Genomic DNA, 54721 nt, shown 5'->3' with positions numbered 1-54721 from the left:
GGGCCAAATCCCTACGGGATTTGGCCGTAATTCACTTCGTGAATTACGGTGTGAATTGCTCCGCAATTCACCGCATAGGGGTCCGGGGGTGGTTAAGGAGGTGTCAGCGGGTGCGCATGTACTGGTGGCTGGGGCTCAAGCGAGGGCTTCCTGGAGAGATGGGGGCGGGCTGTGTTCGGATGCAGTCCGGCCGGGGGCGGTGGGGGCTGCGAACGCGTGTGCCAGGACCTGACGACTTGACAGGTGTACGGAGGTGGGGGCATGCTGACTTGGCTTGCTTAACCTATTCGCGTGTCGCGTGATGCATCACGGGTAGAAATTGGGAAGTTCAAGGGGTACCCCCAGAGCGTTGACTTCCGCGAGTCTGCTGACTTTCTGCCGCAGTTGAGAATGGGAAATGGCATGGTATGTGAGGGTGCTTATTCCGCCGGAGATTTCCATCTGCGGCCCCATCAGAAAGAGGCTGTGAATGCCATTGTGAGAGGGCTTTCCGGCGCGCAGAATAACGATGATGTGCGTGGCACAGTGGTGATGGCGACCGGCACCGGAAAGACCGTCACGGCTGCTGCTGCCGCGCGCAGGGTGGTGCCGCGTGGTCGGTGCGGGGTGCTGGTGCCCACGCTGGATCTGCTGGCGCAGACGGCGGAGGCGTGGCGCAGGGCCGGCCACCGGGGTCGGATGGTCGCGGTGTGCTCGCTGGGGGATGATCCGCTGCTGGAGGCGCTGGGGGTGCGGTGCACCACCGACCCGGCGCAGCTGGCGCGCTGGGCGGGTGAGGGCGGGCCGGTGGTGGTGCTGATGACGTACGCCTGCCTGGTGGCCCAGGAGGCCCGCCAGGATGGTGAGGACGGTCCGTGGGGCAGTTCCCGGGCCCGGCGTGGGGTGCTGGAGAAGGCCATGCACGGGGCGGGCTTCACCGGGCCGTGCATGCCGGGCTTCGACCTCCTGGTCGTGGACGAGGCGCACAGAACGTCCGGGGATCTGGGGAAGGCGTGGGCCGCGGCACTGGACAGCCAGCGGGTGCCGGCCGTGCGGAGGCTGTTCATGACGGCCACCCCGCGGCTGTGGGAGGCCCCGCCCGACGGCGGTGGCGGCCGGGCACGACTGGTCGCGAGCATGGACGACGAGAGCCTGTACGGGCCGGTGTTGTTCGAGCTGGAGCTGATGGAGGCCGTCGAGCGGGGTCTGCTGGCGCGGTGGGAGGTCGACGTCCTAGAGATCACCGACCCCCACCCCCCAGAGCCAGACGCCGACGACGAAGAGGTCCAGGGACGGCGTCTGGCCGCGCTCCAGGCCGCGCTGCTGACACGGCTGGACGAAGTGGGCGGAAGAAGCCTGCTGACCTTCCACAGCACCACCCTGGCCGCCATGGCCATGGCCCGATCCCTACCGCAGACGGCCGCGCAACTGCACGCCACCGACCCGGCGCGGTACCCGGCCCAGGTGGGGGCGGAGTGGCTGTGCGGGGAGCACTCCCCCGCCCACCGGCGCCAGGTGCTGGGCCGGTTCGCCGACGGCCTCACCGCAGACGGCTGGGTCGCCGACGCCCAGATCCTCGCCTCCTGCCAGGTGCTCGCCGAAGGCGTGGACATCCGCGGCCGCGCCGGAGTCGACGGCGTGGTGCTGGCCGACGCGCGGTCCTCCCCGGTGCAGATCGTGCAGATCCTCGGCCGCGCCCTGCGGCAGGAACCCGGCGAAGGCAAGACGGCGCGGATCGTGGTGCCGGTCTTCCTCGCGCCCGGGGAACGACCGGAGGAGATGATGACCTCCAGCTCCTACCGGCCCCTCCTGCAGGTACTGGCCGGCCTCCAGGCCCACGACGAACGCATCGTCCAACGCCTCATGCTCGCCGCCAGCAGCAGCTCCGGCACACCCACCAACACCCTCACCCTCGACCCCGCCACCCCCCAACCCACCCAGGCCACAACAGCCGGGCAGGAGGACGGGGCCGGTGGGAACAGCCACGGCAGTAGCGGCGAGACAGACAACGGCGGCGCGGCGGCCGGCGGCCGGGAACACCACAGCAACCAGGACCAGGACGGGACTGAGGGAGGCAGCCAGGAGCGGGACGAGCACGGCGGTGCGGCCGACGACGAGACCGGGGCCGACGACAGGTTTGCGGGGGTGCCGCTGCTGCGGTTCACCCACCAGCGTGACCCGGCCCTGATCGCGAAGTTCCTGCGCACCCGCATCCTGCAGCCCGACAGCAAGGTCTGGCTCGCCGGATACGAAGCCCTCCAGCAGTGGGTGGACGAGCACGGACACGCCAGGGTGCCGGCCACCGCCACCCTGACCCGGCCCGATGGCACCCCCTACCCCCTCGGCTCCTGGATCCAGGAACAGCGCCGGGCCTTCCAGAACGGGACCCTGCGCCCCCACCGCTACGAGTTGCTGGACGAACTCGGCATGGTCTGGGACGTCGCCGACGCGAAATTCACCAACGGGCTCACCGCGGCACGGGCATACTGCAAGAAATTCGGGACGTTGTGCGCGCCCCGTGACGCGATGGTGGACGGATTCGCTCTCGGGCAGTGGCTGGAGAACCTGCGGAAAGGCGCCATGGCCCTCACCGAGTCCCGCGATGCCGTGCTGCGGGAGATCGACCAGTGGTGGAACCCTCCCTGGCCCATCTCCTGGCAGCGGCACTGGTCCGCCCTCGCCTACCTCCTCCACGACGAGACCGGACCAGTCCAGGTGCCCCCCGGAGTACGGGCCTGCGGCCTCGACGTCGGCACATGGCTGCGACGCCAACTCGCCACCTGGCCACACCTGGAGGACGGGCAGCGGAAACTACTGCAGAAACTCGGCGTCCAGGCACCCGCCGAAACAGACCAGACACAACCGGACGCAGCGGCACCGGCCGTGACCGACCTGCACGACCTGAACAACTTCGAGCGGGGTGTGGCCGCCGCCCGGCAATACCTGGCCCGGGAAGGACACCTCACCGTCCCCCGCCACCACCAAGAAACCCTCCACCCAGCCACCCCCGACGGCACACCGGCCAAGGACGGCGCGCCGGTGACCGTCCGGCTGGGCGTATGGCTGACCAACCAGAAAACCAGACGAGCGAAACTGACACCCCAGCGACGCCAGGCACTGGCCGACCTCGGACTGCAATGGGCAAAGTAAGCCCGGCCATGCGCTCTTGGTGCGGGACCGGCGGGTCTGTAAAACGAGCGGGTCTGTTCCGTAGTCGGTGGTGACGGAGGGTGTGGTCAGCCCAGGAGGATGCGGTGGCGGAGGAGGGCGAAGCCGGCGCGGCCGTACATCTGGCGCTTGACCAGTTTGGTTTTGTTGTTGACGCCTTCGGTGCCGCCGTTGTGGTACGGCAGGGTGAGGGCGGCGTCGACGGCGGCGCGGTCCTTCTCGAGGCCCCGGGTGAAGGCATGCAGGTGGGGCAGGTCCTCGGCCTGGACCAAGTTGATCCAGGTGCTCAGCAGGGCGGCATTGCCGTCGGCGGGATCCAGCAGCGCGGCGAAGCGGTGGATGAGGTCGGCCAGAGCGGTCATCTCGTGGCAGGCGGCGCGGGCGGCCTCGATACGTTCCCGCTGGTGGTCCTTGAGGCGGTCGGGGCGGGTGAGAAGGTAGCGGGCCAGGCGCCGGGGCGAGAGTGCGGGCCGGTCGCCCTCGACACGTCCCTGGTTGATGTAGCGGACCAGCAGGTTCGAGCTGCCGGTGTAGCCCAGCTCCCTGATCTCCCGCAGGAGATGGGTGACGGGGACGGCCGGATTCTCCAGCCGGCGCCGGCGCAGGTGATCGCGGTAGGGATCCACGAGGGTGGGCCGGTACGTGGGGGCGCGGATGAGGCGCTCTGGCTCGGCGACACGGTCGTAGCGCTTGACAGTGTTGAGAGCCAGGTTCAGGCGGCGCGCGCACTCCAGCAGGCCGACTCCGCGCTCGCGCAGGGCGTGGACCTGCTGCCAGCGCTCGTGGGTGGTAGCGGCCTGTCTCCCCTCGGCCGGGGGCGGGCCCGCTTTCGCCCAGCAGGTGCTGTGCGCGGCGACCTCTTTACGGACGGCCTCGGCGAAGTTGTGCCACAAGTGCCAGCGGTCGCTGATCTGGACTGCGCCGGGCAGGGCTCGACGGACCGCCTCGGCGTAGGTGGCCGATCCGTCCCGGCACACGGCCTCGATGCCCGGATGCCCGCGCAGCCAGGCTTCCACAGTGGCGGCCTCGCGGCCGGGCAGTACCTCGATCCGCTCGCCGGTCTCGGCGTCGATGATGATCGTGGCGTAGCTGTGCCGACGCCGCAGGGCGAAGTCGTCGACCCCGACCACCCGCGGGATCCGCACCGCTGGCACGGGCACCCGCCGCAGCAGCCGCAGGGCGGAGGCATACGAGAGGGGCACGGCCAAAGACCGGGAGAGTCGGGCGGACGCCCGGCCGCACAACTCCTTGACCACCTCGGAGAGCTGGGCGGTCAGACGTGTGGTGCGGCGCTGATGGCGCTCCAGGAGCCCGGGGACCTGCTCTCGGAAGGTCTGCTGCCTGCAGCCCAGGACCGGGCAGACCAGCCGTCGTATCCTCACCCGGACCACGACCTGCCGGCCGTCAACCGGCACGTCCCGTACCGTCCGGCCGTGATACCCGTGGACCCTTCCCGTCACCACCCCGCACACCGGGCAGGGAACGGGAACATCCCGGGTCCGAGCCGTAACCCGGACTGTCTCGCCACCGTCCGCCACACCTTCGATGACCAACGCCGACAACCCCGAAAACACCGTTCCCACAAGCGTGTTCGCATCATGCACGCTCAATGATCACAGGCGAGCACTGACCGTCACCACCGACTACGTAACAGACCCGAACGTCTTACAGTCCCTCTCCCCGCGATTCGCGGTGCGGGCTCCCTTCAGACATTCGGGCAGGGACCATGCGCTGTGCCCTTGTGCTGTGGAGCCTCTGCTGTACCCAGCCCCCAACAGCGCCCCGGTTGAGAACTGCCCGACAGGCCAGTTCCTGCATCCAGAACAAGAAGCGCCGCGGCAGGGCTGGGGTCACTATTCGCAGCCGACGCCGTCGCCGTCACGGTCCAGGTGGCGGCCATAGCCCGGATCACCCCGGCGAACGGGTGCGGCTCCCGCAGCACGGGCTTCTGAACAGTTGGAGTAGTAGGCCGACCCCCCACCGCCGCTGCCGCCATCGTTCCCGCCCGAGGAGGTACCGAAGTCCTCCGCCTGTGGAGCCGGGGCGCTCACGGTGACCTCGACCGTCTCGGTGGCCCGGACGGTGACCGTCGCGGCCGGCTCCGGCTCAACGGCCGGACTGGCAGTGATCTCCCGGGTCTGGGTGACCGTCACCGCCGGCTCCGGGGACGGTGATGAGGCGGAAGCCTTCGCCGTGGTGTCGCTCTCGCTCGCGCCGGCACCGATACCGAAGAAGAACGCCAAGGCCAGGGCCGGGAGGACGAACCTCTTGCGGGCCCACCTGGGCGCCGAGCGCGGCGGCGCAGGCTGGGGCTGAGTGTACGGATTGGCCATGGTCCCCCTGACGAAACAGCTGAGGAGCGACCGTAGTTCGCTGCTGAGGCAAGAGGGAGTCCTGCGGCCAGAACGTCACCCTTTCGGGTGACAGATCGCCCAGCACAGACAGCTCCATGGACGCCTTCCGTGCATCGGGGCAGAGGCGGGTTGAGGCACATCAGGATCGTCGGCCACCCCGGGGAGGAGTCGGCCGTGGCCGCTGGTCTTTGCGAAGCCGGATCCGAGGAGCGCGTCCTGCCGCGCTGAAGCCCTACCGCCGGGATGTGACAGACCGGGCACCGTTTATGCCAGGTAGGGGGCACACGCGAAGATCAGGCGCAGGCATCTTGGGATCCGCATCATTGAGTGTTCCGTTTTGAGCGGTGGAGGCTCCGTGACCGGATTCAATGGGGTACGGCGTGGGCTCCGCCGCAAGGAGCAACGGACAGGTTGCGGGTCAGGGGCGCCGCTCAGACATCGGGCTGCACATCATTTCGCACGACAAACACAACGATTTCGCCGAGCCCGAGATCCTGCATTCCAGGCAGTCGGCAGGACGCTTACTCAATCCGCTCCGGGGAAGCCCGCTGACCAGCGACGACAGCGAACTGTTGCTGCAGTAAGCCGCTAATCGAAGATTCCCGGTGGAGCCGCCGGTCAGCGGAGAGGAGCGCGCCCCCGGCTAGCAATGAGCCGGAGGCGCGTCCGAAGACGGTTCGGAAGGGTCTGCGGTAGAGGCCCGACGGCATCAGCGCCCGACCGCATAAGGAGTTCCGCCGAACAGCACCATGCCGGGCTCCTCCTCGGCGTGCATCCACAGCACCGTTCCGGCCACGAGAGTGTGGTCGAGGAGCGGAGTGCACTGGGCGACCTCGCAGACCACCACAACGGGCGCCACCGACAGCACCGGTGCGCCGTGCTCTGTCCGCCAGTCCACCTCTGCGAACCGTTGGGCCGGGGTCCCGGTGGCAAACTGCTGGACCAAGGCGCGGGCGGTCCATGGCAGCACGTTCACCGCGAACCGTCCGTCGTCGAGCACATGGGCCAGGGTGCGGCTGCCGGTGGTCAGCGAGACCGCCATGGCCGGCGGGGACACCGACAGTGACATCACGGCACTGATCGTGCACCCGGACGGACCGTCGGGGGTTTGCGCGGTCACCACGGCGACCGCGGTGGGCAGTCGGGAGGCGGTGCGACGGTAGGCGTCCGAAGACACCAGGGAGGTCTGCGGGCGCAGGCTCTGAATCGTCATCGGTTGTCCCCGTCAGGAGGCGTGGAGAACGGTCCGGCCGATGTTCTCGGCAACGGACCTGCGGTCGATTTTGCCGTTGGGGTTGAGCGGAAGCCGCTCGTAGATACTGACGGTCCTGGGCACCATGTACGCCGGCAGGAGGCGGCGCGTCTCGGCCTGCAGTGACTGGTTGGACAAGCCGTCGCCGGTGCACACCGCGTGCAGTTCGGGTTCGCCGTCAGTGCCGGGGAGTGCCACTACCAGGGCGTCACGCACACCGGGTGACGAGCGCAGCACGGCTTCGATTTCACCAAGTTCAACCCGGTAGCCGCGTACCTTGACCTGTTGGTCCAGTCGGCCCAGGTGTACCAGGTGTCCGTTCTGGCGTACTACGCGGTCACCGGTGCGATACCACAGATCATCGCCGACCGGCACCGTGCCGTCGTAAATCTGGGCGGCATCGCCGTCGAAGGCCACGAACCGGCCGGCGTTGTCGGCCGGGTCGAGGTAGCCGGGAAAGCGCTGCGGTCCGCGTATGCACAGTTCACCCTCATGTGCGGGGTGGCCATCAGCGTCCAGCACCAGGTGCTCCAGGCCGGGATAGGGCATACCGATGGGCACCGTGCTGTTGGTGGGGTTCGGCCAGCGCGCGGGGTTCCTGGGGAGCCGGTACTCGGTGCAGGTGACGGTCAGTTCAGTGGGCCCGTAGATGTTTTCCAGGTCGCTGCCGTCGGCGGCCCGGCGCCAGGCAAGTGCGTCTTGGAGGGGCAGTGGCTCGCCACAGAACAGGCTCCAGCGCAGGGTAGGCATGCTGTCCGGGGCCAGGCTGCGCAGGCGGCGGGCGAAGGACACGACGGACGGCACGGAGCACCAGTGGGTCAGTCGGCGGGAGGTGACGAAACGCACCGGTGCGAGCAGTTCCTCTCGGCTCGGCACGACCACTGTGGCTCCGCTCCCCCAGCCAGCGAACATGTCGAACACCGATGGGTCGAAGGTCAGGTCGAAGGTCTGCGACATCCGGCAGCCAGGTCCCAGCCCATAGCGCGGGATCACGTGGTCCAAGTAGGCCGAGACGTTGCGGTGCTTGATCGGCACGCCCTTGGGGACGCCGGTCGAGCCCGATGTGAAGAGGACGTATGCGATAGCGTCCGGCTCGTTTCGGTGGTCTGGCAGTATCGGCGGCGGCCCTCCGGCCTCAGCCTGACCTGTTCGCAGTACCGGTACTGGCAGTGCGGAGAGGGCATCATCGTCCGCAGCCGCCTCGCTCGCCAGTACCAGGTCCAGCTCTCCGGCAGTGGCGATGGCGGTGTTGCGGGCAGCGGGGAAGGCAGGGTTGAGCGGAATGACGGTGGCGTTGAGCCGCTGAGCGGCCAGGTAGCCGGCATAGCTGGCGACGCGCCGCTCGGCGAGCAGTCCGACCCGGCGCGGAACGCCTCCGTGGGCGGCGATCAGTCGCCCGGCCACTTGGTCGGCGAAGGCCTTCAGGTCGCGGTAGGTGAGCTGCGCTCCGTCCGCTTCCAGGGCAACCGCACCGGGGTTACGGGCCACCGTGTCGGCGAACCACTCGTACAGGGTGCGTTCCATGGGTCATCCTTCCCATTCGGTGTACGGCACAGCCGTGTGGCTGTACGCGTCGGTCAGTTGGTCCATGGCCCGGTCGACGATGCCGGGCCGGGGGCGTCCGCGCTCGGCGGAGGCGGAGGCGAACCGCAGTACGCGTGGCAGTTCGGCCCAGGTAGCGCTGAGTCGTCCGGCCGCCTGTGGGTCCAGCACGCCCGCGCCGGTGAGCCGGGAGATCCGATAGGTCTGGTGGCGGCCGGCCGCCCACAGGTCGTCGGTGTAGCGGGCGACGGATTCCGGGTGGCTGCGGAAGATATCCGCCATGTGGCGGATCACTTCTGCGGCACCGTGGGTCCACTGTCCGGGGCCGGGCGTGTGGCCGGGCCGGGGAGGGAGGGGCCCGGTGGGAGTGGTGCGTGTGAGCCATCGGTACCGTCCAGTGGGTGGCTCGGTTACCTGCTCCCCCAGGGCCATGCGGTCGCGGCGAGTGAGTTCGGCGGGCAGTTCGGCGGGCAGCAGCAGCGCGGAGGCCAGTTGTGCTCCGGTGAGGCGGCACCGCACCGGGTGCTGCTCGCCGAACGGTGTGAGCGCTTCGAAGTGGTCGGCGACCAACCAGTTGTCGTTGTCCTCGGCCAAGAGGATCACCCAGTGCGGGGAGACGGCCCGGCCAAATGCGGGCGACCAGGGCAGGGTCGCGGTGTTGGCGACGGCCAGCACTGGTCCGCGGTTGTGTACCGCGGCGGCCAGCGCGCTGCTCGCGTCGGCCCATCGGTCCGCGCCGCGGTAGGCCAGCTCGCTGCCATCGGAGGTGATGTCCACTCGGTGGTGGTGGGAGAAGGCCGCTTCGCCTGGGCCGAGGTCGGTGCGCACTGCCAGGCGCACCGCATCGGTGAACCGCGTGGGTGTGTCGGGTGTCTCCAGGGTGAGGACGGCCAGCAGGTTGGTGGTGTAGCAGCTCAGCGGCGGCGCTGTGGTTGATGCGGCGGCTGGTGCAGTGTGCGGCGCGGCAGTCGGTGTGGGGGTCATGAGGTCTTTTCCTTTTCGGCACAGCGGACCGGTGTGGAGTAGGCGCAGCTCAGCGGTGCCTGCTGGGCGGCGGGTAGCGAGACCCATTCGAAGCCGCTCCAGCGGCCGCGCAGTTGGTCGGGCGCCACGTCGATGTTCCAGGGGTGCCCGGCCAGTCCGGTTCCGGCGGCCTTGACGCAGGCTTCCTGTACTGTCCACACCCGGGCGAGCACCATGCCATGCTCTCGTTTCGGGCTGAGCATCACCCGTGGTGCGTGATCGTGCAGACAGCGCTTAAGTAGTGCCTGCGACACCGTGTGCGGTGGGCGCTGCACGTCCACCCCGATCCGGCGGCCGAGGGCAGCGGCAACGGCTAATTCCGGTCCGTCGTGCGAGACACTGATGCCGGTGTCCGGTGTCCGCGCCAGGTGGGGCCTGCCTCGTGGATCGGTGCACACGATGTCCTCGGCGGCTTGCGGGTACACGGCGTCCAGCAGGGCTCTCAGCAGGGCGCGCCCGGCGAGGAACTCCTCAGCCCGGTACGGGCCGAACCCTTCGGCGGCGGTCCGGTCCAGCGGATGGATCGGCGCCGTCCGCCAGTGGTCGCGCAGGCCGCGGGCCACCCACACCCCGGGAGCGACCTGTTGGGGGCGCGCCTTCATGACCGCAGTTCCTGCAGTACCGTCTCGGCGTGGTCGGCCACTGTCGCCAGCACTAATCCAGTGACGCCGCCGCCGATGCCGAATACTCCAGCCTCGCAGCGGACTTCCTGGACGCCGCCGGGTGCGAAGCCGTCTGCTCCCCGGAGTTGGGCGCACTCGGCCAGCACGTGGTCGACTGTCGGTCCGGTGGCAGCCTTCAGCAGTGCGGCGGCCACCAGGTCGTGGTCGTCGGTGATCCGTTCGCCCAGCATTTCGCAGAGTGCCTTTAGCTGGCGGGCCCGCACCAGGCAGTCGGCGAAGCGCTGCCGGACGGCATCGTTGTGCCACAGGGGCCTGCCGTCCACCGTGCGTCCGGTCAGTGCGGTCCGGGTATCCCGCAGCATCCTGCCGGTGAGCGCCACCGCCCACAGTGCTCCGGCCAGCCGTTCGGTGCCCATGTGGTGAGCGAAATCCGCCATGCCGCGTCCCGGTCGGCCGACGAGGTAGTCGGCGTCCAGGCGGACGCCGGTGAGGTCTATGTGGCCGGTGCGGGCTGCGCCGAGCAGGTCGCCTCCGGCCGGCCGGACCTGCACTCCGGCAGTGGCGGCCGGTACCAGTACCCAGGTGAAGGAGGTGAAGTGGCGGCCGGGGCGGTGGCGTGCCAGCACCAACAGGTGCTCTGCTGTGCACGCTGTGGTGATCCACCGCTTGCGGCCATCGACCACCACTGTTTCTGGAGCGATCTGTACCCGGGTCGCCAGGCCTGGCAGGTCCGAGCCGGGCGCGGCACCGTCGGTGGCGGCCAGAGCCACCGACGCCTTGCCGTCCAGGGCCTCCTCCAGAGTGCGGCGCACTGGGCCGGTGGCTGGCGCACGGGCGGCTAGCAGCGGTATGGCGCTGGCCACCTGCACGAGCACACTCAGCGTGACGCCGTTGTCGGCGCGGGCGTCCACGGCGGCGAGCAGCGCGGCGAGTTTGGCGGGGTGCGGTGTAGTGCCGGTTACCACACCCCGCCGGTACAGGCCGCGCAGTGCTCCGCAGGCACCGAGCGCTGCCCAGACACGGTCGGCCGGGGCATTGGGGGACAGGTCGGTCAGGGCGGCGCGCACGGTCGCACTGAAGGCCGCCGTGTCCGTGCCGTGGGCAGCCGCTCCCCGGTCTCCGGCCGGGCGCAGGCCCGGCCGGAGATGCCGGTCGGCAGCGGGCGTGTCAGCCAAAGCGCACCTCCGGGTCGAGCAGTGCGAGCCGTCCGTCAGCCAGCCGCAGCCGGTCGTTGCTGTAGTTCAGGGACGCCGAGCGCAAGTCACGCAGCGCCCGTTCCAGTCCGGTCGGCGAGTCACCGAGGTAGCCGTGTCGCATGCCGAGGGCGTCGATCAGGATCTGCACCGCCTGGTGGCAGTCCTCGGAGGCGGTCACTTTCAGCGTGTTGAGTAGCAGCTGCACCCGTGGCAGGCTCAGGTCACCGCCCGCGGCCACCACCCGCTGTGCGCGCTGGAGCAGCGCGTGCACCGCGTCCAGGCGCTGCCGCGTCTCCGCCAGTCGGGTCAGCAGCAGGTCCGAGCCCAGGTCGGTCCTGTTCCGGCCCTGCGGCGAGCGCAGCAGTTTCAGTACTCGCGACAGCGCGCCCGCCGAGGTGCCCAGCCAGCACGCCGACCAGCCGAGGTGGGCCATCGGTGCGAACAGTTCCTTCGCCATGGTGGCGAAGGAACCGTGGGCGCCGACGGTCTGGTGGGGCGGCACCCGCCCGGTGAGGCGCAGCGCACCGCTGTCGCTGGCGCGCATGCCCAGCGGCTGCCACCTCCCGTGCCGCTCAACGGTGAGCTGGTCTCGCCGTGCGTACACCAGCGACACCTGGTGTTCGGAGTCCGGCTGCGGACTTTGCACGGTGATCAGGTAGCCGTCGGCGTGCCGTCCGCCGGTCACCACCGGGGCGAAGCGGTCCACGAGCAGGTCGCCGCCTTCGGTGCCCAGGGGGGACTGGGAGCTGAGCAGGTGACCCCCCTTACCGGTCTCGGTGGTGACCGACGCCAGATACCGCTGGCCGGCGGCGATCTGCGGCAGCAGTTCGGCCCGCAGTGGTCCGTGTGCGTAGCGCACCACGGTCGCCACCTGCTGGCAGTGCATGGCGAAGATCATCGCGGTCGATAAGTCGGTGCGCCCCAGGACGGTGCTTGCCTCCACCATGTCTTTGACGGCGCCGCCCAGCCCGCCGTCCCGGGTGGGGACGAGCAGGCCGAGCAGCCCGGTGCGGCGCAGTTCGGCAAGCGCCTCCACGGGGAATGTGGCGTCCCGGTCATGGCGTTGCGCGTGCTCGGCGGCGACGGCGGCGACGGAGGCGACTCGGTCGTGCAGGCCGACCGGACCGTCTGGGTCGGCCGGGGCGGACGCGGCCTTGCCGGGACCGAGCGTGGTGGCGGTCATGCGGCACTCGCTGTCTCGTTGGCGGCCGGGTGCTGGTCGGCTCGGGCGGCGCTGACCGCGGCCCACAGACTGCCGGCGGTGGCGAAGGTGGCGTCGTTCATGTCGTCGTCCGGCAGGGTCATGTCGAAGGTTTCCTCGAGCGCGAAGAGCACCTCGATGGCTTGCATCGAGTCCAGGCCGAGCTCGCGCAGTGGCGAGTCGGCGGTGATCTCGCGGTCGCCGAGGAATTTCAGGAAGGGTGTGAGCAGGTCGGTGAATCGGGGGTCCATCGCAGTTCTCCCTGTTCATTGGTGCTGTGGTGTGTCTCTCGCTCGGGGGTGCGGTGCAGTCGCAGTCGGGTGATTCGGGGCGGCTGTTCGGGGTGGTCGCCGTCGATCACGGTCTCAGCGGGCAGTGGGTGGCCAAGGAAGGCGATCAGGCTGGCGTAGAGGCCGTACGCTCCGACGTTGGGTACGGCGACACGGTCGCCGGGCCGTAGTGCGGGCAGTCGCGCCGCCCGTGCCCAGGTGTCCAGTGGGGTGCACAAAGGGCCGGTGACCAGGGCGTTCAGCATGGGCCCGGTCGCGGGGCCGGTCACCAGGTGCGGGGCCAGCGGCGGCAGGCGGCGCAGTCCTGACATGCCCCCGAGGTGGTTGATCCCCGACTCCAGCACCACTACGTCCTTGTCTTGGGAACGCTTGACGTCCAGCACGGACGTCAACAGCACCCCGGCGGTGCCGACCAGGTAGCGGCCGGATTCGAAGGCGATCTTGGGGCCGGAGTGCGCTCGGCCGGGCAGTTCGGCGTCCAGCAGCGCGGCCAGCCGCGGGCGTAACCCGCTGAGATCCACGGCCGTGCCGTCGCGGGCGAACGGCGCGCCGAAACCGCCGCCCAGGTCCAGGGTCCGCAGCCGCACGCCGTGTGGGGCCAGCGCCTCGCGCAACGCCCGTGCGGTGGCCAGTGAGCGGGCGAACTGTCCGAGCAGGGCGTCGGGGTCGGTGAGGTTGGTGCCCATGTACAGGTGCAGGCCGGTTACCTCGGCGTGTGGCCGGCTGGCGAACCGGGTGGGCTCGGCGAGCACCCAGGCGGTGTCCGCGCCGAACTGCGAGGCGACGCCGGTCATGGCCAGTCCCTGCCCTGGTACCGGCTGGTCGTCGTTGATCCGCAGCAGACAGCGGGCCCGTGTTCCCAGCGCGGCAGCCAGCCTGTCCAGCTGTTCGATCGCGTGGGGGGAGTCCACTGAGAACAGCTGTACTCCGCACTGCAGCGCGTGGCCGATCTCCGCGTCGCGTTTGCCGGGACCGGTGTAGAGCACCTCGGTGGCCGGCCACCCGGCGGCGAGTGCTGCGTCCAGCTCACCGCTGGAGCACACTTCGGGTCGTGTACCACGCTGTCGCAGTGCGGTGAGCACGTCCGGGTGCGGGTTGGCCTTCAGTGAGTAGTACAGGTCCGTGTCTGCCGGCAGGGCGGTGCGCAGCGTGTCGTGGTTGCGGCGCACGGCGGCCAGGTCGTACACGTACACCGGGGTGGGCAGCGCCGCGATCGTCGCGGGTGGCAGGGACGGCAGGATCGACGCTGCCGGGCTAGGTGCGGGCATCGGCGGCCTCCCGGATTCCGGCGGCGAGTGCCTTGCGGTCGGTCTTGCCGTTCGGTGTCAGTGGCATCCGCTCCAGGACGACGCATTGCTGCGGCACCTTGAACTCCTCGATCTGCTCTCGCATCGCGGCCAAGGCCTCGGCGGGCGACAGGGCGCCACAGACGAACAGAAGTGCGTGTTCCGCCGGGCCCGGGGGCAGCACGGCCGCCGCCGACACTCCGGGGATGCGCCGGGCTGCCGCCTCGACCTCGGTGGCGCTGACCCGGAAGCCGTTCTCCTTGTAGATGTCGTCCCGTCGGCCCTCGAAGTACAGGAAGCCCTCTTCGTCCACTCGCCCGTAGTCGCCGGTGCGCAGTTGGGGAAACAGGCCGTGGGCGCGGTGGAAACGCTGGGCGGTCATCTCGGGGCGGCGCCAGTAGCCGGCCATGACGTGCGGTCCGCGCACCGTGATTTCGCCGATTGCGCCGGGGGGCTGGCGTCGTCCCTCCTCGTCCACGGTGAACACCTCGGTGCCGGGCAGGGCCCGGCCGCTGGAGCCGGGTCGCAGCAGGTCGCCGTCGGGGGGCATCACGGTCGCGCGTTTGCACTCGGTCAGTCCGAACATCAGTTGGACCGACAGCCGAGGTAGTTTCCGCCGCAGTGCGGCCAGGGTTTCCCGGGGCATCGAGGCTCCGGTGTTGGTGAGCAGCCGTAGTGCCGGTCGTGGGCTTCGGGGACGGTGCAGCAGCCGGGCCAGGGCGTCGGCCACCGAGGGCACCGCCGGCAGGACGGTGGCGCCGGAGCGCACCAGATTCGCCAGCAGTGGCGGGCCTACCTCAGCGGGGGTTCCCAGCCACACATGGGCGCCCGCGCGGGCGGCCAGGAACAGCTGGTACAGGCCGTAGTCGAAAGACAACGGCAGGGGGTTGTAGATGGTGTCGTCCGGCCGGTACTCGATGACCTGTCCGATGGCATCCGCTGCGAAGACCATCTGCTGATGGGTGCTGACCACTGCCTTGGGCAGGGCGGTGGTTCCCGAGGTGTAGATCAGGCACACCGCATCAACCGGCAGCGGGCCGTCCTCCGGAGGGGCTGGCACGGCGGCGGGGGCCAAACTGTCTGTGGCGTGCGCGGTGACCTCGGCGGTGCTCACGGTGTGCACTCCGCGTTGCTCAGCGGCGGCTGTCGAGCCGGGGTCGTCGCAGACCAGCAGCGCCGGTTTCGCGTCGTCGAGCACGTGCCGCAACTGCACGCCGCGGACTTGTTCGTGCAGCAGCGAGAAGGCCACCCCGGCGCGGGACGCTCCGTAGGTCAGGGCCGCCACGGAGGGCGTACCGGGAGCGGCGATAATCAGCCGGTCGCCGCGCCGTATCCCTATCTCCCGCAGCCATGATGCCAAGCGCAGGGAGGCGTCGGACAGCGACCGGTACTCCAAGGTGACGTCCGCGCCGGTCACCGCCGGGTGGTCCGGCCAGCGGTCGGCCGCCTCGTCCAGCAAGTGATGCAACAGCTGTGACCGAGCAGTCATCGTGCTCCTCCCTGGGGCTGCGGCCGCTCGGCGCGGGCACGGGTGACGATGCGGCACAGGCCCTCCAGCTGGTGGAGGTTCTCCGGTACCAGGTCCTGTGGCGCCAGTTCCACGGACAGTTCGCCTTCCAGGCGTTCGACGATCTCGATCACCCGGAAGGAGCCGAAGCCAGGGATCTCGGTGAGAGCTGTGGCGGTGAGCACCGTCTCGGTGTCGGTGCCGAGTACCTCGGCGGTGACGGTTGCCACCGCGGTGCGGACTGCGCCGTCCGGTGTGCTGCCTGCCCCGGCCGGACCGAAGGCCTTGCGGTCGCCGTGCAGCCGGGTTGCCAGCCGGTCGGCCAGCCCTGGAGGTTCCGGTCGCCCGCGCGCTACCCGGCGGTGCGCCAGATAGATGCTTTCCGCCAGCTCCGCCCAGTCCGCGACGTGCCGCTCGGCCTGCAAGGCGTCCGGTAGCGCGCCACGCGAGTGCAGAAAGCGCAGGTGCAACGCCCGGGAGCGGGTCAGTAGCCAGCTCTCCAGGGTCAGTCGCTCCAGGGCTGCGGCCCGGTCAGGGTGCTCGGCGTAGGCCCGTGCGTAGGCGTTGACGTCGGTGGCATCGGGTAGGTCGAGCCGGGGTTCGGTCGACTTCCGGTTGCCGGGCTGAGGGGCGAGGGTGACGACCAGGGCACCGCCGGGGGGAGCGGTCAGGCCGCCGGGGCCCAGGACGCGGCGCAGCGGTCGGGCACTGCCCCATGGTGTCTCGTTGTGATATCCGTCAAGGACGGTGGCGTGGTCGTTGTCCGGCTCCAGCAGGAAGCCGTGTGCCATGTGGCGCCGGCCTTGGTAGGGCACCCAGGGCAGATAGTAGGCGTCGGCGACCACGACCCGGCCCTCGGCCGGTGCCAGCGGCACCCCGGCTGGAACCGAGGTGCTGTCCACCACGGTCAGTCCGGCGGACCGGGCCTGCTCGACCAGGTGCCGGGCGGTGGGCAGTTCGACGGTTGGCAGTCCTTCTGGGCCGGTTTCGGGAGCGAAGCTCAGGTGCGCGCCCAGCGCCAGGTCGGCGTCCGGCCCGTACCAGCGTTCCGCCAGTAGGGCTGGACCGGTCTGTATGCAGTCGAGCAGTTCACAGGCTGCGCCGGTAGGCAGGGCGCTCTGGTGGGGGTGGGTGGGTGTGGGTGTCACCGGGGCAGCGGTCATGACCGGCCTCCGATCGCTGCGGGCCGGTCTACCCGGTCCAGGCCGGAGACGGCGCGCAGCAGTTCGTACGGATCGGCGGCCTCATCCGCTAACTCACCGTCCATGAGCTGCTGGTAGGCGCCCAGATCCAGGTAGCCGTGCCCGCTGGCGCAGACCAGGACACCATGCTCGGCGTGCAGCCGACCGGTGCCGTCCTCGGTGCCTGCGGCCAGCCGGGCGGCGGCGGCCAGGGCGTGGCTCGACTCGGGGGCAGGCAGCACCATCTCGGTGCGGGTGAATAGCCGTCCGGCTTCCAGCGCCTCTACCTGCCCGACGGCGGCAGCCGCGATCAGGTCCCGGCCGCGCATCGCCGACAGTATCTTCGCTGCGCCGTGGAAGCGCAGCCCGGCCGCGTGCGAGTCGGGGATCGGGTAGGAGCTGCCAATGGTGTACATCGCTTCCAGTGGCCCGGTTCCGGTGGCGTCGGTGCGGTCGTAGGCGTAGGTGCCGCAGGTGAGTTTGGGAGTGGCACTGGACTCGGCGGCCAGCAGCAGCGGTGGTTCGTGGCCGGCGGTGCGGGCGTCGGCGAAGAACGGCAGTGCAAGGCCGCCGAAGTTGGATCCCGCACCCACACAGCCGACCACTGCGTCGGCGCGCACCCCGAGTTCGTCGAGCTGCTCAGATGCCTCGATGCCGATCACCGACTGGTGCAGGATGCTGTACGTCTCGCCGCTGCCGATGCAGAAGGCGGCGCCGTCCGTGTGTGCCGCGTACTCCACGGCTTCGCCGATCGCCAGTGACAGGCTGTTGCCGCTGGTCTCCGGTCGCTGGGCGACCTCGGTGAGGCTGCTGGGGCTGGCGTGCACGTGTGCTCCGAGGGTGCGCATCAGCGTGCCGCGGTAGGGCTTGCGGCGCAGGCTGCTGCCAACCATGAAGACCGTGCACTTCAGACCGAACAGAGCGCAGGCTGCTGCCAGGGCGGTGCCCCACTGGCCGGCCCCGGTGCCGGTCACCAGTTCGCGCACGCCGGCTCGCCGGTAGTAGTACGCCTGCGCGAGCGCGGTGTTGAGCTTGTGGCTGCCGGAGATGTTGCCGCCCTCGTATTTGACGTACACCGGCACCCGGGCGCCCACTGCCTGCTCGAAACGGGTCGCGCGCCATAGCGGAGTGGGGCGGAATGCGCGGTAGGCGTCCACGACCTCGGCGGGGATGGGCCAGTGCTCACGCGGTTGGACGCTCTGCCGTACCAGTTCCATGGGCAGGCTGACGCTCACGCCCGAGTCGTCCGGAGAGGAGAGTGGGGTGCGGTCCGGCGGCAGCGGCTCGTCCAGGTGAGGCAGCGCGCTGCGCCACTGCCGGGGCACGTCCACGGCGCTCACCGGGAGGCCTCCGCCGCACTCAGCACCGCCTTGACGAGATCGTCGACCGTGTGGAAGGTACGGCCGACGAACAGGTCGTCGGACAGCATTACGTCCAGCTCGTCCTCCAGCCGGACCAGCATGCCGACGAAGCCGAGCGAGTTGACGCTCAGTACCTCGCCGTTGAGGGGTTCATGGTCGTTGATGTCGGCGGGGGCGAGGGACAGCCGGGACTCGGCTATCACGACGTGTTTGACGGACTCGGCGACCGTGCCGTAGTCCAATTTGGTGATCATTACTGCTCCAGAGGGTCAGGACGGGTCGGTGGCGGTGCCGCGCAGTGCGCCGCCCGCCTCGACGAGCCAGCTGTGGGTGACGAGCGCGGCCAGGGTGACGGGGCCGCGCACGTGGAGGCGCCCGGTACTGATCGAGATTTCCGGGCCGAGCCCCAGGGTCGGCCCGTCATGCAGGCGCAGGGAGCCGTTGACGACCACGGCGGCCGCGTCGGCACGGCGGGCGAACTCCTCGGCGACCGCGCCGTCCGAGGTGACCACGCCCTCCGTGTGGCCCGAGCCGTGGCGGCGGATGTGCGTCAGCGCTTCGTCCGGGCCGGTCACGGGGCGCACTGCGATAGTGGTGTCGAGGAACTCCCGGCCCAGATCGTGTTCGCGCAGCGGCTCGATCCGGCAGAGCTCGGGAGCGGCGGGCGGTGGCGTCACTCGCGGGTCCAGACGGATCGTCACCTGCCTGCCGTCCCGCTCGGACGCCTTGACCAGGGCCGCGGCGAACTCCTCGCAGACCTCGGTATCCGCCAGGACCATCTCGGCGGTGTTGCAGGCGGTCGGCTCCGGGAGCTTGCTGTCCAGCGCGATCTCGGCGGCCAGCGCCAGGTCGGCATCGCGGTGCACGTACAGGTGGTTGACGCCGCCGCCGCTGGCGATCACCGGGATCGCGGTCGCCGACCGGCAGTGGTCGATCAGCGAAGGGCTTCCCCGGGGAATGAGCACGTCCACCGCGTCATGGCGCTTGAGCAGGGCCCGCAGCAGTCGCCTGTCCGGGTCGTCCAGGACGGTCACCAGCTCGGCGGGCAGCCCGGCGGCCCGCAGCGCCTCGCGGGCGACCTCGCCCAGCGCTGCGTTGGTGCGGGCGATCTCCTTGCCGCCGCGCAGCAGGACGGCGTTGCCCGCCGCCACGGGCAGCAGAGCGCCCTCCACGGTGACGGTCGGCCGCGCCTCGTACACCATCAGGACCACGCCGAGCGGTTTGGGGACGCGGCGCAGTCGGCCGCGGCCGGTGAGCACCGTGCCCTCGTCGGGGGCGGTCAGGGCGGCGAGTTCGGTGGGTACTGCCTGGGTCAGGTCGGTCAGCTGCCGCAGGTGGGCATCGCCGAGGCGGAGTCGGCCGAGCAGCACCTCGGGCAGTCCGCGCTGTTCAGCGTCGGACAGGTCCTCGGCGTTGGCCGCCAGGACCGTCGGCCAGTGCCGGGTGAGCAGGCGGGCGAGCAGGTCGCAGTAGCGGGCGTAGGCGGGATCGCCGACGGGCGGTGCGTTGTTCGCCGCGGAGCGGGCGGACGCGAGTATCTCCTCGGTCATGGTCTCCTACCACATGAATTGGCCGCCGTCGACGATCAGCTTCTGGCCGGTGACGTAGCCGCTGCCGGAGCCCACGAGGAACTCCAGTGCGTCGGCGATGTCCTCGGTCGTGCCGATGCGCCGCTGCGGGATTTCGGACAGCACCGCGGCGCGGCGCTGTGGGTCGTCGAGCCGGAACCGGGTGACGAGTTCCTCGGTCTCGGTCATGCCGGGAATCAGGCAGTTCACCCGGATCGTGGGAGCGAGTTCCAGCGCCAGGCACTTCGTCAGCTGCAGGAGTCCGGCCTTGCTCGCGGCGTAATTGGCGCCGTTGGTGCGGGGGCGGATACCGGTGGTGGCGCCGATGTTCACGACGGATCCGCCGCCGGCCGCGAGCATCGCCGGGGCCAGCGCCTGTGTGAGCAGGAACGGGCCGGTCAGGTTGATATCGAGCACACGTTGCCAGTCGTCCTCGGTGAGTTCGAGGAACGGCCGGTCGATGTTGAGGCCGGCGTTGTTGACCAGCACCCGGGGGGTGCCGTGCTCGGTCAGGATGTGTTCGGCCGCGGCGCGCACCGAGGCGCTGTCGGACACGTCGGCGCACAGGGTGAAGAGCCCGTGCTCGCGGGATGCGGCCTGGGCCGCATCCTTGTCGGTCCGGTACAGGGCGACGGTCCGGTGGCCAAGCCGCATCAGTCGGTGGGCCAGCGTCAGTCCGATACCGCGGGTGCCGCCGGTGACGATGGCCAGCGGTGCGGGAGCACCGTCCGCGGGCGGAGGGCTGGCGGTCATCGTGAGGTCTCCCCGGCTGCGGTTCCGGCCACAGTGACGGGTGACGCGGTGGTGGTCAGGCGGGTCAGGAACGCCTCCAGCGACTGCAGGAGCCGCTCCCGGTTCCCGGGCTGGAACACCTCGAAGTGGCCGCAGTCCAGGTTTTCGACGGTCAGCCGGTCGGTCAGTTGCTGCCAGTGGCCCACCTGGACGTTCCGGTGGGGACCTGCGCAGGCTATGAGCAGGGCTTCGCCGTCGTGCCCAACGCGAGTGCGGTGGGTACCGGCTGCGGTGATGTGGGCGAGGGCGGTGTCCCGTGCCCGGGCCGAGTCGTCTCCGGCGCCCAGTGCGGTCACCGATTGCTCGACAGCCTCGGCCACGGCGCCGCGGGCGGTAGTGTCCGGTTCCTGCTCGGCGAAGCTGTCGATCATCACCACGGCGGGGGCGGGGCCGCTTCCGGCCAGTCGAGCGGCCAGTTCCCAGGCCAGAACGCCACCGAGCGACCAGCCGACCAGCAGCCGCGGCTTGAGCCGTAGTTGTGCCAGTTCGGCTTCATAGCGGTGGATCATCTCGGGCACGCTGTTGTCGGGCCGCTCGCCCTCCAGCAGGCCGGCAGCGCGGACGCCGTGCACCGGTCCGAGCCGGGCGAGGCGGGCCGCCAGCGGAAGGTACTGGCCCAGTCCTCCGCCGGCCGGGTGCAGCAGCACGCTCGGCAGAGGCCCGGGGCGGTCGGCGAAGGTGGTCAGGAGGTGTGGTTCTCGGGTAGTCACCGGAGGTCTCCGTCGCGGTCGGGGGTGGCCGCTGTCACGGCCCGGGCCAGAGCGCGAACCGTCGGTTCGGCGAAGAAGTCGAGGATGGGCACGCGCACCCCGTAGAGCTGCTCGACCTGGGACAGCGCGGTCAGCACGTTCAGCGAGTGGGCGCCGTACTCCAGCAGGGAGCGGTCCACAGGGACATCGGCGGCCGCGAGCAGTTCGGCCCACAGATGCTGCAGCCGGCGCTCCACCGGGTCATCGGTGCGCACCGTCCCGGTGACCGTCCCGGTCGGCCGCCGCAGAGCGGGCTCTGCCTCGGCGAGCAGCGCGGCTCGATGCACTTTGCCGTTGGGTGTGACGGGTACGGAGGTGACGGTCAGCACCCGGGCGGGGACCATGTAGGCCGGCAGCACGCGGGCGCAGTGGCTGACGATGTCCTCCTCGTCGAGTACCGCACCGGGCTCCGGGGCGGTGAATACCACCAGGCGCCGCTCCTCGGCGTCGCCGTGCACGGTGGCGACCGCCTGCCGTACGCCCGGGTGGGTTGATACGGCGGTCTCCAGTTCGCCCAGTTCGACCCGGTGTCCGCGGATCTTCACCTGGTCGTCGTTGCGGCCGAGGAAGACCAGGTCGCCGTGTTCGTCGTGCAGTACCTGGTCGCCGGTGCGGTACATCCGGGCGCCGGGGTGCCCGCCGCGTGGATCGGGCAGGAACCGTTCGCGGGTCCTGGCGGGGTCGCTGATGTAGCCGGTGGCCGGGCAGTCCCCGCCCAGGTGCAGTTCGCCGGGTACGCCGACGGGCGCAAGCCGGCCGGCCCGGTCCAGCACGTGGGCGTCGACACCGGGCAGCGGGCGGCCGATGGGGACGTGACGGGGCCAGGGCCGCTGTCGGCCGGTGAGCCGGTGGGTGGTAACGGCGTGAGTTTCGGTGGGCCCGTAGAGATTGAGCAGGCTCAGGTGCGGGCGGGCGGCGAAGAACTCCTCCACCGCGTCGTCGACCATCAGCTGCTCGCCCGAGACGCACACCTCGCGCAGATCGGACAGGTTCTCTCCAGCCTGCTCGGCGGCCCGGGCGAAAGGGCGTAACGCGGCGACGGGCAGGTACAGGTGGGTGACGTGCTGCTCCCTCACCCGCCTCACCACAGCCGGCAGGTCCCGGCGGTCGGCCGGTGTACGGGAGACGACGGTGCCGCCGGCTACCAGGGTCGGGATGATTTCCTGGAAGGAGACGTCGAAGCCGAGGGGGGCGTACTGCAGGAAACGTGTGTGCTCGTCCATCCCCAGCGTATGGATCTGCCAGGCGGTCAGGTTCACCAGCGGACCGTTGTGCATGAGCACGCCCTTGGGCAGGCCGGTGGAGCCGGAGGTGAACATCACGTACACGCCGTCAGCGGTACCGCCCGGCTGCGTGCCGTTCGGGGCTCCGGGGTGGTCGGCGGAGGTCGCCAGGGCGGCCGGGGACACTACCTCTGTTCCCTCGGGCGCGTCCTCGCCGATGACCAGGGCGCACCGTGCGGTACGCACCATGTGCGCGAGCCGGTCGGCGGGAAGTGTCAGGTCCAGCGGCAGGAACACTGCGCGCAGTGCGAGCAGCGCACGTATCGCTACCACGGTGTCGACGAGACTCGAGGTGGTCAGGCCGACCACTGTGCCGGGCCCTACACCCCGCTCGGCCAGTACACCGGCTGCAGTGTCGGCGAGCCGGTCCAGGTCGTGGTGGGTCAGTGATCGGTCGTCCTCCTCGACCGCGATCGCCGTGGGCCGTCGGTGGGCTGCCTGGTTCAGCCACTGGTGCAGGTCAGGGAAGGGTGGGCGCGGGGTGCGGCCGGGGTGGGCGCCGGAAGCCGGGGCGTCTTCGAACAGTTCGGCCGGGTTGGCGCCGGGGTGCCGCAATGCCCGGTGCAGTGCCCCGCGCAGCGAGTCGGCCAGTGCGTCCGCGACGGCGTGCGGTAACAGCCTCACGTCGTGTTCCAGTTCCAGCAGCCAGCCCTCGGGCGAGGGGGTGGCTCCGAGCCAGAGGTCGAACTTGGCGGTGTCATTGCCGTGTTCGCGTACTGCGCGCACCACACTGTCGGACCGGGGCCCGGCGGTGTCCTGCATGGCGAGCATGCAGGAGAACAGCGGATTGCGGTTGCTGGAGCGGTCCGGGGCGGCGTGTCGTACAACCTGATCGAAGGAGACGGCGGCGTCGCGTCGGAGTGCGTCAGTGGCCTGCCGTGCGGCGCCGCGGACGAAGTCCTCGAAGGGCTCGTCCCAGCGCACGTCCAGCACGGTGGGCAGGGTGTTGACGAAGAAGCCGCACAGGGCGAAGGAACCGGCGGTGCGGCGGGCCACGACCGGGCTGCCGAAGACCACCTCGTCCTGCGCGGTGTGGCGGGCCAGCACCACCGCGTACAGGGCGGCGAAGAACGCGAACGGCGTGACGCCCAGAGTGCTGCACAGCGCGTCCAGCCGCTGTGAGTCGTCGTTCGTCAGCCGCACAGATGTGCGGGAACCGGTGAAGTCAGTCGTGCTCGGGCGGCCTGGGCGGGGGTGGAGCACGGTGGCGGAAGTGGTGCGCAGCCGCTCGGCCAGGGCTGCGGCGGCCTGCTCGGTGCGCTCATCGCGAGCGATGGCCGACTGCGCCGCCAGTTCGCGGTACAGGGCTTGCTCACGCTGTTCGCACAGCGCGTCCTGGTCTGGCAAGCCGCGCACGGCGGCGGACAGGTCGGCGGCGAACAGCGACAGGGAGAATCCGTCGAAGACCAGGTGGTGCACCACCAGCAGCAGTGCCGCACGGGTCCCGTCTTCGGCGCGTAGCAGCACGGCACGCAGCAGGGGGGCTCGTGTCGGGTCGAAGGAGGTGCGTCCGAGCCGGTCGAGTAGTTCCGCGCGCCGCTGGTCGAACAGGTCTGCCGGCGCCGCGGTGTTCTCCAGGGGGACTTGCCCGGGACCGGGGACGGCCGTCAGCACCGCATGCGGGTGCGGCGTGTCCCGGAAGGCCAGCCGCAGCGCGGGCTGGATCGCCAGGACTGTGCGCAGCGCCTCCGCCAGGCGCTGCGGCGTCAGGTCCGGATTCAGGTCCAGTTCGGTGACGACGTTGTAGAGGTGGGCGGCGGGCACCGTGCGACACACCATCAGCAGGCCCGCTTGCGAGCCGGTCAGCGGCAGTTCGCGCTCACGGGTGCGGGCCGGGGCGGTCACTGGGCACCTGCCGTAGCGGCGCGCAGTACGCCCAGCCACTGCCGCAGATCGCCGATGGTCCGGACGCCGGCCAGTCCCGCGAGGTCGATCTCGGTATCCTGCCCGGGAGCGGTTTGGACGGCCATGCGCACGACGGCGAGTGAGTCCAGTCCGATTTCGGAAATCAGGGATGCGTCGTCGTACGCTCCGGACACCTGGGCTTCGATGACGGAATTGATTTCATCATCCGTGGTTCCGTCGTTTCGTGTCATCGCGGAATCTCCTCGGGGACGTTGTTCCCGATATCACCACAAGAAGCATTCACGACGATCGGCGGAACGGTCAACGAAAGAAGTCGGCAGCCATCGAAGGAGTTAATTCCGGCTGGTGGTAGCGGGGGATATGGCAACCGCCTCGGCCAGGGTTCGCCGGGTGAGTACCCGCAGGAACGGCACCACGGTGGCGACGGTGGCCGCGGCGAACACCAGGAAGGCGGTGCGCATCCCGGCCCATTGGGCGACCACGCCGATGAGTCCTGCGCCGACCGGCATCGCTCCCCAACTGAACAGCCGGCTGACGGCGTTGTAGCGGCCCAGCATGGGGTCCGGCACGAGGTTCTGGCTGATGGTGCGGGCGTTGACGGCCCACAGGGTGCCGCCCATGCCGCCGATGAAGGCCGCGGCGGTCACCGCCCACAGGTTCGTGGTGCAGGCGGGGACGGCCATCATGGCGAAGGTGCCCACCAGGTCGGCGAACATCACCCGACGCTGCCCGAGGACTCGGTTGAGGCGGGTGACGGCTATCGCGCCGGTCAGGCCGCCCAGCCCCAGGGCGCCGAGCAGCGTGCCGTACTGCTGTGAGTTCAGCGCCATGGGTCCGGTCGCGTAGAGGGGCATCAGTGCCAGCCAGCCGCCCCAGCAGGCGCACAGCACGGTGAGGATCAGGGCCATGGTGCGCAGCAGCCGCTGGTGCCACAGGTAGCGCAGCCCTTCGACGATCTGCTGGTTGACTTTTTGAGGGGCTGCCGTGTCCTTCTGGAGCGGCCCGGACTCTCCGGTGGGCGGCTTTGTCAGGTCGGTCGCCGGTGCGCCGTTCCGGGCGCTTCGGAAGCGTCCGACCAGGGCGTACAGCAGCAGCGAGGCGGCCAGGTAGGCCACCCAGGTGGTGCCCAGCGCGATGGCGGTGCCGGCGGCGAGCAGTATCCCGCCCACGAACGGGCCGCAGAACTCGTTGCAGACCGTCTCCGCTCCGGTGATCCAGGCGTTGGCGCGTGCCCGGCCGGTGGGCGGCACCAGGGCCGGGATCATGGCGGCGGCCGCGGTCAGGGCGATCACCTCGGCGACTCCGAGTACGGCTGCTGCCGCGCACAGTACCGGCAGGGTGAGGCCGTCCGTCACCGCCTGCTGGATCAGCGCTCCCACTGCGACCAGCCGCATGGCGTTGGCCGTCCACAGCAGGCGGCGGCGGTCGCACCGGTCCACCAGCACCCCCACGTGCAGCGCCACCAGAAGCCAGGGCAGCGTCAGGGCGAGCGAGACGGTGGTGACCAGGATCGGCACATCGGTCAGTCGGGCTGCCAGCAGGGGTAGAACGATCTTGGTGACGCCGTCGGCGATGTTGGTGATCGCAGTGAAGACCAGCAGGACCACGCTGTTGCGGGTGCCGGTGGCCTCCGTCGGCACGGTCGGGGCGGTCGCGGTCGGTGGGGGCGGAGCGGATTCGGTGGCTGTCTGAGCACTCATGAGATCACTTCCTCACCTGTCAACGGCTTCACTGGTTACACTCCATCGATTCTCCCCCCACACAAGGGGGACATGCAACCGGCAAAGCGTTTTACCGGGTATGATCATGTGGTGGCATGCCACCCGCCGCTACGGCACCGCGTACGGGTACGTGATCTGCCCTGGGACCGGCTTGGGGCCGAAGGAGCTCGTCTTGCGCGGCATGGGCACCCCGGCGGAGGCGTGCCACCAGATCCGCGCCGTTGTCGGCGGCGCCAGGACAATGCCCACCCCGCCGCGCGCCTGCGGCTGCGGAGGTCGGTGCACGCAGCGCACCTCTTCGGCCCGGGCTCCGCCGGCGGACCGGATCGCCGGAATCACCACCCTGTCCGCGAGCGCTGTGTCGAGGCGCGCCCAGGCCCGCGGCGAGCCTGACAGCGCGCCTCGCACCACATCCGGATCGAAGCCGGTGATCCGCCACACCTCACCGCTCCCGCAGAGCAGCGGCTCCCGCGGCTCGGGCCGCGCTGAGGCATCACAGCGCACCACCCGGGCGAGACCGGCCACCGCGCGCACGGCCTGGCGCACGCCGATCCCGGGGATGACGCGGTTGATGGCCGTCAGCGCTGGTGGATGTCGGGCCGCATCCACCACCAGAGCCGGCAGCCGGTCCCAGGGTCCGGATCGGCCGCTGTGCTCCCGCTGGAGGCGCAGAGCCGCCTCCAGCCGGTGGTGGCCGTCCGCCACCAGCAGCGGGCCGTCGACGCGGGGTACCGCGCCCGCCCGGAACAGCCGTTGCTCCCCTCCGCCCGTCCTAGGTGTCACGCCGACGGCGGCGCCGCACACCGGGTCGGGCCCGGGGCCGGCCCCCGCCCAGGCACGCGCCAGCAGCAGGACCGGCTCGTCACAGCCCTCCGTCGCGCACATGCGTTGCCGCACCCGCTCCACCCGGTCCTCTTCGACCGCCTCGTGCCGGCGGACCGCTCCGGACCCCAGCGCACGAAGATCCAGCGCTCCTACCAGACCGCGCTGTATCACTTGCCGGCCCGCCCACTGCTCCAGCACGAAAAAATCCGCAGGAATTCCGCTACGCATTCCCGCCACCCGAGCGGAGAAGGGATGCAGAAGAGGCGCAGCACGCCTCTCCGGGAACTTGTGCTGATTTTCCCGCCCCGGTGTCCCCCGCTCACCCTGAAGAATGTTCACGTCCATGCGCTATCGGCCTTCCGGTCGGCAGCAGTTGACAACCTGGACATCTTCGCGGATTCCCGGTGATTGGACGAGGAAAGGAAGAGCGGATCATCAGATTCGTGAATAGCTCCGAGGCGGTCACGCGAGAGGTAACCATCGAACGGCTTGACAGGTGTACCCTGGCCGTGCAGGGAGGTGGATCATGATCGACGAACCAGCCGCGGCCCGACTGGTCGAGGCATTCGCCAACACCGTGGATGTCGAACTCGACACCGACACACTCAGCACCCCCGTCGGCCTTCACGACTGGCTGTTGGAGCACGGTCTGCTCGACCGCCCGCACCGCGTCGGTTCCGACGATCACTCCCGCTGCTTGCGCCTGCGTGACGGCATCCGCGAGGAACTGGGGGCGAACGTCGGCGAGATGCCGGACCGGGCAGTGCTCGCCGGAGCCGACGCCGCCTTGCGTGAACTCCCGCTGCTGGCACAGGTCCGCGCGCCGGGCGCCACCGGACGCGCGGAGGAGGCTCTGGTGCCCGACCCCCGTCTGTCCCCCGTCTCCCAGGCGCTGGCACGGCTGGCAGCGGCATGGGCACAACTGACGGTGACGGGTGAGGCCGCCCGGCTCAAGCGGTGCGCCGAGCACAACTGCGCCTGGGTGTTCTGGGACGTCTCCAAGAACCGCAGCCGGCGCTGGTGCTCGATGCGGGTGTGCGGCAACCGGGCCAAGGCTCGTCGTCGCACAGCCAGGCAGTCCGCCGACCGCGTCTCTGCGGCCGTCTGAGCACCAGCCCTGCCCGACGCCCGTCTTTTGGCCAGATGTCCCTCTGGTGCGCATAGCCGGTCGCGGCACGGGGAGTAACGAAGCCATGCGACTTTCTCGAACACCACTGGCACGGCCTCAGCGTGCCGACGAGGTGTGGGAAGTGAGGTGTGGATGCCTCCGCGCGGTCCGGGCTGGCCGTTCGCGCCGTACGGCGGCTGCCGGGGTGTTCTCGGCGGTCAGTTGCACAGCGGTCGCCAGCATCACACGGAAGGCGGGGTCGTCCGCCAGATCACGGCGCCACGCGCACTGCGCGAACACCTCGAATCCGGGCTCCCAGTCGATCCGCTGCAGCATACCGGCGCGCACCTCATCGGCCACGCAGACGGCGGGGAGCACCGCCACCCCCACACCGTCCGCCACGCTTCTTTTGACCGCGTCCACCGAGCCCACCGCCAGAGCCGGGACATCCAAGCCCTGCACGGCCAGATGCCGCTCCAGAGCCTCCTGATAGCCGCCGCGGTTCGCGCAGACCATGGTCCGCCCCTTCAGGTCGCCGTCCTCCATCCGGTTCCGGGCGGCCACCGGGTACGCCGGGTGCGCCACAAGGGTCAGCCGCTCGCGGCACAACACCCGGTGCGCGATATCGCCTCGCTGCAGCCTGGGGCCGACGAAAAGGGCGCAGTCCAGCCGACCGCCTGACAGCTCGGCCCAGGGCTCGTCGAGCAGTCCGCTGAAGGCAACCTCCAGTTCGGGGTGGCGCAGATGCATGTACTCAATCAGCGGCACCAGCCGGTAGGCGGCCAGGCAGTCCGCAGCGCCGATCACCAGCGACGCCGACTGGCCGGCGGCCCCGTCGACCGCCGACCGTGCGGCTTCACTCAGCCGAACGATCCGGCTTGCATACCGGTGAAATCGGCGTCCGGCCGACGTCAGACGGGCGCCGTGCGCGCCGCGGACGATCAGTGAGGTGCCCACCGATCGTTCCAACGACTTGATCCGAGCGGTCACCGTGGGCTGTGCCAACTCCAGGCGGTGAGCTGCCTTGGTGAAGCTGCCGCGTTCCACAACTTCCAAGAAAGCAGACAGTTCTTTGAGGTCCATGCGTCAGACCAGGCAGAACGCCACGGGACTCACGACACCCCAGCCGGTGTCGCCGGAGGACGGGCCGGCGTCGCGGGCTGCGGCTGGCGGATCCAAAGCCACGCGTCGGGGGGCGGCCGCACCAAAGTGGTGCCGCTGGGTGATGAGCGTGGAGAACGTAACACGACCAGACATCCGGATTTCCCTTCCTCCCGCGGAGACGCTGCTTCGCGCCGACGCCTCACGCCTGCCCTGGCGCGCAGTGCGCAGCCGCCGCCCCAACCGTCAGCACCCTGCATGTCCACAAAGTGAGCAGTGAGCAAATCCGACATACTGAAAGAAAGGGGAAAGATTGCCGTGGAACTTTCCGATGCCGCTCACCGCGCTTACGAGTTGGCCCTGAGCCACTTGGCTGTCGATCCCGAGGACATCGCGGTCGAGCTCGGCCTGCCCCTGACTGCCGCCGAAGCCGCCTGTCAGGAACTACGTGCCATGCACCTGCTGCAGCCTGCGGTCAGCCAGGAGAGGGAGCTGTGCGCGGTCAATCCGCTGAGTGCGTCCGCCCAGCTCCTCTCGCCCTTACAACATGGCCTGCTCGAACACCAACGCAGCGTCAACCAACTGCGGCAGACGCTGAACTCATTACTCGCCCTGTACACCAACAGCGCCGTCCACCAGACCCGGCTGGAAGCGGCGGAGACCCTCTCGGACCTGGGCGGAGTACGCCACACGATCACCGAGATGGCAGCACGCTGCACCACCGAAGTGCTCACCTGCCAGCCCGGCGGAGGCCGATCAGCCGACGTACTGGATGATGCCCTGCACAGGGACGAGGCCATGCTGCGCCGGGGCGTGCGGATGCGCACGCTCTACCAGAACACCGCCTTGTTCAGCCAGTCCACCGTCGCCTACGTCCAGCGCGTCGCCGCGCTGGGAGCGCACGTGAGGACCTCGGCCAAGCCACTGACCCGGCTGATCGCCTTCGACCGCTCCTCCGCAGTCATCTCCGACCAGCACGACCCGCAAGCCGCCGTGCTCGTCCGAGATCCGAGCATGGTGGCCTTCACTGTCTCCGCCTTCGAACGAATGTGGATCGACTCCGATCCGTTTCCGGACAAAACCAGCAGGCAACAGGCCCGGACCGTGACCGACAAGCACCGCACGGTGATTACCCGCATGCTCCTGGACGGAGCCACGGACGAAGCCATCGCCCGCGACCTGGGTATGTCCGTACGCACCTGCAGGCGGCACATCGCAGGCATCCTGAAAGACGCCGGGGCAATCAGCCGGATGCAGGCAGGTTACTTCTTCGGTCTCGCCGAAGAACGCCGGTCCTGACCACCCCTCCGCTGCGAGCCGGGCGGGGCCGGGGCACTGGCGGCGCCGAGGTTCTCACCGGAACTCACAGGCGCCCGAAGAGAGCTACCGCCCCGCCCTCGCCACCGGTACTGGCCAGCGCCCAGCCCACCCGGGCGGTAGTAGGCAGTCCGGCCGCGGGAACGTGCTCGATCCCGCAGTCTTCATACGGCACGCCTGTCCAGGCAAGTCCACAGAGACCGCCTCATGCCGGGGTAAACAGACCCTCCCGAGCGGCGCCCATGCCCGTGCCAGAGTCCACTCACCCTCATCCGCCGCGCCCATGACAGCCAACGGGGACAGTCCCGAAAGCCCCCCTTACAGGGGTTGTCCAGTGGACGGTGCCTGCAAGGCAGTAGGTGCATCGTCGGTCTGTCCGGCGGGGTGGTGGTGGATCCAGGACAGGCCGCCCAGGTCGAGGCCGTAGCGGGCGCGGGTGACGGCCACGTAGGCCAGGCGGGCCTCAGTATCGTCGATCGGCCCAGGCAAAGGCCGGCCGTTCTCGTCGGTTTCCTCCTGGTCGGGGGGCGGGGCGAAGTCGTCAGCGATGCGCACCGTGGTCCACTGGCGGCCTTTGGCTTTGTGGGCGGTGGAGACGGTGACTTCGGCGTGCCGTTCGTCGATGAGGCAGTCGGCGGCGTGGGCGAGGGCGCGCAGGGCCTGGCCGCCGCCGGCCAGTGCTACCGCGCAGCCGTCGTCCAGGTGTTTCATGATTTCGATCATGGTGCCGACGTTGGTGCGGCACAGTACCGCTTCCGGCTCCTCCACTTCGCAAATCTCGCTGGGGATGGTGTCGGTGCCGGTCAGCCGGATCGGTGCCTGGGCGATGGTCAGCCACCGGTTTGCCTCCTGGGCGAGGGCGGGACCGAACCGGAAGGAGCGCGACAGGGTCAACAGGGTGCCGTCGAAGCCGGTCATCACGTCTTTCGCGCCGCGCCAGCCGTAGATGGCCTGGGCGGAGTCGCCGACCATGACCAGCTGGGCGTGGCCGCGCTGGTTGAGGAAGACCTCTTCCAGGACGGGGTTGGTGTCCTGGGCTTCGTCCAACAGCAGGAAGTCCGCTCCGATCCGGGGTTGGGACAGGGCCCACATCTTCAGGTAGTGGTCGTGTTCGAACCGCACCACACCTTGGTCAGGGTGCTGCAGGTCTGCCCAGGCCTTGCCCGCGTACGGCAGAACGAGATCGGCGAGCTCGGCGTGGAGTTCGCCGGTGTCGATGCCGCGCAGCCGCGGCACGTGGCGGGCGCCGAGGACCGGGTCGGCGGAGTGGCAGAACCGCTCCACGGTGCGCAGCACCAGCGCCGACAGCACCCGGGGGGACAGGTCCCGGCCGTCGAGGGTGATGCTGCGGTTGATGCCCAGCTCTACCCCGGTGCGCCAGCTCGGAATCCGTGGTGCGTTGAGCCGGGCGGCATACCGGTGGCCGATCGCGGCAAACGCCAGGGAGTGGGCGGTCTTGCAGACCACGGTGCGGGGGAATGCCTGGGCAGCGGCCTGGGCGATGGCTCGGTTGAACGCCAGATAGCGGCCCCGCCGCCTGGTGGCGTGCGCTAGCAGGGCCAAGGTGGTGGTCGTGCCCGTGCCCGCGCCGGCCTGGATCACCAGATGGTCTCCGGCCTCGAATGCCTCGGCAGCCGCGGCCTGCTCTGCGGTGGGCTTCAACATCGTCACATCTTGTCCTTCACGGGGGCGGGGCGGGTGGCGCAGCCGTATCCGGCCTGACTGCGAGGTCTTCCGGGCCGCTGGGGTGGGATTGCCACGCGGGCAGAGCGCCTGGTGGTCCCAGAACGTCATGGCGGGTCAGCCACCGGCCGCAGCCGGGATCAGCAGTGGGGCCGGCCATACCGGCACGCGGGCGGCAGCGGCAGACGCCATCACCCACCTGCCCGCCACGATGAGTGATGACGGCGAGGGCCGGCGGCTGCTGCGGATCGCCCGCCGCGGGACCGGGGCGGTGGTGACCTGGCGGCGGGCGCAGATGGTACTGCTGTCCGCGCAGGGCATGCCGGTGACGAAGACCGCCGAGGTGACCTTCACCAGCCCCGACCGGGTCCGCGACGTGATCCACGACTTCAACACCGACGGCTTCACCTCCCTCTACCCCAAGTACAAGGGCGGGAGGCCGAAGACCTTCACCCTGCCCGACCGGCGCGAGACCGAGAGGATCGCCAAGGCCAGGCCGGCCGAGCATGGCCTTGGCGTTCTCGGCCTGGAGCCTGACCGAACTGGCCGACTTCCTCAATGACGCCGGCGAACGCGTCATCAGGTTTGCCGCCCCAAGCGCCCTCCAGTCCGCGGCGGACGTAAGACGGACATGCTCGACGCCATCCGCGCGGCCCGCGCGGCGCTGGCCACCGAGCACGTCATCCAGCCCCGCAAACGCGGAGAACGCGAGACCATGCGCGTGCTGCTGGCCACCCGGCAAGGCGCCGTGCACGCCTCCACCGCGGCCGTCAACCAGCTCAAGGCCCTGATCATCTCCGCCCCGGACGACCTCCGCACCGAACTTCGTCGCCTGAGTCGACTACAGCAGGTCACACGCTGCGCCAGCCTCCGCGACTGCCCCGCGCTGTCCACAGAGCACCGCATGACCATCCGCGCCGTGCGATCCACAGCCCAGCGCATCCGGCACCTGCAGACCGAAGCGCGCGAGCTGGGGCACGAGCTTCTCCATCTCGTCCAGAACCCGCAGGTCCGTGCACCGTAGCGATCGTTGCCCGGTACCGGCTGATCGGCTCGGCGTCTGTCCGTAAGAGTCAGGCGCGCCAAGCCCAGCGACTTCGGTGCGCTGCCGTCCGTCCGAACTGTCGAGGTCGGAGCGCCGGTCGCACTCTCTGTAAGCAGCGCCGCCCAACTCTTACGCTCCGTCACCACCGGAAGTGAGACAGGGCCGCTCGTTTGACAGACCCCCTGGCCGGCTGGGCCGATGACCGCCTCTGGCTCACCGTGCGCACCGTCGCCCGCCTCCGCCAGGCGAAGGGCTTCGTCGTCCTCCCACGGCGCCGGCGCGTCGAACGCACCATCGGCTGGCTGATGAACGCCCGCCGCGGCGTGCGTGACTACGAACGTCTCCCCAGCACGCCGAAGTACACCTGACCTGGGCACTCATCACCCTGATGACGCGGCGTCTCACACGCCGCGACACCGTCACCCGCCGGACGAAGAAGACGGCACCCCCGGCCGCTCAGTCCTCGGCTCCTGCCGGTCCACAGCAAGCCTGCGCAGTCGAGCGTGTGATCCCGCCACGCAGACGACGCGCTCCCTCGGGCGGCACCCCCGGGGGAGCGCGGGCGCCCGAGGGAGCGCGAGGCATCGGTCAAGCTAGTTTTTCGGTAGTTTTTCGGCCAGATCTGGCCGTCCATGCTTTTCAGTTCGCCAGCAGGGTGCTTGTCAGAGAGCATCGAGGATTCGGTATAGCTGGATCTGACCGTAGACAACGAACCCGCTACTGGCGGTGCGAGCGAGTCGAACCGGACGCCAGCCGGTTGCCGTGTAGAACGAGAGCATCAGAATCCTCTGTTCCAGCGTCTCCGTCTCGACTTCGTAGGCGCCCTCCGCGAGGTACCCGCGGATGATTCTGGTCACGGTGTCCTGGAGTTCGTTCTCGGCGATCGTGTGCATGCCGGCGCAGCCCCAGGCCTCCCGCACCCTGTCGTAGTCCTGGTCCCGTTCGGCATCGGACAGAGCCGGCAACTGCTTGGCCGCTTGCGTCGCCTTGTTCACTTCTGCGGCTACGCGAACTTGCGGTGTCCGGCCGCCGGCCCGCTCTGCCAACCGCGCATACACGACCTGGGCATCGCCATACAGGTCGTCGTTCACGAGAAAGTCACATTTCCTGCAGTGGACCTGCATCGGCGTGAACGGCTGCGAGACACTGCGTTTGCCGTCGATGCGATAAGTCGCGGTGAATGATGCTTTCTTCCTGAACAGCTTCGGCGAGCCGCAGTTCGGGCATTGCTGCGGTACGGCTCCAGTCGACGCGGCCGCATGGAGGTCGGCCGGATGACCGGGAGAGCTCGGGGGAGGGCTGGACCGCCGACGGAAGAACTTCATCGCCATGAACACTCCGCTCTTCATCTGATCAGAACTTGACTGTTACGCAGTCGCCATGAGCCTCGTTCACGGGGGAACTTAGCGGTTCGCGGCCGGGACCGGTTCCCGGTCTCATCAGGTTGTCGACCACAGAGACAGGTGAGGCGTTCGGCTACGGCGTTTCCGTATCGCCTTCCCGCGACGCCCGCCGCCGACGGCAGGCCCGCACCCGGCACCGCGTCGAGCAGTACACCGCCGACCGCGACCGCTCCACCCCCACCGTCCACGACCGCCCGCACATCAACACCCCCCTCCCAGCGTCAGCGACCGCTCCCCCGGCCTCGCCCTCGCCGTACCGCCGTCCGCCTCGGAACGGCAGCCCAGCCCTTCCCGGGCGCCTGGCGTCCGAAGGGCCTGCCGGTCCGCCTCCGACCGTCCGGAGGGACGGGCCCCTGGTGCCGTCCCTCCCCCGCACCGCTTCGGTGATCAGGCGGCGGTGAACCCGGCGACGTGCCCGTCCCGCAGTGTCAGACGGGCGCCGTGGAAGCGCAACCGCATGCGCCGGTCGCGGGTGACGACGACGACCGTGCCCTGACAACCGGTCAGCGCCTCCCCCAGTTGCTCGACGAGCGCGGGCGAGAGGTGGTTGGTGGGCTCGTCCAGCAGCAGGTCGACCGGCTCGGTCACCAGCCGGGCGAGTGCGATGCGGCGCCGCTGCCCGTAGGACAGGTCCTGCACACGCTGCCGGAGGTCGTCCGGGCTGAACAGCCCGAGGGAGAGCAGCGCCTCGGTGTGCTCGTCGATGTCACCGGCCCGTCCGCTGCCGAACGCCTGAAGCACCGTCGTCCCCTTCCGCCACGGTGTCTGGTCCTGCCGCAGGTGCCCCACCCGGCCCGACACCCGCACCGACCCTTTGGCGCTCTGGGCGTGAGGGCCTGCCGTTCGGTGGACGGGTCACCGGGGCCGGCTGCCGAACGGCTCATCGGCCGGGGTGGCCGCGAGCTGCAGCGGACGAAGCGGCCGGTCCGAGCAGCCCCGGACCGGCCGCTTCACAGCGGGGGCCGGCACGGTGATGGTCGCTGTCCTGCTTGCGTGCGGCAGAGGACCGGCGACTGGCGAGGCCGTGCGGGCCAGGTCAGTTGAAGGCTGTGGCCACGGCGTCCGCGAGCCGGTTCAGTATGTCCCGCGAGAGTTGCACCGAGCCGGTGAACGAGAGGAAGCCGTGAACGGCTCCCTCGACCGGGAGGTGCTGGACTGGCACGCCGGCGTCGGCCAGCTTGCGGGCGTAGCGGTCGCCCTGGTCGCGCAGGGGGTCGTTCTCGGCGGTGGCGATGACGGCAGGGGCGAGTCCGGCCAGGTCGCCGGAGCGCCCCGGCGAGACCCGCGGGTCGGCGCCCTGGTCCGGGGTGCTGAGGTAGGCGCCCCAGAACCACTCGAGGTAGGAACGGGAGAGGACCGGGCCCGTCATGTTCTCGTACATCGAGGGGCTGTCGTCGAACCGGTCGACCGCCGGGTAGGCGAGTACCTGGAGCGTGATGCGAGGTCCCCCGCGGCGCAGGGATTCCTGTGCGAGAACCGCGGCAAGGTTGCCGCCGGCGCTCTCGCCGAACACGGCGATGCGCTCTCCGTCGCCCCCAAAGCCGGGGGCGTTGTCCGCGACCCAGGTCAGCGCGGCGTAGGCGTCGTCGACCGCGGCCGGGAAGCGGTGCTCGGGTGCCAGCCGGTAGTCGACGGAGACCACGATCGTGCCGGAGCGGCCGGCCACGGTGCGGGCGATGTTGTCCTGGGTGTCCAGGTCACCGAAGACCCATCCGCCGCCGTGGAAGAAGAGCGTCACGGGCAGCGGCCCGGCGTCCGGCTCGGTGAAGGGCCGGTAGATACGGACGGGTATGTCGCGGCCGTCGGCAGGGGCCGTGGTGTCCCGGACGTCGGCGACCGGTACGGGAGCGCCGGCCAGGGCGCCGAAGGCGCGCCCGAACGCGCGGTTCTCCGCCACCGTCAGGGTTTCGGGAGCCGGTCCGCCTCCTGCGGCCACTTTCTTGAGCAGGGTCTCGATCTGGGGGTCCAGGGGCATGGCGTTCACCTGTCTGAAGAGACGGCCACCCGGTATGGAATGACCTTTCCAGGATCATCGGTGGAGCATAATTGGAATGTCAATTCCAACTTGGGTAGCGTGGGCACATGAACGCACCAGCGAAGGCCGGGGAGTCGAAGAGGCAGCGGCTCACCAAGGGCGGCTGCAAGACCCGCGAACGCATCATCGAGGCCGCTGCGGAACTGATGTTCCACCGCGGCGCGGGAGGCACGAGCATCCCGGACATCCAGGCGGCCGCCGGGGTCAGCGCGTCGCAGATCTACCACTACTTCGGCGACAAGCAGGGCCTGGTCCTGGCGGTCATCGACCACCAGACGGACACCCGGCTCGCCCAGCAGCGTCCACTGCTGGACAACCTGGACAGCATCGAGGCCCTGCGCGAGTGGTGCGACAGGGCAGGGAGCCGGCAGGACGCAAGAGGATGCGAAGGCGGCTGCGAGATCGGCTCGCTCGCCGGCGAACTCGCCGACAGCGATCACTCGGCGCGGACCCGCCTCGTCTCCGCCTTCGACCGGTGGGAAGACCCCATCAGGTCGGGACTCGCACGCATGCAGGCACGGGGCGAGCTGAGCGAGCGCGCCGATACCGCCGCGCTCGCCACCGCTCTGCTGGCCGCCGTCCAGGGCGGCATGCTGCTGTCCCAGGTCCGCCGGTCGAGCACCGCCTACCGGCAGGCCGTGTCAGCGGTGATCGACCACATCGAGAGCTACCTCGTCCGGTAGCGGCTCGGGGGCGCCGGCTCACCACTGACACCCCTTGACCTGCTGATACAGCGTTCAGAAACAGGCACTGACCAACTGAGCGAGGGCTGCGGGTGCCGGCCCTGGACGGGATGCTGCCGGCCGTGCCCGGCTCTGCGGGCAACAACGACGCAACCCCAGCCGCTCCAGTCGCGATATCAACACGAGCAACGGCATTGTCATCCGTTCGGCAGGGGGACCCAGTCATGCCGGGCCCGGAGGCCGGTGGCCCTCTTGCAGGACCGCGGAAGACACAACGGGGGTGACGGCGGACAAGCCCGGCCCGGGCAGGACGAAGGAGGGGACACGGCGCCGCTGGACGCGGAGATCGAGAACGGTGAGTTGTCGGATGTCAGGGACGTGCGGGTGTCGGAGGTCCAGCGCACGCCGGCGGGGTGGTGCGGGGACGGCTGCGGCCCCCTCCCCTGGGGTGGTCGGGGTGAGGGGGCCGCAGCGTGCCCGGGGCGGCATGGTCCTGTTTGTGGGCGGTTGTCCGGGGTCATCGGCAAGAGCGTGCCGCGTCGGTCTCACCGCGGCGTTCGGCGAGTCCGGTGCCGGCCGTCCTTCTTCACCGACGCGCTGCTCCAGCTTCGCAGCACTCGGTTCGTCGGTCGTCTGCCGCCCGTATCGCTGTCTTCATATCCGTCACACCGCCCCGCCGTTCCGGCCGTGCCGCCCGTCCGCGGCACATCGCCGGCCGCCGCACCCGTACCGCGAACGCGATTGCGGTCCCCTTCATGCGGTGATCGCCGTGGTGACCTGTCAGGACCAGGTGTTCAGGCTGAGGAGTCCTCGCAGGTCACGCGACTGCCGAGGACGCCCACCGGTTGATGACCATGGTGGTGAACGGCGCGTTGCGGTGCAGCGCGAGACCGTGCCCGGCACCGGGAACCAGCACGACCCGGACGTCGGCCGCCGCGGCGAACGCGCTCCGCTGGTCGGGCTCGAACGCCGCGGGGTCGTTACCCCGGTAGAGGTAGTCCTCCTCTCCGACGACGACCAGAACCGGCACACGCACGGCCCTCGCGAAGGCGCGGCCCACGAACTCCTCCGTGAAGCCCGGGATCTCCGCTGCCGTCGTGGCCGACTTCGTCCGCTCGTCGGCGGCGACCGTCGCCGGGCTGGCGTTCGGGAGGTGGTAGAAGAACTTCCGCGATCCCGGCGACGTGGTCAGGTAGTCCGCGGGGAACCTCTCCTTGCCGAGCACGGGATCGGTGGCAGCCGGGACGAGCTCGGGGAACCCGTCGAACGACGGCGCTGTCCGGCGGTACAGGAACCCTGTGACGACCAGCGCGTCGACCTTGTCCGACCGGGCGGCCACGCCCTCGGCGACCACGCTGCCGTAGGAGTGTCCGACGAGGGCGATCGGCAGCCCCCGGTACATGGCGTCGATCCGATCGACGAAGTGGTCGACCGACGCCACCTGCACCGCGGTCGTGACGGACGCGGCCGGCGGCTTCGAGGACTTACCGGTGCCGACCCGGTCGAGCGCGATCACCAGCCACCCCTCCCGGGCTGCCTGCCGCGCCTGCGACACGACACCGCCCCCGCCGGGGTCGAAGTAGTCGAAGTAGTGGTGGTCGTAGGTGCTGCCGGGCACCATGACCTGCACCCCGCGGACCTTCCCCACCGGGGCGTACCGCTCGGCGTGGATCCTGACCGAATCCACGCCGTCGACCCCGACCGCAACCCGCAGGTCGAGGTCACCACTGTGGCGAGCCGGCTGACCGGCGTACGCGGCGCTCGGGCCGGTGACGACCACGCCGGTCAGCGCGACGCCGACCAGGGCCGCCGCCCGCCACCGCCGGAAATCGGGCTTCTTCACCGCTTGCTCCTTCTGATGACGACCGTCGAAGTGACAAGCTGAGTCTTTGCGCGCTGGATGATCTTGTCCAAGACCGCTTCGATCCGCCGTGATACCAGCGGGGTATCACCACTCCCCGCCACCAGCCCTGCCCGTGGCGCAGACGTGAGGGCAGGGTCTCCTGTCCAGCCCGGGGCCGCCGAGGTCCTTCGAGCGCCGGGAGGCTTTGTGCCGCGGTCTTCCATACGGACGGCCGGCGAGTCCGACCCGGTTGCCCGGCCGTACGGCCCGCTGGGTCAAAGCGCGGGGCCGGCGCGACGGGACGGTCAGGGGCGCGGACGGCCGGTCCCCGGCCGGTCCCTGGCGAACCGCAGGTAGGGCGCGACGCTGCGGAGCTTCTCGCAGGTCTCCTCGATCTCACGTTCGGGGCTGGACTGGGCGGTGACGCCGGCGCCCGCCCGTAGCCACGCCTGGTCACCCGCGCCGATGAGGGTGCGCAGCACGAGGGCGGCGTCCAAGGCGCCGTCGGTGTTCCCCCGGAAGACCGCGCCGCCGTACAGGCCTCGCGGCCCTTCCTCGTGGCGGGCCAGGGCCTGGAGCGCGGCGCGCTTGGAGACACCGGTGGCGGTGATCGCGGGGAAGAGCGAGGCGAAGGCGTCCCACGGTCCGGCGTCCGGCCGCAGCCGTCCCGTCAGCCGCGAGGCCAGGTGCTGCACCGAGCCGCGCGGGCGGACCGCCATGAACTCCTCGGCCACGACGGAGCCGGGGCTGCACACGGCCTCCATCTCGTCCCAGGCCAGGCGTACGGACACGGCGTGTTCGTGCACCTCCTTGGGGTCGCTGAGAAGTTCGGCGCGCCGGCGCTCGTTCTCCGCCGGGTCGGGACCCAGGGCACGGGTACCCGCGAGCGGCTGGGTGCTGACGCGTCCGTCCTCGCCGACCTCCAGAACGGTCTCGGGGCTGAACCCGGCCGCCCGGTAGCCGCCGAGGTCCAGCAGGTAGGAACGGGCCGGCGTGTTGGCCCGGCGGCCCGCGAGATAGGTCGCGGGAAAGTCCGGGCGGGGCCCGGCGGGCAGCGAGACCTTCCGGGACACCACGGCCTTCTCCAGGAGGCCCGCGCGGATGTCCCCGACCGTGCGGGACACCGCCCGGCCGTAGGCGGCGGCGCCGGCGGCGATGACTCCCTCGGTCCCCTCCGGCGTCGGCTCCTCGCAGGCGGGCCGCTGCGCCGGTGGCTCCGCGAGCAGGTCGGCGACCTTGCGCGCCCACGCCTCGTCCACCGCCCGTACAACGGTCCGGTCACCGGTGAAGGTCACCTCGACGGCGGGGAGCAGCGCGTGCAGCAGAGGCTGCTCCCCGGCCATCGCCGGGTCCGCGTGGAGGAGGTGAGCGAGTTCGAAGGCCGTCCAGCCGTAGAAGTGGCGTCCTTCGCCGCCCGCCTGGCGCAGGGCGGACAGGGTGTCGGCGAACACCGCGAGTGGTTCGCGGTCGGTGCGCGAGGTCCAGGTCCGCCCGGCGGCCCGCGCGGTGATGGCGCCGGCGGTGACGCCTGACCGCGGAGCCCGCCGCGAAGTGCCAGACGCCGGCTTCCGCCTCGTACACCACGTACTGGCCGGCGAGTCGCGCCTGTGCCAGCCGGGCGGCGGCGGCAGCCGGGGCGTGGCACGGCTTGCGGGTGCTCGTGCAGGCGAGCGGGGGGACGGCCCTCGCCCATGCCTCCCAGGTGTTCCAGGATCCGGTGGTCATCGTGTCGTGCCTTCTCTCTGCCGCTGCAGCCGGTGAAATTGCTGGTGCCGGGTGAGGGGTCACGACGGTGCCGCCGCCAGCCGCCAGCCGCCAGCCGTGGGCCTGTGCCCGCCGTTCCCAGAAGGAGGCGTACGTGCCGCCCGCCGTGACGAGGTCGTCGTGCGTGCCACGTTCGGTGATCTCGCCGTCCTCCAGGACAAGGATCTGGTCGGCGTTCACGACCGTGCTCAGCCGGTGTGCGATGACCAGGAGGGTCTTGCGGTCGGCCAGGGTGCGTACCGCCTCGGCGAACAGCGCCTCGTTCTCCTGGTCGAGGGCGGCGGTGGCCTCGTCGAGTACGAGGATCGGGGCGTCCTTGAGCAGTGCCCGGGCGATGGACACGCGCTGGCGCTGTCCGCCGGACAGCCTCGCGCCGCTCTCCCCCACCTTGGTGGCCCATCCGTCGGGCAGCTCCTCGACCACGCGGTCCAGCCCAGACAGGGCCGCGGCCTCGGCCAGTTCACCGGGGTCCGCGCCGGGGGCGGCGATGCGGACGTTCTCCTCGATCGTGCCGTCGAAGAGGTAGACGTCCTGGAACACGAGGGAGACGTGGGCCGCCAGGTCGTCGGCGGCGATCTCGCGGACGTCGACGCCGCCGATGCGGACCGTGCCCTCGCTGGTGTCCCGGAAGCGGGCGAGCAGTCCCGCGATCGTGGTCTTGCCCGCCCCGGAAGGGCCGACCAGGGCCGTCAGGCTGCGCTCGGGCAAGCGGAACGTCACGTCGTTCAGGACCGGCCGGGAGGCTGCCCCGCCCGCCGGACCGGCCTCATAGCGGAAGCCGACTCCGGCGAACTCCACACCGGCGTCGCGGGGGGTCTTCGGCTCGGCGGGCTGAGGGAACGGCGGTTCGCCGAGTACCGCACCGAGCCGTTCCAGGGTGTTGCGGGCCATCCGCATACCCGCACCGGTTGACCGCGTCCGGGGAGCACGCAGTGGCTGACGGAGGCACCAGGAAACGGTCTTCGGCTGGACTGGCGTGGCGGGTGTGTCATGGTGATCGCATGACGTGGAACGGTGACGAGTACCAGGCTCGGTTCGACCGCATCGCCGCCGAGGGGAAGGATGTCCACGGTGAGGCCGCGCTGGTCCGTTCCTTCGCGCCGGCCACGGTCCTCGACGCGGGCTGCGGCACCGGGCGGGTGGCCGCTGAACTGGCCCGCCACGGAATCACCGTGGTGGGCGTGGATGTCGACGAGTCGATGCTCGCCACCGCCCGGCGCCGGGCGCCGGAGATCCGCTGGCACCGGCGCGATCTGGTGGGACTCGATCTCGGGCAGTCGTTCGACGTCGTGGTGATGGCAGGCAACGTCCCCCTGTTCACTCCGCCGGGGACAGAACCGGACCTGGTGGCCGGGGCGGCGGGCCACGTCCGGCCGACCGGGCGTCTGGTCGCCGGGTTCTCCCTGGACCGTAACTACACGCTGGACGACTACGACGCTCACTGCCGGGCGGCAGGACTCGTTCTCGAAGCCAGGTACGCGACCTGGTCCCGGGATCCCTATACCGGCGGGGAGTACGCCGTCTCCGTGCATCGCAGGCCCTGACCGCCCGCCGCCGGTACCGCGTCCGGGGCAGCGCGTGCCTGAGCGCTTCGGCCGACTCCAGCCGCGTTTCGGCCGGGGCAGGCTGTTCAACCCACACTGCGGTGGTGACGCCGACAGCACACGACAGCGGTGAGCCTCTGGGCGAGGGTGGGCAGCTGCGGTGCAGAAGGTGCGGCTGGTTGGATCTCGTTGGCGACGGGTTGCTTCGCGGGGACTCCGGGCTGCCGGGGGACGGCGCCGGCGCGTAGTTCCCGCAGGTCCGGAACGCGGCTGTGGAGGGTGCCCGGTCACACACCGGGCCACTGCGGCTTCCTCATCGAGCCGGATGGCTCCTTGTTCGCCGCGGACATCGGCCTGACGTCGTTCGGCCCCTGTTACGGCGATGTCGGCAGCGGCCTCGTGGGCTTCCGGTCGTCGATGCGCCGGTGCCGGGAGATCGAGGCGCGCTGGTACGGCACCTCCCACCAGAAGGGCGTGATCGGGGGTGCGGCGGAGTTTTGGCGCCGGCTCGACGCCTTCGCCGGGGTGATTCGGTGGGGTGCCGTTCAGGGATCCTCGTCGGCCCGGTCTTCAGGGGACCGCCTGTCGAGGACTCGGAGGAGGGCCGAGGCGACGAGGGTGACGGCGCGGTCGTCGTCGTGGGCCAGCCGGCGCAGGACCTCCCTCGCGGTGGGGCCTGTGAGTTCGACCAGTGCCTGGGCGATGCGGATCCGCGTCGCGGAGTCCGCGGTGGGCGCGGCGAGTTCACCGGCCAGGGCGGCCGTGATCCGGTCCGCGCGCACCGGATCCTGGGACAGCCTTCCCAGCGCCTCCGCCGCGTCCACGTCGTTGGCGCCCCCGACCACCATGCCGACGAGTACGGGCACGGCTGCGGCCACACCGTGCCTGCCCAGAGCCAGCGCGGCATGTCCGCGCACCGTCACGTCCGGGTCCCTGAGGGCGTCCGCGAGCACCGCGACAGCCCCCGGAGCCTCGGGCGTCCCGGCGATCGCCAGCACCGCGCGCCGCCGGACGTCGACATCTCCCGCGTACGCACCCGCGGTCAGCGCCGCCACACCGTCGCCGCCCGACCGGGTGAGCGCCCAGCGCAGGGCGCCCGCGACGTGCGGGTCGGACTCGGCCAGGACCGCCCCGGCCAGCAGCCCGGCGGCAGCCGGCGCGCCCTCCGGCCGGGCCAGGACGGCCTGCTGCCTGCGCGCGGCACTGGGTGAGTCGAGTTCCCTCATGAGTTCGACGATGTGCAGGACGTCCTGCCAGCCGGTGGGCGCCGACGCGTCGATCGCGCGGAGCCGCTCCAGCAGTTCTCGCTCCCGCTCCAGGCGGTCCCGCGTCCACCGGATGAGGTCGCCGACCAGGGCGGAGGGGGTGAAGGACGGGTCCTGCAGCGCGCGGCCGATCTGCTTGAGCGAGAGCCCGAGCGACCGCAGGCTCTCCACGTGGAAGATCCTGCGGACGTCCTGGGCGGAGTACTCGCGGTAGCCGCCGGCGGTGCGGCCCGTCGGCCGCACCAGTCCCAGGGCGTCGTAGTGCCGGAGCGTCCGGGTGCTCACCCCGGAGCGGCGGGCCACCTCGCCGATCAGCAATCCGCGGCCTCCCTGTCCCCCGCGGTTCCCACGGCCTCGGCGGCCTGCGCCGGCTCGGCGGTCCCCGGGGCCTCGGCACCCGCCGCCGCGGCAGCCGCGGCGGCGGCCGCCCGCTCCGGGCCCAGCGCGACCGCGCGCTTGGCCTCCTCGATGGCCGCGTCGAAACCGGTCTCCGGATTGCGCCGGAGCAGTTCGGTGGCGCGGGCGTGTGCGGCCACCGCCGGGTCGGGGCTCTCAGCGGCCTTCTCCAGGACGGGCCTGATCACGGCACCGAGGTGGACCAGGGCCCGGCTCAGGCTCAGCTGCACGCCGCGGTCGCCGCGACCCAGCTGCAGGACCAGTTCGTCGGCCAGGTCCTTCTCCTCGTCCTCGGGCACCAGGGCGGCCGCGACGCGCCACGCGGTCCGCGCGACCTCGTCGTCCGGGTCGCGCAGCATGTCGCGGGTGATCCAGGCCCATGTGCCCTTGTCGCCGATCTTGGAGAGCGTGTGCAGCGCCTGGCTGCGGGCCTGGTTGTGCTCGGAGTCCAGCTCCCGGCGGATCCGGGGCAGGGTGATCTGCGGCGACAGACGGGCCAGCGCCCAGGAGAGCATGTCCCGGACGAAGAAGTCCGGCTCGACGGCGCACCGTTCGACGAGCGTCTCCAGGAACGCGGGGTCGGCGCTCGAACCGGCCGCCAGGGCCGCCTGGAGCCGGACTGACGCGTCCTCGGCGCTCAGGGCGTTGGTCACACGGGTGTCCTGCGGGGTCGTGTTGATTGGGACCACCTCCCGGCCCCCCAGTGAAAACCTTGTCACCGTGTCAGGGTCAAGCCCATGACCAGCGAACCGGGAAACCCTCAGGTCAGGGGCGTCCGCCTGGGCGTACCGAAGTGGTGACCGTACCGGTCAGGAGGTCCGGCGTGCGAGCACCGGTGGGTGTTGGACAGGCCGCGACCGCCGCCGACAGCGGCGCCTCCCCCTGGGGAAGGAGCTTGAGACTGCTGTTTGAAGCTCGGTGGCCGTACGGGTTAGATCCGGACAGCACGCCCACACCCCTGGCAGTAGGGCACCGCCATCGTCCCACCACCCGGACGACGAGCCGGAAGGGCGAACCAGGGGCCTGTGCGGCGGGGCCGGTAGCTGTTCCAGGCTCACCGCGCCCGCCGGGGTCTCGGTGAAGGCAGTGGCGGGGACGGGGTGGGGGTGGGTGAGGTCGTAGGTGCGGTGCAGGCGGTTGCGAGGGGAGACCTGTCCGGCCAGGGCCTCCAGGTACGCCGCGTGCGCCAGCCCTGTGTCGTCGAGCTGGAGGCACCAGCGGTTGGCGGCGGGATCGTGGTGGGCTTCGATCAGCGCCTCCCACAGCGTTCCGGCCGCCGCTGGCGCAGCCTAGAGGTCGGGGAGGAGGTAGGTGTAGCGGCGCAGCAGGAGCATCTCGCGCGGCTGCAGGACGATCTCGCGGTAGGCCGGATCGGCCTGTTTGGCCGTCCAGGCCGGGCACGGCGGCGCCGCGCCGGTGCGGGCGTGGCACCAGGCCAGCGCATCCAGCCCGTCAGGGGTGATGCGAGCGGCCCGCGCACCCCGCGGGCGGGTGGCGCTGGCGCGCAGTACGTCCTCGGCCGGGGTGGTGCGGCCCAGCCCGGCCCATTCCAGCGCCCACACCGCCTGCTCGTCCACCGTGCCGCTCACCGGCACCCAGGTGCGGCGGGCGGTCTGTGCGGCCCGCTCCGCCCGGGCCAGCATCTCCAGTACTGTCCACTGTCCGCTGGTGATCTTGCCGACCATCCCCGCCACCCCCTTCTTCCCTGCCGGACTCCTGCGACCGGTGCCGTCCGGCCACGGGGTGGGATCCTGCCCCACCCCGCGCCGTCCGGGGGGCGTTTCCGCCCGTACGCCACCCGCACAACTCCCACCTGTCGGCACCGGTGCCGCCGGGCGGTGGCGGGTGGTGGTCAGCACGGGTGGGTGGCGGTCAGGCGGTATCGGTGGCCTCCGCGACCGCGTGGCGGCCCTGCCGGTGCGGAGCGGGCCGCACGACACCGCCGCCGGCTGGCCGGTGGCCTGGCTGCGTGGCCTTCCCTGGCGGTTTCCGGGGCCTGAAGCCGACCGTCACCGCCTGCTGCGGGTGCCGGAGGCGAGCTGCGCCCCCCCTTCTTCTTCACCGGCTTGGGCGTTGGGCGGGCGCGCAGGGTGCGGGCTCGGCCATGATGGGGCGTCATGAGGCAGTGGGGGCGGCAGGGGCTGGGATGGTGGCTTCTTGCGGCGGCAGCGCTTGGCGGGGCGGCAGGGGCGGGGTGGCAGACCCTGCAGGGTATTTCGGTGGGCGATGCCGATCCGGTGGGCGCGGTGGTCGCCTTGGTCTCCCTGGCGGTCGGTGTTGTCGCCGTGCGGCAGGGTGCCCGGGCCCAGCGCTGGCAGGAGACCGATGTCGCGGAGGTGGCGGTACGGCTGGCCACGGCGGTACTCGATGAAGAGATTGAGGCCCGGAAGCAGTTCCTGGGCGACCACGACAAGCCCATCGACGTCCAATTCGACCTGCGCCCCGCCCCAGGCCATCCGGCCACCGGCGCCGAGGCGGACGGCCGGCTGCAGGGGGTGGCGGACTACTACCGCCGGCTGCGCCCTGGCCGGCTGGTGATCACCGGGGCCCCGGGAGCGGGCAAGACGGTCCTGGCCCTGCAACTGATGCTGCGCCTGCTCGACCCCACACAGCGCGGGCTCGAGGAGCCAGTGCCGGTGCGGCTGTCCCTGGCCTCCTGGAACACCGACGAAGACCTCGGGCAGTGGATCGCCCGGCACCTGACACGCACCTATCAGCTGCCCGCGGCCTCAGCCCGCGCGCTGGTGGCAGCCCGGCAGGTGCTGCCGGTACTGGACGGCCTGGACGAGATGGACGCCGACCCCGAGCCCGGCTACAACTCCCGGGCCAGCCGCGCGGTCCGTGCGGCTGGCCCGGGCCCAGCAGGCCGACGGCAAACTGGCGCTGGTACTGACCTGCCGCACCCGCACCTACCAGGCCCTGCAAGAGCAGCGGGTGTGGGCCCAGGACGCCGCCCGCGTGGAAATCCGCCCCATCACACCGGGCCCGGCCAGGGCCTTCCTCACCGCCCGGGTCACCGACCCCGGCCGCTGGCAGCCGGTATTCGACGCGCTGGCGCGCGATCCGGGCGGCCCGCTGGCCGACGGGCTGTCCACGCCCTGGCGCCTGACCCCCGCCGCGATCGTCTACGAGCAACGCCGGGAGAACACCGGCGCCTATCCACGCGACCCCGCCGAACTGCTCGACCCCGGACTGGACACGGCAGCGGCGGTCGGAGAGCATCTACTCGCCCGGCTCATCCCCGCCGCCACCGCCTTGCACAACCAGCGGCGCGGCACCTCCTACACCCCCCAGCAGGTGTGCGCCTGGCTCACCGAACTCGCCGCCTACCTCAACACCAACACCGCCACCGAACGGAGCGTAGGGGGACGGGTGCTGTCCGGCACCGACATCGTCCTCCACGAGCTGTGGCCACTGGCCGGCCCCCACCTACCCCGCGGCGGCACTGAGGCCCGGTGAGGGGACAGAAGGAGTGGGTGCTCAGGCGGTGAGAAACCCTGGACTACCGGGGCGATCAACTGGTGGACTTCTCCCGCGGTGGTCTCTGACGCAGTGGATCCGCTGCTGGAGGGGTACCGAAGGTGCGCTTGTAGTCGCGGCTGAACTGTGACGGACTTGCGTAGCCGACAGCCATCGCGATTCGTGAGATGCTCTCGCTTTCGCCTGCAAGAAGTCGGCGGGCTTCGTGCAGGCGGAGTCGCTTGTGATATTCCGCCGGTGTGGTTCCGGTGGCGGCCTTGAAGTGCCGGTGGAATGAGGTGACGCTCATTTCTGCAAGGTTCGCCAGGGTTCCGATGCCGACCGGCGTATCGATATGGTGACGCATCCATTCGGTCGAGCGTCTGATCCGCTGCAGCACTCCGTCGACGTTGATGAGTTGGAGCAATGAGTTCCCGTGTGGACTCGTCAGCACGCGATACGTGATCTCACGCTTCAGGCCGCCCGCGAGGATTTTCGCGTCCATGGGTGAATCGAGCAGTTGCAACAGCCTGAGCATCGGGTCAAGGACGGCCTCAGGCAGCGGACGCACCGAGACCGCCTGTGCCTCTGTCCCGGGCAGCAACTGCGTGTTCGTCGCGAGATCGACGAGCATGGCGAGGTCCAGTGGCAATTCGACCGCCAGGTACGGCTTCGTCTCGTCTGCCTCGGTCACGTGAGTCAGTGCTGGCAGGTCCATGTACGCAATGACCAGGTCACCGTTGCCGTAGTCGATGACCCGGTCATCGAGGATGATGTGCTTCCTGCCCTGGAACACCAGATACAGCATCGGCTCGAACACGATGGGAACCGGGGTGCCCGGGGAGCGGCTGAGGTACAACCGGATGCCGCCGGCCGACGATCGGGGTTCGGACTCGATGGCGTGTCGCGCGATCAACGACCTGATGCTCTCCAGCGTTCCTGCCATACGTCCTCCAGCGTAGTGGGCGCGGGAGCAGCGTAGTCGACGTGCGAACACAGTCACATCGGCCGATGGAGAAGAGTGCCGTCGGCAAGTGGCAGGATCTGGCATGGGACGGGGAGCCACAGACATTCTTCCAGTATTCCTGCGCACATAGGCTGTGGTCATCAGGTGTCAGCGGTCGGCATACGCGAGTCGAATCCTGATGCAAGGCGATTTCACTCGTACTCGGTGATTCCCTCGGTGTCTGCCGACCCTCGTCAATCCTTCTGTAGCCATCTCTGGAGATTTGCATGTCTGGGAACAACAAGACGGTCGGCGACGGCGCTCTTGATGCGCAGGTCGACGCCGCACTCGACGCATTTGCGCGCGGCCTTGCTTTTTCGGCGCGATCGCCGCTGCTGGGGACGCCCGCGGACGCTGGTCTCCAGTTCGACGATGTCACTTTCCCCTCGGCCGACGGCGTGCCTCTCGAAGGCTGGTTCATCCCGTGCCCTGGCTCCGACAAGTTGATCATCTGCTCGCACCCGTTCGGCTTCTCCCGCTACGGCTTCCCGGCACACCTTGAACCATGGAAGTCCGCTTGGGGGGAAGGGCTGGGGAACGATTTCGAAGTCAACTTCATGCCGGACTACAAGATCCTGCATGACAACGGCTACAACGTGCTGACGTACGATTTCCGCAACTGTGGACTGAGCGCGGCAGCAAACGGAGGACTGGCGTCGAACGCCCGGTTCGAATCCCGTGACGTGCTTGGATCGCTGGCCTACGTGCGCTCACGCCCCGAGCTGGCGCGCATGACACTCGGTCTGTTCAGCCGCTGCATGGGCGCCCACGCTACTTTCGTGGCGATGGAACTCGGCCCCGCCGCCTTCGCGGACGTGCGCGCCTTGGTCGCGCCCCTGCTTCTCTCGCCGACGGTCATCCTCGAGCAGCAGCTCGAGCGTGCCGGACTCGCAGGATACGCCGCTGAAGTCGATCGCCGGTTCCAGCGGATCACGAGTGCCCTGCTGGCAGAAGGCAGCCCGGTCAAGTCGGCTCCCGCGGTCACGGTGCCGACTCTGACTTACGGTGTCCACGACGATCCGCTGGTTCTTCCCTCGGACCTCGAAAGCATCTTCGAGGCGATCGGTGCAAAGGAAAAGGACATGTTCTGGATCCACGACACTATTGCCCGGTGGGACGGCTATCTGTGGTTCCAGCGCCATCCGGAGCGAATCCTGGAGTGGTTCGAGAACCACATGCGCTGACAACTCCCCAGACCGGTAGAGGCGTACCTGGCAAGTGATGTCACTTCTCGGTTCCGGCACAGATCTGGGGGAGCGGTCATACGCGCCGCGGCCTCCCCTCACGGCCGAACACGGGGCAACGCTTCGATGCACAGTGGAAATCAGCAGCTCCACCAGCGTGTCGGTGATCTCCCGTTCCCGTTCGTGCAGCAGCACTACCGGCAACGTCACCTACAGCGGTACCGTCTACGTCCGCAGGTGGGAAGGCGACTCCACCGCGGCCCACGCCCGCCGGGCGGCCAGGATGTCCGGGCCGCGGACGACGTCCGCATCGCCATCGACCGTGTGGGAGGAGCGCGCCACCGCCGCGGCGAAGTCCCCAGAAGCGGCGGCACCTGATGCCGATGCCACGGTGAGTACCACGGGACCTACCGGCGCACCCTCGACGTTGGCCACCCCGTCCTCACCGTTCTCGACACCGACCCGGGCACCGTCGCCGAGCAGCTGGCCCACGCCTTCCTGGCCGCCACGGCGCACCAGGTCCAGGAAAAGGGGGCGGCACCGGTGAGGCAGCCGGGGCAATCGAGTTCACAGTAGCGGAGGCTCGGCGACTCCTGGCAGCTTGTCGTCCCCGACCCCCGCACCTTCGTGGTCACCGAGGGCGACACCACGCGCTGAGCTGGTCGAACTGGCGCCGACGACGCCAAGCGGTCGCCCGTCGTTGTCACTATCAGCGGCGGTGTCACACGATCGAGGGGCGGTCTCCGTGAGACCACCCCCGCACAATCGAAGTCCCGCTACACTCCAGCCGCCCAACGAAACCCGCAGGTCAGACAGCAAAATCCTGCTGGAGTACTAGTCGCGGGAGTGCGAGGTGAGGACGAACGTCGGCTCACCTCCGCTCGAGCGGAGGTGTCCCGCTGTTGCCGTAGTGCGACGGGCCGCGGTCCGCGTCCTCTCCGCGCGAGCGGGGGTGAGCCAACAGCGAGCGGCAGGAGATCGGCTATCAGGGGGCCTCTCCACGCGCCCCGTTGGCCGTGTTCTGGCTGCTGGGCAGCCTGGAGGAGGCTGGGGCAGGTGAACAGGTCCCATCCTGGCCGCACGAGCCGCCACTCAGGTAACCCTCGGCAACCCGCGCGCCGTGGCTACCCTGGCGGAGGAGCAAGTCACCACCTTGGTCGCACGGCTTCCTGCAGCGGGGTGTTTTGGTGAGTTCATGACGGTCAGTGACCACCGGGAGTGGTTCCGGCTGGGGCGGGAGCCCGAGGGGAGTGCCGCCCTGTCGGGGACGTGGGGCGACCTGGAGTAATCCCACCGGCGCTCGCGGGCGGCGTGTTGGCCAGTGTCAGGGCAGTGGGTCGTCCCCGAGCCGAGGTCACCGGCAAGCCTGGACGATTCCCGGATGCTCGTCGGGCTCGTGGGGCTGCTGTGTGGTTCACGTGCGTGATGTCTTGCGGACCCTGAGGTGGCGGGGTGGGTTCCGGGTGGTCTTGCCCGTGGTGCTGGTGGGTTCAGGCGCTCCAGCCGACGGAGGAGACGTGGGCGTAGGCGTCGTAGTCGGAGCCGAGGTCGTGGATCAGGTCGTCCCAGATCGCGTCCAGCGCCTCGTAGTCCTCTTCCAGCCAGGCGTCCACGGCCGCCTCCCACACACGGGGGCGCACGGTCAGGCGGCGTACCTGGACATCCCGGCGGTGGGGGGCGGGGACGCGGGTCTGGTCGACGGGGTCGATCTCGATGCGGGTGCCGCCGCCGGCCTTCAGGCGGCGTTTGAGGTCGGCGGCAACGTTGTGGCGGCGCAGGTCCCAGTACGCGGCGTCGAGTCTGCGGCGGTTCGCAGCACTGGGGAGGCGTTCTTCGGCCAGCCAGGCGAACAGGGTGCGAGCGGTGACGGAGAGACCGGCGCGGTCCATCGCCGCGTATCCGGCCGGTGAGGTGGTCAGGTAGCGCAGGCGGGCGGCGATGCCGCGTTCGCTGTCGGGTGGGGAGGCAACACCGGTGACCATGGCTTCGATGCCGAGGGCGAGGGCGTCGGCGCCGGGGATGCCGTCGGCGCCGTACAAACCGAGGCGCATCCAGCGGCCGGCCATCAACGGCCCCCGGCGGCGGTGACGGTGTAGGTGACGGGTGCGCCGTCGCGGTCGGTCTTGACCTTCATCTCCCCCAGGCCCCGGCCCTCGGCCCACAGGCGGTGCCAGTCGCCGCCGGCCAGGTGCAGCTCATCGGTGCCGATGGCGGAGATGACGGTCAGGCCGGCCTGGTGGGCCTTGTAGGCGCGGCCCCACAGGTTGGCGAAGGCCTGGGAGCGGATCAGGTGTGCCCAGTCCGGGCGGACGATCTCCCGGTTGTGCGGGGACTCCCCCAGGGTGGAGACGAACTTGGAATACATCGCCTTCACATAGGCGGCGGTGATCTCATCCCCCGTCTGGAGGGCGTCGGCGCGGGCGGTGGCCAGGAGCTGGCGCAGGGCGTCGAGGAAGTTCTCCGTCGCGGACGACGTCCAGGATTCGTGGATCTGGGGTGGTTCGCACAGCCGGTGGGCCGGGCCGGAGATCCGCAGCAGCAGCCGCAGGGTCGGCTCGGTCACCCACAGCGGCCCCTCCTCTTCCCGGTCCCCCAGCGGACTGGGCAGATCCGGGTGGTCCCAGACGGGCGGGGTGATCAGGTGCACCCCGGCGCGCTTGCGGTCGTGCGCGGCGCCGGTGGAGTGTTCCAGCCTGCCGATCGGCAGGTGCGTCTTCATCGCCGACAGGTACGCGGCGTTCACATCCAGCGCGGTGACCGTCAGCTCACCGCCGGGGGTGCGGCGGTAGCCGGGGTGGCGCCAGGACGGGCGGGCCTCCCAGACCAGGTCCGGGTCCTTCTTGCTCGGCTTGCGCAAAACCGGCGGCAGCGCCGGATAGGCGGTGTACTCGTAGCGGGCCCCGGCTCGGGTCCGGGCGAACAGGCCCATCACGTCCGGGATCGCGCGCTTGATCAGCGCCTGTGTGGCGGCGTCCGCGTCTCCGCCCGCGCGGTGGAGCTCCGTCTCCACCGTGGCGGTGATGGTCTCCCGCAGCTCGGCGCGCACCTGCTCCGCGGAAGAGGTACGGCGGCGGGCCTGCTGGCGGGCATGCCCAGCCCGCGCCGCACGCGCCACTGGGCTCTCCCCCGACGGCCGCGCAGGAGCGCGGCGGGCGGGCGAGCCGGAGCCAGTGGAGGCGGGCACCGGCCCAGGCTCTGACCGGGTCTCAGGAGCAGTGCCCACGGCCGCGGCAGCGGCGGGCTCCAGGGAGGAGGCGGGGTAGATCTGAGCACGGCCTGCTACAGGGGCGCCAACCGTGGTGGTACCAACAGGCCCCGAGCCCGGAGCGAGCCCCGCCCCGGGCACGGCCTCGGGAGCCGTGCCCGCAGCCCCGGCACCGGCAGGCCCCAAGCCGGGAACGGGCCCCGGCTCAGAAACGGGAACGGCAGGGGCCGCGGTGGCGCCGGCCGCGGCAGGGTGGGGGTGGCCGGCGGCCGGTGTCGGCGGGGCGGGGTGGATCTGGGCCAGGCCCTCCAGCAGCCGCAGGTACTTGCCCCGGGACGGTGAAGACGGCATGACACCGCTCTCCCAGTTCGCCACCGTCTGACGCCCCACCCCCACAGCCCTGGCCACCTGCTCCAGCGACAGACCGGCGGCCCTCCGCAGCCGGACACGCTCCGCCGGATCGGCGAAAGCCGCCGCCAACTTCGCCTCCGCCAACAAGGCCTCAACGCCGTCGATGTCCTCAGCCATGGCACCACACTAGCGTTCCCCTGGCCGTGGAAACGACATATACGGGCCGGATCCTGGCATGAAACAAGAGCGAGGATATGGTTCCGGCGCGCCGCGCACGGCACCGAACCACGCAAGGACCCCGCCCCCTGCCCAGACGGACCGAGTCCGTGCCCGGGGAGATCAACCCCCACCAGCATGGCGCGAGAGTAGCCACGGCCGACGAAACTCCGGACGGCATTCGTCAGCAGAGCCAGACAGCAGGACCAAAGGAGCCTGCACCACCTCGCCCGGCAGCCGGACGAACTCCCCCGCCCAGGCCTCGACGGCCACGTGCCCGAACAGGCCCGTGGAGTACTCGAACGCCACCGTGACGGCGTCCTCGTGGGGCACCAGAACAACGACATACAACGCGCTGCGCGCGACACCCGCTGCGGGCACCCACACACCGCGGCCGACACCACGTGGAAGCCCAGGACAGGCAGCGGTGTGGTGACCACAGCGAACAGCACATCGGGGAACAGCCCCACCAAGACACCGGGCGCGACCTCGCCGTACCGCCGTCCGCCTTGGAACGCCAGCCCTCCCCGGGCGTCTGGCGCGGCCGGCTCGGCCGCCTCGGTCAACGGCAGTTCCCGGGGGCCGAGCACTGCGAAGAGCGCGGCGGTCACCGCGGTGGGGCTGTGGCGGTAGGTGACGGCACCGGTGCCGGTATCGGGCAGGATTGGAGAAGCCCCGGCGAGCAGGCCGCGGCTAGCGTGATCGTCATGACGTCTTTGGTATCCGTCACCCTCGAGGTGAGCGACCCCGCGGCCGCCGAGCGCTTCTACACCGCCGCCTTCGGACTGGGCCCGCAGGTGCGCCTGCGGGCCTGTGACGCGCCGACGACCGGCTTCCGCGGGTTCTCGGTGTCGGTCATCGTCTCCCGGCCCGCCGATGTCGACGGCTTCATCGGCTCCGCTCTTACCGCCGGTGCCACGCCGCTGCGGCCGGCGGCGAGGTCCCTGTGGGGCTACGGCGGCATCCTGCAGGCCCCGGACGGCACGATCTGGCAGGTCACCACCTCATCGAAGAAGGACACCGGCCCCGCCACCGGGAAGATCGACGATCTCGTGCTCCTGCTGGGAGCCGAGGACGTCAAGGCGAGCAGGCAGTTCTACACCGGGCAGGGCCTGTCCGTGACGAAGAGCTTCGGCGGCAAGTACACCGAGTTCGCCGCCGACCGGCCCGGTTCCGTCAAGCTGGCGCTGTACAAGCGCCGGGGCCTGGCCAAGACCCTCGGCGTGTCCGAGGAAGGCGGCGGATCGCACCGGATCGTGCTCGGCGGCACCACCGGGGCCTTCACCGACCCGGACGGATTCGTCTGGGAACCCGCACCGGCCACACCCACCCCCGCCTAGGCGGTT

42 protein-coding genes and 8 pseudogenes are annotated in these 54721 nt (G+C 70.4%); 13 read left to right on the top strand and 37 right to left on the bottom strand.

Features of this window, described 5'->3' with window-relative positions:
• Positions 1 to 390 precede the first annotated feature (390 nt).
• Positions 391 to 3129, top strand: a complete 2739-nt coding sequence (locus tag V1L54_RS27185) for a DEAD/DEAH box helicase (protein ID WP_330120793.1) — start codon at positions 391 to 393, stop codon at positions 3127 to 3129.
• A gap of 86 nt (positions 3130 to 3215) precedes the next feature.
• Here V1L54_RS27185 and V1L54_RS27180 read toward each other — a convergent pair whose 3' ends face one another.
• Positions 3216 to 4751 (bottom strand): ISL3 family transposase, encoded by a 1536-nt coding sequence (locus tag V1L54_RS27180; protein WP_443076806.1) that lies wholly within the window; start codon positions 4749 to 4751, stop codon positions 3216 to 3218.
• Positions 4752 to 5000: 249 nt separating this feature from the next.
• Positions 5001 to 5198 (bottom strand): excalibur calcium-binding domain-containing protein, encoded by a 198-nt coding sequence (locus V1L54_RS27175; protein ID WP_330120796.1) that lies wholly within the window; start codon positions 5196 to 5198, stop codon positions 5001 to 5003.
• Position 5199: 1 nt separating this feature from the next.
• On the opposite strand from V1L54_RS27175, the gene V1L54_RS27170 reads away from it, so the two are divergent.
• Positions 5200 to 5463, top strand: coding sequence for a hypothetical protein (locus V1L54_RS27170; protein WP_330120800.1), 264 nt, complete (start codon positions 5200 to 5202; stop codon positions 5461 to 5463).
• 747 nt (positions 5464 to 6210) lie between these two features.
• Here V1L54_RS27170 and V1L54_RS27165 read toward each other — a convergent pair.
• The 19 genes from V1L54_RS27165 to V1L54_RS27075 form a co-directional block, all read right to left on the bottom strand.
• Positions 6211 to 6714 (bottom strand): flavin reductase family protein, encoded by a 504-nt coding sequence (locus V1L54_RS27165; protein ID WP_330120792.1) that lies wholly within the window; start codon positions 6712 to 6714, stop codon positions 6211 to 6213.
• 12 nt (positions 6715 to 6726) lie between these two features.
• Positions 6727 to 8277, bottom strand: coding sequence for an amino acid adenylation domain-containing protein (locus V1L54_RS27160; protein WP_330120791.1), 1551 nt, complete (start codon positions 8275 to 8277; stop codon positions 6727 to 6729).
• A gap of 3 nt (positions 8278 to 8280) precedes the next feature.
• Entirely contained in the window at positions 8281 to 9279 is a 999-nt protein-coding gene (locus V1L54_RS27155) for a hypothetical protein (RefSeq protein ID WP_330120790.1), read from the bottom strand.
• Positions 9276 to 9920: a 4'-phosphopantetheinyl transferase family protein gene (locus V1L54_RS27150; RefSeq protein ID WP_330120789.1), complete on the bottom strand. Its 645-nt coding sequence runs from the start codon at positions 9918 to 9920 to the stop codon at positions 9276 to 9278. Before V1L54_RS27150 ends, V1L54_RS27155 begins: the two co-directional genes overlap by 4 nt.
• A complete protein-coding gene (locus tag V1L54_RS27145; RefSeq protein WP_330120788.1) occupies positions 9917 to 11116 on the bottom strand; it encodes an acyl-CoA dehydrogenase family protein in 1200 nt (399 codons plus the stop codon). The genes V1L54_RS27150 and V1L54_RS27145 overlap by 4 nt, the downstream gene beginning before the upstream one ends.
• Positions 11109 to 12320: an acyl-CoA dehydrogenase family protein gene (locus tag V1L54_RS27140; RefSeq protein ID WP_330120787.1), complete on the bottom strand. Its 1212-nt coding sequence runs from the start codon at positions 12318 to 12320 to the stop codon at positions 11109 to 11111. The genes V1L54_RS27145 and V1L54_RS27140 overlap by 8 nt, the downstream gene beginning before the upstream one ends.
• Entirely contained in the window at positions 12317 to 12589 is a 273-nt protein-coding gene (locus V1L54_RS27135) for an acyl carrier protein (protein WP_330120786.1), read from the bottom strand. Before V1L54_RS27135 ends, V1L54_RS27140 begins: the two co-directional genes overlap by 4 nt.
• Positions 12550 to 13896 carry a type III PLP-dependent enzyme domain-containing protein gene (locus V1L54_RS27130; RefSeq protein ID WP_330120785.1) on the bottom strand — a complete coding sequence of 449 codons (1347 nt, stop codon included), beginning with the start codon at positions 13894 to 13896 and terminating at the stop codon, positions 12550 to 12552. Before V1L54_RS27130 ends, V1L54_RS27135 begins: the two co-directional genes overlap by 40 nt.
• Entirely contained in the window at positions 13883 to 15403 is a 1521-nt protein-coding gene (locus V1L54_RS27125; RefSeq protein WP_330120784.1) for a class I adenylate-forming enzyme family protein, read from the bottom strand. Before V1L54_RS27125 ends, V1L54_RS27130 begins: the two co-directional genes overlap by 14 nt.
• Complete coding sequence (locus V1L54_RS27120) at positions 15400 to 16584, bottom strand: acyl carrier protein (RefSeq protein ID WP_330120783.1); 1185 nt, start codon at positions 16582 to 16584, stop codon at positions 15400 to 15402. Before V1L54_RS27120 ends, V1L54_RS27125 begins: the two co-directional genes overlap by 4 nt.
• Positions 16581 to 17942 carry a TrpB-like pyridoxal phosphate-dependent enzyme gene (locus tag V1L54_RS27115; protein WP_330120782.1) on the bottom strand — a complete coding sequence of 454 codons (1362 nt, stop codon included), beginning with the start codon at positions 17940 to 17942 and terminating at the stop codon, positions 16581 to 16583. Before V1L54_RS27115 ends, V1L54_RS27120 begins: the two co-directional genes overlap by 4 nt.
• A complete protein-coding gene (locus V1L54_RS27110; RefSeq protein ID WP_330120781.1) occupies positions 17939 to 18217 on the bottom strand; it encodes an acyl carrier protein in 279 nt (92 codons plus the stop codon). The genes V1L54_RS27115 and V1L54_RS27110 overlap by 4 nt, the downstream gene beginning before the upstream one ends.
• Before the next feature lie 15 nt (positions 18218 to 18232).
• Complete coding sequence (locus V1L54_RS27105) at positions 18233 to 19513, bottom strand: glutamate-5-semialdehyde dehydrogenase (RefSeq protein WP_330120780.1); 1281 nt, start codon at positions 19511 to 19513, stop codon at positions 18233 to 18235.
• 6 nt (positions 19514 to 19519) lie between these two features.
• Positions 19520 to 20284: an SDR family NAD(P)-dependent oxidoreductase gene (locus tag V1L54_RS27100; protein ID WP_330120779.1), complete on the bottom strand. Its 765-nt coding sequence runs from the start codon at positions 20282 to 20284 to the stop codon at positions 19520 to 19522.
• Positions 20281 to 21033: an alpha/beta fold hydrolase gene (locus tag V1L54_RS27095; protein WP_330120778.1), complete on the bottom strand. Its 753-nt coding sequence runs from the start codon at positions 21031 to 21033 to the stop codon at positions 20281 to 20283. Before V1L54_RS27095 ends, V1L54_RS27100 begins: the two co-directional genes overlap by 4 nt.
• Positions 21030 to 24200, bottom strand: coding sequence for a non-ribosomal peptide synthetase (locus tag V1L54_RS27090; RefSeq protein WP_330120777.1), 3171 nt, complete (start codon positions 24198 to 24200; stop codon positions 21030 to 21032). The genes V1L54_RS27095 and V1L54_RS27090 overlap by 4 nt, the downstream gene beginning before the upstream one ends.
• Entirely contained in the window at positions 24197 to 24451 is a 255-nt protein-coding gene (locus V1L54_RS27085; protein ID WP_330120776.1) for a hypothetical protein, read from the bottom strand. Before V1L54_RS27085 ends, V1L54_RS27090 begins: the two co-directional genes overlap by 4 nt.
• A gap of 102 nt (positions 24452 to 24553) precedes the next feature.
• On the bottom strand, positions 24554 to 25921 hold the full coding sequence (locus tag V1L54_RS27080) for an MFS transporter (protein ID WP_330120775.1): 1368 nt from the start codon (positions 25919 to 25921) through the stop codon (positions 24554 to 24556).
• Positions 25922 to 26050: 129 nt separating this feature from the next.
• Positions 26051 to 27112, bottom strand: a complete 1062-nt coding sequence (locus tag V1L54_RS27075) for a DUF1015 family protein (RefSeq protein ID WP_330120774.1) — start codon at positions 27110 to 27112, stop codon at positions 26051 to 26053.
• A gap of 181 nt (positions 27113 to 27293) precedes the next feature.
• Between V1L54_RS27075 and V1L54_RS27070 the strand changes: the two genes are divergently transcribed.
• Positions 27294 to 27875, top strand: coding sequence for a CGNR zinc finger domain-containing protein (locus V1L54_RS27070; RefSeq protein WP_330120773.1), 582 nt, complete (start codon positions 27294 to 27296; stop codon positions 27873 to 27875).
• A gap of 117 nt (positions 27876 to 27992) precedes the next feature.
• Here V1L54_RS27070 and V1L54_RS27065 read toward each other — a convergent pair whose 3' ends face one another.
• Positions 27993 to 28958: a LysR family transcriptional regulator gene (locus V1L54_RS27065; protein WP_330120772.1), complete on the bottom strand. Its 966-nt coding sequence runs from the start codon at positions 28956 to 28958 to the stop codon at positions 27993 to 27995.
• A gap of 294 nt (positions 28959 to 29252) precedes the next feature.
• On the opposite strand from V1L54_RS27065, the gene V1L54_RS27060 reads away from it, so the two are divergent.
• Positions 29253 to 30275 carry a helix-turn-helix transcriptional regulator gene (locus V1L54_RS27060; RefSeq protein ID WP_330120771.1) on the top strand — a complete coding sequence of 341 codons (1023 nt, stop codon included), beginning with the start codon at positions 29253 to 29255 and terminating at the stop codon, positions 30273 to 30275.
• Positions 30276 to 30611: 336 nt separating this feature from the next.
• Here V1L54_RS27060 and V1L54_RS27055 read toward each other — a convergent pair whose 3' ends face one another.
• Positions 30612 to 31958: a UvrD-helicase domain-containing protein gene (locus V1L54_RS27055; protein WP_330120795.1), complete on the bottom strand. Its 1347-nt coding sequence runs from the start codon at positions 31956 to 31958 to the stop codon at positions 30612 to 30614.
• A gap of 229 nt (positions 31959 to 32187) precedes the next feature.
• On the opposite strand from V1L54_RS27055, the pseudogene V1L54_RS27050 reads away from it, so the two are divergent.
• The 3 genes and pseudogenes from V1L54_RS27050 to V1L54_RS27040 all read left to right on the top strand — a co-directional run.
• Positions 32188 to 32533 (top strand): annotated as a pseudogene (locus V1L54_RS27050) (helix-turn-helix domain-containing protein); the annotation flags it as partial.
• 74 nt (positions 32534 to 32607) lie between these two features.
• On the top strand, positions 32608 to 33000 hold the full coding sequence (locus V1L54_RS27045; protein WP_330120799.1) for a hypothetical protein: 393 nt from the start codon (positions 32608 to 32610) through the stop codon (positions 32998 to 33000).
• 263 nt (positions 33001 to 33263) lie between these two features.
• Positions 33264 to 33368 (top strand): annotated as a pseudogene (locus V1L54_RS27040) (IS5 family transposase); the annotation flags it as partial.
• A 315-nt stretch (positions 33369 to 33683) separates the two neighbouring features.
• Here V1L54_RS27040 and V1L54_RS27035 read toward each other — a convergent pair.
• From V1L54_RS27035 to lipP1, 3 genes and pseudogenes are all read right to left on the bottom strand, one after another.
• The gene (locus tag V1L54_RS27035) at positions 33684 to 34352 is read right to left on the bottom strand and encodes a hypothetical protein (protein ID WP_330120770.1); all 669 of its coding nucleotides are present in this window, start codon (positions 34350 to 34352) and stop codon (positions 33684 to 33686) included.
• Between the two features lie 459 nt (positions 34353 to 34811).
• Positions 34812 to 35237: pseudogene (locus tag V1L54_RS27030) on the bottom strand (ATP-binding cassette domain-containing protein); the annotation flags it as partial.
• Positions 35238 to 35460: 223 nt separating this feature from the next.
• Positions 35461 to 36399, bottom strand: coding sequence for a LipP1 family hormone-sensitive lipase (gene lipP1 / locus V1L54_RS27025; RefSeq protein WP_330120794.1), 939 nt, complete (start codon positions 36397 to 36399; stop codon positions 35461 to 35463).
• A gap of 107 nt (positions 36400 to 36506) precedes the next feature.
• Here lipP1 and V1L54_RS27020 point away from each other — a divergent pair, with 107 nt between their 5' ends.
• The gene (locus tag V1L54_RS27020; protein WP_330120769.1) at positions 36507 to 37142 is read left to right on the top strand and encodes a TetR/AcrR family transcriptional regulator; all 636 of its coding nucleotides are present in this window, start codon (positions 36507 to 36509) and stop codon (positions 37140 to 37142) included.
• An 817-nt stretch (positions 37143 to 37959) separates the two neighbouring features.
• On the opposite strand, the gene V1L54_RS27015 is transcribed toward V1L54_RS27020, so the two are convergent.
• From V1L54_RS27015 to V1L54_RS27005, 3 genes and pseudogenes are all read right to left on the bottom strand, one after another.
• Complete coding sequence (locus V1L54_RS27015) at positions 37960 to 38985, bottom strand: alpha/beta hydrolase (protein WP_330120768.1); 1026 nt, start codon at positions 38983 to 38985, stop codon at positions 37960 to 37962.
• Between the two features lie 305 nt (positions 38986 to 39290).
• A pseudogene (locus V1L54_RS27010) lies at positions 39291 to 40710 on the bottom strand (salicylate synthase).
• A 78-nt stretch (positions 40711 to 40788) separates the two neighbouring features.
• Positions 40789 to 41655 (bottom strand): annotated as a pseudogene (locus V1L54_RS27005) (ABC transporter ATP-binding protein); the annotation flags it as partial.
• A 95-nt stretch (positions 41656 to 41750) separates the two neighbouring features.
• On the opposite strand from V1L54_RS27005, the gene V1L54_RS27000 reads away from it, so the two are divergent.
• Complete coding sequence (locus tag V1L54_RS27000) at positions 41751 to 42293, top strand: class I SAM-dependent DNA methyltransferase (protein WP_330120767.1); 543 nt, start codon at positions 41751 to 41753, stop codon at positions 42291 to 42293.
• Between the two features lie 545 nt (positions 42294 to 42838).
• Here the strand turns inward: V1L54_RS27000 and V1L54_RS26995 are convergent.
• The 3 genes and pseudogenes from V1L54_RS26995 to V1L54_RS29650 form a co-directional block, all read right to left on the bottom strand.
• Positions 42839 to 43876, bottom strand: a complete 1038-nt coding sequence (locus tag V1L54_RS26995; protein WP_330120766.1) for a MerR family transcriptional regulator — start codon at positions 43874 to 43876, stop codon at positions 42839 to 42841.
• Positions 43870 to 44607, bottom strand: coding sequence for a HEAT repeat domain-containing protein (locus V1L54_RS26990; protein WP_330120765.1), 738 nt, complete (start codon positions 44605 to 44607; stop codon positions 43870 to 43872). The genes V1L54_RS26995 and V1L54_RS26990 overlap by 7 nt, the downstream gene beginning before the upstream one ends.
• 156 nt (positions 44608 to 44763) lie before the next feature.
• Positions 44764 to 45597, bottom strand: a pseudogene (locus V1L54_RS29650) (DUF6417 family protein).
• Between the two features lie 474 nt (positions 45598 to 46071).
• On the opposite strand from V1L54_RS29650, the pseudogene V1L54_RS29570 reads away from it, so the two are divergent.
• Positions 46072 to 46752 (top strand): annotated as a pseudogene (locus V1L54_RS29570) (NACHT domain-containing protein); the annotation flags it as partial.
• Between the two features lie 43 nt (positions 46753 to 46795).
• On the top strand, positions 46796 to 47413 hold the full coding sequence (locus V1L54_RS26980) for a hypothetical protein (protein WP_330120763.1): 618 nt from the start codon (positions 46796 to 46798) through the stop codon (positions 47411 to 47413).
• A gap of 55 nt (positions 47414 to 47468) precedes the next feature.
• Here V1L54_RS26980 and V1L54_RS26975 read toward each other — a convergent pair whose 3' ends face one another.
• The gene (locus tag V1L54_RS26975; protein WP_330120762.1) at positions 47469 to 48359 is read right to left on the bottom strand and encodes an AraC family transcriptional regulator; all 891 of its coding nucleotides are present in this window, start codon (positions 48357 to 48359) and stop codon (positions 47469 to 47471) included.
• Positions 48360 to 48646: 287 nt separating this feature from the next.
• Here V1L54_RS26975 and V1L54_RS26970 point away from each other — a divergent pair, with 287 nt between their 5' ends.
• The gene (locus V1L54_RS26970; RefSeq protein WP_330120761.1) at positions 48647 to 49603 is read left to right on the top strand and encodes an alpha/beta hydrolase; all 957 of its coding nucleotides are present in this window, start codon (positions 48647 to 48649) and stop codon (positions 49601 to 49603) included.
• Positions 49604 to 49828: 225 nt separating this feature from the next.
• On the opposite strand, the gene V1L54_RS26965 is transcribed toward V1L54_RS26970, so the two are convergent.
• The 4 genes and pseudogenes from V1L54_RS26965 to V1L54_RS26950 form a co-directional block, all read right to left on the bottom strand.
• Positions 49829 to 50095, bottom strand: coding sequence for a hypothetical protein (locus V1L54_RS26965; protein WP_330120760.1), 267 nt, complete (start codon positions 50093 to 50095; stop codon positions 49829 to 49831).
• A 998-nt stretch (positions 50096 to 51093) separates the two neighbouring features.
• On the bottom strand, positions 51094 to 51669 hold the full coding sequence (locus V1L54_RS26960) for a transcriptional regulator (RefSeq protein WP_330120759.1): 576 nt from the start codon (positions 51667 to 51669) through the stop codon (positions 51094 to 51096).
• The gene (locus V1L54_RS26955; protein WP_330120798.1) at positions 51669 to 52718 is read right to left on the bottom strand and encodes a hypothetical protein; all 1050 of its coding nucleotides are present in this window, start codon (positions 52716 to 52718) and stop codon (positions 51669 to 51671) included. Before V1L54_RS26955 ends, V1L54_RS26960 begins: the two co-directional genes overlap by 1 nt.
• Positions 52719 to 53120: 402 nt before the next feature.
• A pseudogene (locus tag V1L54_RS26950) lies at positions 53121 to 53336 on the bottom strand (helix-turn-helix domain-containing protein); the annotation flags it as partial.
• A 746-nt stretch (positions 53337 to 54082) separates the two neighbouring features.
• On the opposite strand from V1L54_RS26950, the gene V1L54_RS26945 reads away from it, so the two are divergent.
• Positions 54083 to 54715, top strand: a complete 633-nt coding sequence (locus V1L54_RS26945; RefSeq protein WP_330120758.1) for a glyoxalase — start codon at positions 54083 to 54085, stop codon at positions 54713 to 54715.
• Positions 54716 to 54721 lie beyond the last annotated feature (6 nt).

Origin of the sequence: Streptomyces rubellus, assembly GCF_036323805.1 — a bacterium.
Classification (GTDB): Bacteria; Actinomycetota; Actinomycetes; order Streptomycetales; family Streptomycetaceae; genus Streptomyces.
The sequence above is the reverse complement of the archived record's forward strand: the minus strand, read 5'-3'. Positions and strand labels throughout refer to the sequence as shown.

Excerpts from the sequence above, each read along its gene's own strand:
- V1L54_RS27085 (WP_330120776.1), bottom strand. The coding sequence starts at position 24,451 with ATGACACGAAACGACGGAACCACGGATGATGAAATCAATTCCGTCATC.
- V1L54_RS27130 (WP_330120785.1), bottom strand. The coding sequence starts at position 13,896 with ATGCCCGCACCTAGCCCGGCAGCGTCGATCCTGCCGTCCCTGCCACCC.
- V1L54_RS27100 (WP_330120779.1), bottom strand. The coding sequence starts at position 20,284 with ATGACCGCCAGCCCTCCGCCCGCGGACGGTGCTCCCGCACCGCTGGCC.
- V1L54_RS27165 (WP_330120792.1), bottom strand. The coding sequence starts at position 6,714 with ATGACGATTCAGAGCCTGCGCCCGCAGACCTCCCTGGTGTCTTCGGAC.
- V1L54_RS27150 (WP_330120789.1), bottom strand. The coding sequence starts at position 9,920 with ATGAAGGCGCGCCCCCAACAGGTCGCTCCCGGGGTGTGGGTGGCCCGC.
- V1L54_RS27105 (WP_330120780.1), bottom strand. The coding sequence starts at position 19,513 with ATGACCGAGGAGATACTCGCGTCCGCCCGCTCCGCGGCGAACAACGCA.
- V1L54_RS27080 (WP_330120775.1), bottom strand. The coding sequence starts at position 25,921 with ATGAGTGCTCAGACAGCCACCGAATCCGCTCCGCCCCCACCGACCGCG.
- V1L54_RS26970 (WP_330120761.1), top strand. The coding sequence starts at position 48,647 with ATGTCTGGGAACAACAAGACGGTCGGCGACGGCGCTCTTGATGCGCAG.
- V1L54_RS27120 (WP_330120783.1), bottom strand. The coding sequence starts at position 16,584 with ATGACCGCTGCCCCGGTGACACCCACACCCACCCACCCCCACCAGAGC.
- V1L54_RS26945 (WP_330120758.1), top strand. The coding sequence starts at position 54,083 with ATGACGTCTTTGGTATCCGTCACCCTCGAGGTGAGCGACCCCGCGGCC.
- V1L54_RS27160 (WP_330120791.1), bottom strand. The coding sequence starts at position 8,277 with ATGGAACGCACCCTGTACGAGTGGTTCGCCGACACGGTGGCCCGTAAC.
- V1L54_RS27045 (WP_330120799.1), top strand. The coding sequence starts at position 32,608 with ATGCTCGACGCCATCCGCGCGGCCCGCGCGGCGCTGGCCACCGAGCAC.
- V1L54_RS27185 (WP_330120793.1), top strand. The coding sequence starts at position 391 with ATGGGAAATGGCATGGTATGTGAGGGTGCTTATTCCGCCGGAGATTTC.
- V1L54_RS27065 (WP_330120772.1), bottom strand. The coding sequence starts at position 28,958 with ATGGACCTCAAAGAACTGTCTGCTTTCTTGGAAGTTGTGGAACGCGGC.
- V1L54_RS27125 (WP_330120784.1), bottom strand. The coding sequence starts at position 15,403 with ATGACTGCTCGGTCACAGCTGTTGCATCACTTGCTGGACGAGGCGGCC.
- V1L54_RS27135 (WP_330120786.1), bottom strand. The coding sequence starts at position 12,589 with ATGGACCCCCGATTCACCGACCTGCTCACACCCTTCCTGAAATTCCTC.
- V1L54_RS27000 (WP_330120767.1), top strand. The coding sequence starts at position 41,751 with ATGACGTGGAACGGTGACGAGTACCAGGCTCGGTTCGACCGCATCGCC.
- V1L54_RS27070 (WP_330120773.1), top strand. The coding sequence starts at position 27,294 with ATGATCGACGAACCAGCCGCGGCCCGACTGGTCGAGGCATTCGCCAAC.
- V1L54_RS27075 (WP_330120774.1), bottom strand. The coding sequence starts at position 27,112 with ATGGACGTGAACATTCTTCAGGGTGAGCGGGGGACACCGGGGCGGGAA.
- V1L54_RS27140 (WP_330120787.1), bottom strand. The coding sequence starts at position 12,320 with ATGACCGCCACCACGCTCGGTCCCGGCAAGGCCGCGTCCGCCCCGGCC.
- V1L54_RS26975 (WP_330120762.1), bottom strand. The coding sequence starts at position 48,359 with ATGGCAGGAACGCTGGAGAGCATCAGGTCGTTGATCGCGCGACACGCC.
- lipP1 (WP_330120794.1), bottom strand. The coding sequence starts at position 36,399 with ATGCCCCTGGACCCCCAGATCGAGACCCTGCTCAAGAAAGTGGCCGCA.
- V1L54_RS27110 (WP_330120781.1), bottom strand. The coding sequence starts at position 18,217 with ATGATCACCAAATTGGACTACGGCACGGTCGCCGAGTCCGTCAAACAC.
- V1L54_RS27155 (WP_330120790.1), bottom strand. The coding sequence starts at position 9,279 with ATGACCCCCACACCGACTGCCGCGCCGCACACTGCACCAGCCGCCGCA.
- V1L54_RS27055 (WP_330120795.1), bottom strand. The coding sequence starts at position 31,958 with ATGTTGAAGCCCACCGCAGAGCAGGCCGCGGCTGCCGAGGCATTCGAG.
- V1L54_RS27035 (WP_330120770.1), bottom strand. The coding sequence starts at position 34,352 with ATGGCGATGAAGTTCTTCCGTCGGCGGTCCAGCCCTCCCCCGAGCTCT.
- V1L54_RS27020 (WP_330120769.1), top strand. The coding sequence starts at position 36,507 with ATGAACGCACCAGCGAAGGCCGGGGAGTCGAAGAGGCAGCGGCTCACC.
- V1L54_RS26960 (WP_330120759.1), bottom strand. The coding sequence starts at position 51,669 with ATGGCCGGCCGCTGGATGCGCCTCGGTTTGTACGGCGCCGACGGCATC.